Origin of the sequence: Duganella sacchari (genome assembly GCF_900143065.1) — a bacterium.
Lineage (GTDB): Bacteria > Pseudomonadota > Gammaproteobacteria > Burkholderiales > Burkholderiaceae_D > Rugamonas > Rugamonas sacchari.
Window position 1 is genome coordinate 1 of the sequence record NZ_FRCX01000021.1, and the last position, 55,895, is coordinate 55,895.

At 61.0% G+C, this 55,895-nt stretch carries 47 protein-coding genes and 1 rRNA gene; 22 read left to right on the forward strand and 26 right to left on the reverse strand.

Features of this window, described 5'->3' with window-relative positions; all coding sequences use genetic code 11:
- Positions 1–147: ribosomal RNA gene (locus BUA36_RS28460) — 16S ribosomal RNA — on the reverse strand; the annotation flags it as partial.
- A gap of 428 nt (positions 148–575) precedes the next feature.
- Here BUA36_RS28460 and BUA36_RS28465 point away from each other — a divergent pair.
- From BUA36_RS28465 to BUA36_RS28475, 3 genes are all read left to right on the forward strand, one after another.
- Entirely contained in the window at positions 576–1,922 is a 1,347-nt protein-coding gene (locus tag BUA36_RS28465; protein WP_072790438.1) for a sensor histidine kinase, read from the forward strand.
- Between the two features lie 70 nt (positions 1,923–1,992).
- On the forward strand, positions 1,993–2,760 hold the full coding sequence (locus BUA36_RS28470) for a LytR/AlgR family response regulator transcription factor (protein ID WP_072790441.1): 768 nt from the start codon (positions 1,993–1,995) through the stop codon (positions 2,758–2,760).
- 81 nt (positions 2,761–2,841) lie between these two features.
- The gene (locus BUA36_RS28475) at positions 2,842–3,600 is read left to right on the forward strand and encodes a sensor histidine kinase (protein WP_307188253.1); all 759 of its coding nucleotides are present in this window, start codon (positions 2,842–2,844) and stop codon (positions 3,598–3,600) included.
- On the opposite strand, the gene BUA36_RS28480 is transcribed toward BUA36_RS28475, so the two are convergent.
- The 3 genes from BUA36_RS28480 to BUA36_RS28490 form a co-directional block, all read right to left on the reverse strand.
- On the reverse strand, positions 3,597–4,682 hold the full coding sequence (locus BUA36_RS28480) for a porin (protein ID WP_503826098.1): 1,086 nt from the start codon (positions 4,680–4,682) through the stop codon (positions 3,597–3,599). The genes BUA36_RS28475 and BUA36_RS28480 overlap by 4 nt on opposite strands.
- A gap of 175 nt (positions 4,683–4,857) precedes the next feature.
- Positions 4,858–5,508 carry a class I SAM-dependent methyltransferase gene (locus tag BUA36_RS28485; protein ID WP_072790448.1) on the reverse strand — a complete coding sequence of 217 codons (651 nt, stop codon included), beginning with the start codon at positions 5,506–5,508 and terminating at the stop codon, positions 4,858–4,860.
- 16 nt (positions 5,509–5,524) lie between these two features.
- Positions 5,525–6,466, reverse strand: a complete 942-nt coding sequence (locus BUA36_RS28490; protein ID WP_072790451.1) for a CysB family HTH-type transcriptional regulator — start codon at positions 6,464–6,466, stop codon at positions 5,525–5,527.
- Between the two features lie 153 nt (positions 6,467–6,619).
- Between BUA36_RS28490 and BUA36_RS28495 the strand changes: the two genes are divergently transcribed.
- The 8 genes from BUA36_RS28495 to BUA36_RS28530 all read left to right on the forward strand — a co-directional run bounded on the left by BUA36_RS28495 (position 6,620) and on the right by BUA36_RS28530 (position 14,222).
- Positions 6,620–8,320, forward strand: coding sequence for a nitrite/sulfite reductase (locus BUA36_RS28495; RefSeq protein ID WP_072790455.1), 1,701 nt, complete (start codon positions 6,620–6,622; stop codon positions 8,318–8,320).
- Positions 8,313–8,900: a DUF934 domain-containing protein gene (locus BUA36_RS28500; protein ID WP_072790458.1), complete on the forward strand. Its 588-nt coding sequence runs from the start codon at positions 8,313–8,315 to the stop codon at positions 8,898–8,900. Before BUA36_RS28495 ends, BUA36_RS28500 begins: the two co-directional genes overlap by 8 nt.
- A gap of 11 nt (positions 8,901–8,911) precedes the next feature.
- Positions 8,912–9,628 carry a phosphoadenylyl-sulfate reductase gene (locus BUA36_RS28505; protein ID WP_072790463.1) on the forward strand — a complete coding sequence of 239 codons (717 nt, stop codon included), beginning with the start codon at positions 8,912–8,914 and terminating at the stop codon, positions 9,626–9,628.
- Between the two features lie 26 nt (positions 9,629–9,654).
- Positions 9,655–10,584, forward strand: coding sequence for a sulfate adenylyltransferase subunit CysD (gene cysD, locus BUA36_RS28510; RefSeq protein ID WP_072790466.1), 930 nt, complete (start codon positions 9,655–9,657; stop codon positions 10,582–10,584).
- Complete coding sequence (locus tag BUA36_RS28515) at positions 10,584–11,885, forward strand: sulfate adenylyltransferase subunit 1 (RefSeq protein WP_072790469.1); 1,302 nt, start codon at positions 10,584–10,586, stop codon at positions 11,883–11,885. The genes cysD and BUA36_RS28515 overlap by 1 nt, the downstream gene beginning before the upstream one ends.
- A 47-nt stretch (positions 11,886–11,932) precedes the next feature.
- On the forward strand, positions 11,933–12,652 hold the full coding sequence (cobA, locus tag BUA36_RS28520) for a uroporphyrinogen-III C-methyltransferase (RefSeq protein WP_072790472.1): 720 nt from the start codon (positions 11,933–11,935) through the stop codon (positions 12,650–12,652).
- 80 nt (positions 12,653–12,732) lie between these two features.
- On the forward strand, positions 12,733–13,455 hold the full coding sequence (locus BUA36_RS28525) for a hypothetical protein (protein ID WP_072790475.1): 723 nt from the start codon (positions 12,733–12,735) through the stop codon (positions 13,453–13,455).
- Entirely contained in the window at positions 13,455–14,222 is a 768-nt protein-coding gene (locus BUA36_RS28530) for a glutaminyl-peptide cyclotransferase (protein ID WP_072790478.1), read from the forward strand. Before BUA36_RS28525 ends, BUA36_RS28530 begins: the two co-directional genes overlap by 1 nt.
- A gap of 17 nt (positions 14,223–14,239) precedes the next feature.
- Here BUA36_RS28530 and BUA36_RS28535 read toward each other — a convergent pair whose 3' ends face one another.
- Complete coding sequence (locus BUA36_RS28535; protein ID WP_072790481.1) at positions 14,240–14,932, reverse strand: sigma-70 family RNA polymerase sigma factor; 693 nt, start codon at positions 14,930–14,932, stop codon at positions 14,240–14,242.
- A 149-nt stretch (positions 14,933–15,081) separates the two neighbouring features.
- On the opposite strand from BUA36_RS28535, the gene clpP reads away from it, so the two are divergent.
- Both clpP and BUA36_RS28545 read left to right on the forward strand, forming a co-directional pair.
- The gene (gene clpP, locus BUA36_RS28540) at positions 15,082–15,687 is read left to right on the forward strand and encodes an ATP-dependent Clp endopeptidase proteolytic subunit ClpP (RefSeq protein WP_072790484.1); all 606 of its coding nucleotides are present in this window, start codon (positions 15,082–15,084) and stop codon (positions 15,685–15,687) included.
- Between the two features lie 70 nt (positions 15,688–15,757).
- Positions 15,758–16,339, forward strand: a complete 582-nt coding sequence (locus BUA36_RS28545) for a DUF6624 domain-containing protein (protein ID WP_139260726.1) — start codon at positions 15,758–15,760, stop codon at positions 16,337–16,339.
- Between the two features lie 6 nt (positions 16,340–16,345).
- On the opposite strand, the gene BUA36_RS28550 is transcribed toward BUA36_RS28545, so the two are convergent.
- Both BUA36_RS28550 and BUA36_RS28555 read right to left on the reverse strand, forming a co-directional pair.
- Positions 16,346–17,605: a DUF2252 domain-containing protein gene (locus BUA36_RS28550; RefSeq protein ID WP_084560397.1), complete on the reverse strand. Its 1,260-nt coding sequence runs from the start codon at positions 17,603–17,605 to the stop codon at positions 16,346–16,348.
- A gap of 13 nt (positions 17,606–17,618) precedes the next feature.
- Positions 17,619–18,476, reverse strand: coding sequence for a LysR family transcriptional regulator (locus BUA36_RS28555; protein WP_072790494.1), 858 nt, complete (start codon positions 18,474–18,476; stop codon positions 17,619–17,621).
- Positions 18,477–18,564: 88 nt separating this feature from the next.
- Here BUA36_RS28555 and BUA36_RS28560 point away from each other — a divergent pair, with 88 nt between their 5' ends.
- Positions 18,565–19,056, forward strand: a complete 492-nt coding sequence (locus BUA36_RS28560; protein WP_072790497.1) for a lipocalin-like domain-containing protein — start codon at positions 18,565–18,567, stop codon at positions 19,054–19,056.
- Here the strand turns inward: BUA36_RS28560 and BUA36_RS28565 are convergent.
- From BUA36_RS28565 to lptF, 3 genes are read right to left on the reverse strand one after another with little or no spacing between them, the layout of a single operon-like run.
- The gene (locus BUA36_RS28565) at positions 19,033–19,422 is read right to left on the reverse strand and encodes a sirohydrochlorin chelatase (RefSeq protein WP_072790500.1); all 390 of its coding nucleotides are present in this window, start codon (positions 19,420–19,422) and stop codon (positions 19,033–19,035) included. The two genes, BUA36_RS28560 and BUA36_RS28565, sit on opposite strands and share 24 nt — an antisense overlap.
- Positions 19,422–20,591 (reverse strand): LPS export ABC transporter permease LptG, encoded by a 1,170-nt coding sequence (lptG, locus tag BUA36_RS28570; RefSeq protein WP_072790503.1) that lies wholly within the window; start codon positions 20,589–20,591, stop codon positions 19,422–19,424. Before lptG ends, BUA36_RS28565 begins: the two co-directional genes overlap by 1 nt.
- Positions 20,592–20,596: 5 nt before the next feature.
- The gene (gene lptF / locus BUA36_RS28575; RefSeq protein ID WP_072790506.1) at positions 20,597–21,718 is read right to left on the reverse strand and encodes an LPS export ABC transporter permease LptF; all 1,122 of its coding nucleotides are present in this window, start codon (positions 21,716–21,718) and stop codon (positions 20,597–20,599) included.
- Between the two features lie 123 nt (positions 21,719–21,841).
- Between lptF and BUA36_RS28580 the strand changes: the two genes are divergently transcribed.
- Positions 21,842–23,338 carry a leucyl aminopeptidase gene (locus BUA36_RS28580; protein WP_072790510.1) on the forward strand — a complete coding sequence of 499 codons (1,497 nt, stop codon included), beginning with the start codon at positions 21,842–21,844 and terminating at the stop codon, positions 23,336–23,338.
- Positions 23,339–23,397: 59 nt separating this feature from the next.
- Here the strand turns inward: BUA36_RS28580 and BUA36_RS28585 are convergent, their stop codons facing one another.
- On the reverse strand, positions 23,398–23,841 hold the full coding sequence (locus BUA36_RS28585) for a hypothetical protein (RefSeq protein WP_072790513.1): 444 nt from the start codon (positions 23,839–23,841) through the stop codon (positions 23,398–23,400).
- Positions 23,842–23,928: 87 nt separating this feature from the next.
- Positions 23,929–24,342 (reverse strand): phiTE_015 family protein, encoded by a 414-nt coding sequence (locus tag BUA36_RS28590; RefSeq protein WP_072790516.1) that lies wholly within the window; start codon positions 24,340–24,342, stop codon positions 23,929–23,931.
- Positions 24,343–24,761: 419 nt separating this feature from the next.
- On the opposite strand from BUA36_RS28590, the gene xth reads away from it, so the two are divergent.
- Complete coding sequence (xth, locus tag BUA36_RS28595; RefSeq protein WP_072790519.1) at positions 24,762–25,526, forward strand: exodeoxyribonuclease III; 765 nt, start codon at positions 24,762–24,764, stop codon at positions 25,524–25,526.
- Here the strand turns inward: xth and BUA36_RS28600 are convergent.
- From BUA36_RS28600 to prpB, 8 genes are all read right to left on the reverse strand, one after another.
- Positions 25,523–28,768: a bifunctional diguanylate cyclase/phosphodiesterase gene (locus BUA36_RS28600; RefSeq protein ID WP_307188254.1), complete on the reverse strand. Its 3,246-nt coding sequence runs from the start codon at positions 28,766–28,768 to the stop codon at positions 25,523–25,525. The genes xth and BUA36_RS28600 overlap by 4 nt on opposite strands.
- Positions 28,769–28,905: 137 nt before the next feature.
- Complete coding sequence (locus BUA36_RS28605; RefSeq protein WP_072790526.1) at positions 28,906–30,567, reverse strand: cation acetate symporter; 1,662 nt, start codon at positions 30,565–30,567, stop codon at positions 28,906–28,908.
- Positions 30,564–30,872: a DUF485 domain-containing protein gene (locus BUA36_RS28610; RefSeq protein WP_072790529.1), complete on the reverse strand. Its 309-nt coding sequence runs from the start codon at positions 30,870–30,872 to the stop codon at positions 30,564–30,566. Before BUA36_RS28610 ends, BUA36_RS28605 begins: the two co-directional genes overlap by 4 nt.
- Positions 30,873–30,944: 72 nt before the next feature.
- Positions 30,945–32,813 carry a propionate--CoA ligase gene (locus BUA36_RS28615; RefSeq protein ID WP_072790532.1) on the reverse strand — a complete coding sequence of 623 codons (1,869 nt, stop codon included), beginning with the start codon at positions 32,811–32,813 and terminating at the stop codon, positions 30,945–30,947.
- Positions 32,814–32,840: 27 nt separating this feature from the next.
- Complete coding sequence (gene prpF, locus BUA36_RS28620) at positions 32,841–34,022, reverse strand: 2-methylaconitate cis-trans isomerase PrpF (RefSeq protein WP_072790535.1); 1,182 nt, start codon at positions 34,020–34,022, stop codon at positions 32,841–32,843.
- A complete protein-coding gene (gene acnD, locus BUA36_RS28625) occupies positions 34,023–36,620 on the reverse strand; it encodes a Fe/S-dependent 2-methylisocitrate dehydratase AcnD (protein WP_072790538.1) in 2,598 nt (865 codons plus the stop codon).
- A gap of 2 nt (positions 36,621–36,622) precedes the next feature.
- Positions 36,623–37,771 (reverse strand): bifunctional 2-methylcitrate synthase/citrate synthase, encoded by a 1,149-nt coding sequence (gene prpC / locus BUA36_RS28630; protein WP_072790541.1) that lies wholly within the window; start codon positions 37,769–37,771, stop codon positions 36,623–36,625.
- A 14-nt stretch (positions 37,772–37,785) separates the two neighbouring features.
- Positions 37,786–38,673, reverse strand: coding sequence for a methylisocitrate lyase (gene prpB / locus BUA36_RS28635; RefSeq protein ID WP_072790543.1), 888 nt, complete (start codon positions 38,671–38,673; stop codon positions 37,786–37,788).
- A gap of 145 nt (positions 38,674–38,818) precedes the next feature.
- Between prpB and prpR the strand changes: the two genes are divergently transcribed.
- The 4 genes from prpR to BUA36_RS28655 all read left to right on the forward strand — a co-directional run bounded on the left by prpR (position 38,819) and on the right by BUA36_RS28655 (position 43,162).
- On the forward strand, positions 38,819–40,450 hold the full coding sequence (gene prpR, locus BUA36_RS28640; RefSeq protein WP_072790546.1) for a propionate catabolism operon regulatory protein PrpR: 1,632 nt from the start codon (positions 38,819–38,821) through the stop codon (positions 40,448–40,450).
- A gap of 101 nt (positions 40,451–40,551) precedes the next feature.
- Positions 40,552–41,418: an alpha/beta fold hydrolase gene (locus BUA36_RS28645; protein WP_072790548.1), complete on the forward strand. Its 867-nt coding sequence runs from the start codon at positions 40,552–40,554 to the stop codon at positions 41,416–41,418.
- Between the two features lie 2 nt (positions 41,419–41,420).
- Positions 41,421–42,458 carry a sensor histidine kinase gene (locus BUA36_RS28650; protein WP_072790551.1) on the forward strand — a complete coding sequence of 346 codons (1,038 nt, stop codon included), beginning with the start codon at positions 41,421–41,423 and terminating at the stop codon, positions 42,456–42,458.
- Positions 42,458–43,162 carry a LytR/AlgR family response regulator transcription factor gene (locus tag BUA36_RS28655; RefSeq protein WP_072790554.1) on the forward strand — a complete coding sequence of 235 codons (705 nt, stop codon included), beginning with the start codon at positions 42,458–42,460 and terminating at the stop codon, positions 43,160–43,162. Before BUA36_RS28650 ends, BUA36_RS28655 begins: the two co-directional genes overlap by 1 nt.
- Here BUA36_RS28655 and BUA36_RS28660 read toward each other — a convergent pair.
- From BUA36_RS28660 to clpS, 6 genes are all read right to left on the reverse strand, one after another.
- Complete coding sequence (locus BUA36_RS28660; RefSeq protein WP_072790557.1) at positions 43,159–45,591, reverse strand: FtsX-like permease family protein; 2,433 nt, start codon at positions 45,589–45,591, stop codon at positions 43,159–43,161. The two genes, BUA36_RS28655 and BUA36_RS28660, sit on opposite strands and share 4 nt — an antisense overlap.
- A 96-nt stretch (positions 45,592–45,687) precedes the next feature.
- Entirely contained in the window at positions 45,688–49,014 is a 3,327-nt protein-coding gene (locus BUA36_RS28665) for a S41 family peptidase (RefSeq protein WP_072790561.1), read from the reverse strand.
- Between the two features lie 65 nt (positions 49,015–49,079).
- Positions 49,080–50,033 carry a hypothetical protein gene (locus BUA36_RS28670; protein WP_072790564.1) on the reverse strand — a complete coding sequence of 318 codons (954 nt, stop codon included), beginning with the start codon at positions 50,031–50,033 and terminating at the stop codon, positions 49,080–49,082.
- Positions 50,034–50,042: 9 nt separating this feature from the next.
- Positions 50,043–51,773 carry a hypothetical protein gene (locus BUA36_RS28675; protein ID WP_072790567.1) on the reverse strand — a complete coding sequence of 577 codons (1,731 nt, stop codon included), beginning with the start codon at positions 51,771–51,773 and terminating at the stop codon, positions 50,043–50,045.
- 131 nt (positions 51,774–51,904) lie between these two features.
- A complete protein-coding gene (gene clpA, locus BUA36_RS28680; RefSeq protein ID WP_072790570.1) occupies positions 51,905–54,211 on the reverse strand; it encodes an ATP-dependent Clp protease ATP-binding subunit ClpA in 2,307 nt (768 codons plus the stop codon).
- On the reverse strand, positions 54,208–54,510 hold the full coding sequence (gene clpS / locus BUA36_RS28685; protein ID WP_008446470.1) for an ATP-dependent Clp protease adapter ClpS: 303 nt from the start codon (positions 54,508–54,510) through the stop codon (positions 54,208–54,210). Before clpS ends, clpA begins: the two co-directional genes overlap by 4 nt.
- Positions 54,511–54,833: 323 nt before the next feature.
- Here clpS and cspE point away from each other — a divergent pair, with 323 nt between their 5' ends.
- Together cspE and BUA36_RS28695 are read left to right on the forward strand one after the other, a co-directional pair.
- Positions 54,834–55,037, forward strand: coding sequence for a transcription antiterminator/RNA stability regulator CspE (cspE, locus tag BUA36_RS28690; RefSeq protein ID WP_008446468.1), 204 nt, complete (start codon positions 54,834–54,836; stop codon positions 55,035–55,037).
- Positions 55,038–55,254: 217 nt separating this feature from the next.
- Positions 55,255–55,895, forward strand: a 641-nt coding sequence (locus tag BUA36_RS28695; protein WP_139260727.1) for a dTDP-glucose 4,6-dehydratase, incomplete at its 3' end; no start/stop codon positions are given.

A 55,895-nucleotide genomic window follows, 5' to 3' on the forward strand; every position in this document is an offset into this window, starting at 1 on the left:
GTTATCCCCCACTCCTGGGTACGTTCCGATATTTTACTCACCCGTTCGCCACTCGCCACCAGAGCAAGCTCCGTGCTGCCGTTCGACTTGCATGTGTAAGGCATGCCGCCAGCGTTCAATCTGAGCCAGGATCAAACTCTTTAGTTTAATCTCTGTTTTATCACCATTGACAAAAATGGTTCGCTCACTCAAAATACTGACAGTATTACTACTGCTTATTTCTTGTTGAGCATTTAATGCTTTTTGTTGCAGCATCAAACGCCCACATTTATCGACTGTAATTTTTTAAAGATCATTCTGTACTGCGTTGCTGATAAAGCGTTTTGTTCATCAGCGAAGAGGCAAGATTATGAGGCGTTTCGTACATCTCGTCAAGCTCTTCTTTTTCTTCGCTTCACTCTGCATTTGCATGCTTCGTTTCGCGAGGGACCGAACTATAGCAACCCCTCCGCAGTTTGGCAAGTGCTTCCTTTTACTTTGCCGTCCAATCCCCGTTTTTTGCAGACTGTCGCAATCGCATGGCGTCACCAGGCGATGATCGCTACACTTGCCTCATATTAAGATTGAAGGCTCACATGTTTCCCACGCCAAAAGTGCAAGACACCTTAAAAACCGCCGGCGGCTGGCTGCACCGGGGTTTTGACGCTACCGCCACCTGGGTTACCCAGCTGTCCTGGTGGAAGTTCCTGGTGTTTGCCGTTCTGATGCTGATTGCCGGCTCCATCCTGCAAGATGAGCTGTTTTCGTCCAATCCAGCCCAGGATGACATCGATCGTGGCGATCGCATGGTCAAAGCCAAGCGCAAAGGCGCTGACACCAATATCCTGATTGACGACAGCGGCATTCACTTCAACCCGCGCGGCAAGATCCGCAACAAGAATACCGAGGATAACAACGAGCACAGCACCGCTGCTCCGCCGGAAGCGCCGGAAGCGCCCGCCACGCCGGAGGCACCGGCAGCACCGGCAGCCCCTGCCGCACCAGCCGCCCCATCGGCAAAAGCCGGCAAGAGCGGTGCGGCCTCGGTGCCAGCCCTGCCCACCTTGCCTGGCGAGGAAGTCCACATTGACCTGCCGCCGCAAATTGGCGAAGAGCTGTCCAACGCCATTGAGGAAGCGGTGGATGATGCCGCCGAACAGAAGGTGGCCCGCTACCACGGCCAGGCTTCCACCTGGTTCAAGAGCTTCATCACCCTGCTGGTGCTGGCCCTGTTCGGCACCAAGGCGTTGATGGGTGGCAAAAAACGCGCCGAGGCCGAGACCCAGTCCGCCAACGCCGCCGCCGAGCGCGAATCCATGCAGCGCCAGCTCAGTGAAGCCAAGATGCAAATGATGCAAGCCCAGGTCGAGCCCCATTTCCTGTTCAACACGCTGGCGTCGGTCGAGCATCTGATCGAAACCGACCCGCCGCGCGCCTCCGCTATGCAGCGTAGCCTGATCAAATACCTGCGTGCAGTGCTGCCGCAAATGCGCGACAGCTCGCTGATCACCAACCTTGGGCGCGAAGCCGATATGGTGCTGGCCTACCTCAACCTGCTGAAAATGCGGATGGAAGAACGCCTCACCGTGGACTTTGACGTCTCCGATGGCCTGCGCACCGCCGCCTTCCCGCCCATGATGCTGCAGTCCATGGTGGAAAACGCCATCAAGCACGGCCTCGAGGGCAAACCGGAAGGCGGCACGCTGAAAGTGCGCGCCGACGTCGCCCACAACAAGCTGCGTGTGATTGTCAGTGATACCGGCCTCGGCTTCGGCGCCAAGCCCAGCGACGGCACCGGCCTGGGTCTGACCAATATCCGCGAACGCCTGAAGCTGCTGCACGGCGACCAGGCGCAGTTGCTGATCGCCGCCAACAGCCCGAGCGGCGTGATCGTCACCATTGAAGTACCGTACCAGCTGGCCAAGGCCAATAACAGCAATTGATTATTACGACGATTCGTTGAATAATTGATTGAATAACTGATTGAATAATTAATACGCACACCCGAGACCGATGCCTACAGCAATCATTGCAGATGACGAACGTTTAATGCGCGACCAGTTGCGCATGCGCCTGGGCCAGGTATGGCCTGAGCTGGACATTATTGGCGAAGCCAAAAACGGCGACGAAGCCATCGACCTGGTCGACGAGCTCAAGCCCGACTTCACCTTCCTCGATATCCGCATGCCCGGCAAGACCGGCATGGAAGCGGCCGCCATCATCGGCAACAAGAGCCAGATCGTGTTCGTCACCGCCTACGATGCCTACGCGGTGGAAGCCTTCGAACGGGGCGCAGTCGACTACGTGTTGAAACCGCCCGAGCAGGAGCGCCTGCAGGTGACGGTGGACCGCCTCAAAGGCCGCATGAACAAACCGGCCGCAGGCGCCGACATCAACGCCAGCGTCACCGCCATGCTGGCGCAGCTGACCGAGAAAATCGCCGCGCCAAAACCGGCGCACCTGCAATGGATACAGGCCAGCATCGGCCAGGACCTGCGCATGATTCCGGTCGAGGAGATCCTGTTCTTCCGCTCGGACGAAAAGTACACCTGCGTCCAGACCGAGAAATACGAGGCGCTGATCCGCAAGCCCGTGCGCGACCTCGCCGACGAGCTGGACCCGGCGCTGTTCTGGCAAATCCACCGCGCCACGCTGGTCAACGTCAACGCCATTGAAGGCGTGACGCGCGACATCCGCGGCCGTCACCTGGTGATGATCAAAGGCCGCCCGGAAAAGCTGGAAGTGAGCCGCAGCTTCCTGCATCTGTTCAAGCAGATGTAACTGCGGCACATCAAACCTGCTCCACCCAGCCTGATTTAGTGTGACTCCTCGCGGCCGATTTCCGGCCGCAGGGAGATCCACATGCGCCCTACCCGTGCCCTGTTGTTGCTCGCCGCCATCGCGGCAACCGGCCGCCTGTGCTGGCGCCTCGGCCACGAGCGCGCCTCCCCCGCTACCGAACAATCCTATGCCGAGCTGCGCGAGCTATCCGCCGCGCTGCAAACCATCCGCGAAGAAGAACGCAAGCACATCGCACGCGAACTGCACGACGATCTGGGCCAGCTGCTGGCCACCCTGCGCGGTGATCTGGCCCTGCTGCAACGCCAGGGCAATAATCACGCGGCCACGCGCAAGCTGCAGGCCGGCATGGATGAGCTATTGATGTCCGCCATCACCTCGCTGCGGCGCATTGCCAGCAACTTGCGACCACGGGCGCTGGATGAGGGAGGGTTGTATTTTGCGCTGCACAGCCTGCGCCATGAATTTGTCGCGCGCCACGGCATCAGCTGCACGCTCAGCGCCAACGAAGGGGATTTGATACTCGATGATGCCTACAGCACGGCCATCTTCCGCATCGTGCAGGAAGCGCTGACCAACATCACACGCCACGCTGAAGCGCGCACGGTGAGGCTGTCGCTGTACCGCAAGGACGACGCCCTGCACATCTCGATCCATGACGACGGTCGCGGCATCGCCGAAAAGGACATGGACAAAGCCTCGTCCTTCGGCCTGATCGGGATGCGCGAGCGCGTCTGGGCACTGCATGGCGATATCGCCATCGTCAACGACGGCGGCACGCGCATCATGATACGCCTGCCGCTGCCGCCAGATACAGCTTAGAACGCGTGACGGAAGCCGACGTTGAAGGCTTTGTCGCCGCTACCAGCTTCGTTGTTGTTACCAACGGTGTAGCCAGCGCCGTTCTTGTTCTTGATCTTGGCGTAGGCCAGGTACACACCAGTACGCTTCGACAGCGAGTACAGGTAGCCCAGTGCCCACTGATCGGCGTCCTGGTTGTTGACGGTCTTGTCGTTCTTGCGGATGTACGAAGCCATGATCGAACCGTTGCCAACTGGTACGGTGGCGCCGATCAGCACGTCATTACTGTCCAGGCTAGGCTTCGGCGCTACGGTGTAGCCGTAGGCGTTGGCGACCGGGATCTGGGCGCTGTTCACGCCTTTGTCTGCGCTGAAAGCGAAGAAGGCTTTCACAACCTGGAAGTCGTAGTTGATCGCGAACATGGTGTTGCGGCCGGTATCCTGCAGCTTGGCTGGGGTGGCGCCGACAGCAGCGGTGTCGTTGTTCTTGTTGTTGTACACCAGGCGCGCGTTCAGCGGGCCTTGGGCGTAGTTCAGGCCCAGACCGAATTGACGGCCGGCGGTGGCGCTGCCAGCCTGCTCGCCCAGCGAGTACAGCACGTCGCCGCTGAAGCCTTCCACGGTTGGGGTCGAGTACACCAGCGCGTTGCTCGCGCGGGTGTTGGCGCCAGCCGATGGGAACAGATTTTTGATCGAACCAGCGTAGCCGGCGCCGAACGGGTCAGCCACCTGGCTTTGTGCCAGGTACAGCGGGGTGTACTGACGGCCGATGGTCAGCTGACCGGCTTCTTTGCTCTTCAGGCCAACGAAGGCCTGACGGTTGAACAGGGTGCCGGCGCTGTCGATGGTGCCGTCGTCCGCTTTGAAGCCGGCTTCCAGCTGGAAGATCGCCGACAGGCCATTGCCCAGGTCTTCGGTACCGCGGAAGCCCAGACGGGACTGGCCGCCGATACCGCTGGTCACTTTGGTGACGGAACCGGCAGCACCGCCGCGCTCGCCAACGATACCGGCATCCACCAGGCCGTAGATCGTCACGTTCGATTGAGCTTGAGCTTGTGCAGCGAAGCCGCCGATGATCATTGCTGCCAGAGTAAGTTTTTTCACTTGATGTTCTCTACTTGAGGTTGAAAGAAAAACTGCAGTATTGAATTCCACGGCCGAGATCATGCCTATCAATTACTTCAACAATGTGACAATCACCATTTGTTGTAAATCAACATCACAAGTGAAAAAAAAGCCGCTGGCAGCGGCTTTTGATGAACCGGCTTACTGAACCGCGTTATTTCAGGCGGCAGCTCAGCAGGAAATAGTGCTCCATGCGCTCGATCTTGATCTGGCGCGCACGGTCGGCAAAGCGCTTGCGCAAGGTACTATCGGTCAAATAGTTGGTCATGATTTCATAGCGTTCGCCATCATCGGCGGTGACGATCTGATACGTATTGCCGTCCGCATCGGTGCGGGCGATGACCACCTCGCCGTCGATCTGCGACTCGTCCAGCACCACCAGCAGGATATCCTTGCCCAGCTTGGCGCGCAGGGTTTTCAGGTATTTTTCCTGCTGCTCACGGCGCACGTGGCGCCACAGATTGCCAATAAACACCGCCGTGTACTGGCCTTGCAGGCCCTCCGGCAGGTCAAACGCATCCATGACGCCAAACGTCACGATGTCCTCGTCAAGGCCACGGGTTTCGGCCAGGTCGATCATTTCCTGCAGAATATCCGTCGCATAGACCGACTCCGCCGTTTCCGCGATCAGGTCGGTCCAGTACGCGGTGCCACAGCCCAGTTCCAGCACTTTATGGCCGGTGAACAGTTCTGCCACCATTTCCTGCAAATCGTCCAGATCGTCGAAACGCTCTTCATTGGCGTAGACCTGGTCATAGTTATCCGCGTTGACGGCGTAATATTGGGTCAACTGGTTGGTAATCATGATGATGCTTTCTTCTTTATAGTTCGTAGTTCTCTTTTTCGCCGCTCATGGCCTGTTCGATCAACTTGCGGTTGAGCGTCGGGGCCAGCAGTTCGATAAAGGTGTAGATATAGCTGCGCAGATAGGCGCCCTGCTTGACCGCCACCCGCGACACATTCATGCCGAACAGGTGGCCCACCGGGATGGCGCGCAGGTTTTTGTCGCGCTCGGCGTCAAAGGCCATCCCCGCTATGATACCAATCCCCATGCCCAGCTCCACATAAGTCTTGATGACATCGGCGTCGATGGCTTCCAGCAGCACGTCCAGCTTCAGGCCGCGCAGGGCAAACGCATGGTCGATCTTGCTGCGGCCGGCAAAGGCGCCATCATACGTGATGATCGGGAAAGCGGCGATCTCTTCCAGCGTCGGCTGCTTGGTGCGCAGCAGCGCATGGTCGGGCGGCACCACCACCACGTGCTCCCATTGATAGCATGGCAATGTTACCAAGCCATTCACGCCAGCAATCGATTCGGTGGCAATCGCCAGGTCGGCCTGATCACGCTGGACCATCTCGGCGATCTGCTGCGGATTGCCTTGCAATAAAGATAAGCGCACCTTGGGGAATTTGACCATGAAGGCCTGCACCACCTTCGGCAGCGTGTAGCGCGCCTGGGTATGTGTGGTGGCGATGGTAAAACTGCCGCTGTCCTGGGCCGCATATTCCTTGCCGATGCGCTTGAGGCTGTCGATCTCCTGCATAATCAATTCCACCGACTCCAGCACCAGCCGCCCCGGCTCGGTCAGGCCGCGGATACGCTTGCCGTGGCGGGTGAAGATATCGACCCCCAGCTCCTCCTCCAGTTCGATAATCGCCTTGGACACGCCCGGCTGCGAGGTAAACAGCGCCTTGGCGGCGTCGGTCAGGTTGTAGTTCTGGCGTACTGCTTCGCGCACAAAGCGCAATTGATGAAGGTTCATTGCAGGTCTTGGCCCATCTTAAAATTATTAGCGTCCATGCTTATGCCCAATCCTTATATAAGCAAATAAAGACTAAGTCGTATGGAATAAAGACGAAGTTTATTACTATTAGCACCAGTTTGGGGAATCAGCGACTATCCAGGAAGAATATACATGTATCAATACGACCAGTACGACCACCTCATCGTCCGCGAGCGCATCGCCCAGTACCGCGACCAGGTACGCCGCCGCCTGGCTGATGAGCTGACCGAAGCCGAATTCCTGCCGCTGCGCTTGCAGAACGGCTTGTACATGCAGCGTCACGCCTACATGCTGCGCATTGCCGTGCCGTACGGTCTGTTGGCATCCAAGCAAATGCGTATGTTCGCCCATATCGCCCGCAAGTACGACCGCGGCTATGGCCACTTCACCACCCGCCAAAACATCCAGTTTAACTGGGTTGAACTGGAACAGACACCGGATATCCTGAGCGACCTGGCCTCGGTGGAGATGCACGCCATCCAGACTTCAGGCAACTGCATCCGCAACACCACCTCCGACCCGTATGCCGGCGTGGCCGCCGACGAGATCATCGATCCACGTCCGTATGCCGAAGTGCTGCGTCAATGGTCGACCTTCCACCCGGAGTTCATCGCCCTGCCGCGTAAATTCAAGGTCGCCATCAACGGCGCCGTGGAAGACCGCGCCGCGATCGCGATTCACGACATCGGCCTGACCGTGGTGCGCAACGACGCCGGTGAAATCGGCTTCAAGTTCATGGCCGGCGGCGGCATGGGCCGTACGCCCATCATCGGCAGCGTGATCCGCGAATTCCTGCCGTGGCAGCACCTGCTGACCTACACCGAAGCCGTGATGCGCGTGTATAACCAGTACGGCCGCCGCGACAACAAGTACAAAGCCCGTATCAAGATCCTGCTGAAAGCCGTGGGCGTGGAAGAATTCACGCGCCAGGTGGAAGAAGAATGGGTCGATCTCAAGGACGGTCCGGAAACCCTGACCGTCGACGAGATGCAGCGCGTGATCGACTACTTCCAGCCGCCAGCCTACAAAGCGCCGGAAGACAGCGACGCCGCCCTGCAGGCGCAAGCCGCTGAGCACAAGGCCTTCGCCAACTGGTTGAAGCGCAACGTCAAGCCGCACAAGGTGCCGGGCTACGCCGCCGTGGTGCTGTCGCTGAAAAAGACCGGCGTGCCGCCGGGCGACGCCACCGCTGAACAGATGGACTTCATGGCCGACCTGGCAGACCGCTACAGCTTTAACGAACTGCGCGTCACCCACGAACAGAACATCGTGCTGGCCGACGTCGAACAATCGCAGCTGTTCGCGCTGTGGCAGGAAGCCAAAGCCCATGGCCTGGCCACACCGAACATCGGCCTGCTGACCGACATGATCTGCTGCCCGGGCGGCGACTTCTGCTCGCTGGCCAACGCCAAGTCGCTGCCGATTGCGGCGGCCATCTCGGAGCGTTTCGATAACCTCGACTACCAGCATGACATCGGCGAGATCGAACTGAATATCTCCGGCTGCATCAACGCCTGCGGCCACCACCACGTCGGCAGCATCGGCGTGCTGGGCGTGGACAAGGACGGCAGCGAATGGTATCAGGTGTCGATCGGCGGCGCGCAAGGCAACAACGCCGCCATCGGCAAGATCATCGGCCCATCGTTCTCCGCGCTGCAAATGCCGGAAGTGATCGACCGCCTGCTGCAGGTTTATCTGCGCGAGCGTTTTGAAGATGAATCGTTTGCCGCCTGTGTGCATCGCCTGGGCGTCGCACCATTCAAGGAATTTGTGTACGCCACGCCGATCGCTGAAAAAGGCGGCCGTCTGGTTGGAGAGGATGAATATGTCTGAAGCAGTAAAAAACCTGATCATCAAGGGCCGTGAAGTTGTCGCCGACGACTGGCAAGTGCTGCGCCTGGCCGAGCCGGTCGAAGGCGCACCCGCTGTCGATCCCGCCACCGTGGCGGTCCCGGAGGGCAAATTCATCGTGCCACTGAGCCTGTGGCTGGTGCAGCGCGAGGTGCTGGCGGCACGCACCGCCGCCGGCGAGATCGCCGTGTGGATCGCATCGGACGAGCGCCCTGAAACGCTGAAAGGCCTGCTGGACCAGTTCCCGCTGATCGCCGTCGACTTCCCCAAATTTACCGATGGCCGCGGCTACTCGATCGCCTACAACCTGCGCACCCGCCTGGGCTGGACCGGCGAACTGCGCGCCGTCGGCGATGTGCTGCGCGACCAGCTGTTCTCGATGCAGCGCGTGGGCTTTGACGCCTACGCCATCCGCGCCGACCGCGATGTGCATGATGCGCTGAAAGGCCTGTCCGATTTCTCCGAAACCTATCAGGCTTCGGTCGATCAGAAAGTGCCGCTGTTCCGCCGCCACGCACGCCCGGTGCCGGCTACGGCCAACAACGACGGCGCCGGTATTTGATTGGAGCTGCAATGAGTGACCTGAGCAAGCTGATTGCGGACACGCACGCCACGCTGTCCCGCATCGCCAGCGATTTCAGCCCCGCCGTTTTCGCCTCCTCGCTGGCGGCCGAAGACATGGTGCTGACCGATATGATCCTGAAGGCCAAGCACAGCATCGGCATTTTCTCGCTTGAAACCGGCCGCCTGCACCAAGAAACGCTGGCCATGCTGGACAAGGTGAAGCAGCACTACGGCTACGACATCGCTGTCTACAAGCCGCAGCAGGATGCGGTCGATAGCTACGTCGCACAGCATGGCCTGAACGCCTTCTACGACAGCGTCGAGATGCGCAAGGAATGCTGCCGCATCCGCAAGGTCGAGCCGCTGAACCGCGCACTGTCCGGCAACAAGGCCTGGGTCACGGGCCAGCGCCGCGCGCAAGCGGCAACCCGCACCTCGCTGCTGGTGGAAGAGGACGATCCGGCGCACTTCATGACCAAGTTCAATCCGCTGGCCGATTGGTCCGAGGACGACATCTGGAACTACATCCGCGACAACGGCGTGCCGTACAACGCGCTGCACGACCAGGGTTATCCATCGATCGGCTGCGAACCGTGTACCCGAGCCATACAGCCAGGTGAAGATGTCCGCGCCGGACGCTGGTGGTGGGAGAACCCGGAATCGAAAGAATGCGGCCTCCACGTCGTCGACGGCAAACTGATACGCATTAAATCTGTCGCTGCATAAGCGGCTTCAAAGAATAGGCTAGTCCAATGAACGCTTTAGTTGAACAAAACGCGCAAGTGAACTCGCGCCACCTCGATGCCCTGGAATCGGAAGCCATCCACATCATGCGCGAAGTCGCTGCCGAGTGCAGCAACCCTGCCCTGCTGTTCTCGGGCGGTAAAGACTCGGTGGTCCTGCTGCGCATCGCGGAGAAGGCTTTCCGTCCTGGTAAATTCCCGTTCCCGCTGGTGCACGTCGACACCGGCCACAACTTCCAGGAAGTGATTACCTTCCGCGACAAGCGCGTGGCCGAACTGGGCGAACGCCTGATCGTCGGCTCGGTCGAAGACTCGATCAAAAAAGGAACGGTACGCCTGCGCAATCCGCAAACCGATTCGCGCAACGCCGCACAGGCGGTGACGCTGCTGGAAACCATCGCCGAACATGGCTTCGACGCCTGCATCGGCGGCGCTCGCCGCGACGAAGAGAAAGCCCGCGCCAAGGAGCGCATCTTCTCGTTCCGCGATGAATTCGGCCAGTGGGACCCGAAGTCGCAGCGCCCGGAACTGTGGGACCTGTATAACACCCGCGTCCATCCCGGCGAGAACATGCGTGTGTTCCCGATCTCGAACTGGACCGAGCTGGATGTGTGGCAGTACATCGCCCGTGAAAAACTGGAACTGCCACCGATCTACTTCGCCCATGAGCGCCAGGTGATTCCGCGCAATGGCCTGCTGGTGCCGCTGACGGATCTGACTCCGGCCCGCGAAGGCGAAACCGTCGAAACGCAAGTGGTGCGCTTCCGTACCGTCGGCGACATCTCCTGCACCTGCCCGGTGTCCTCGGACGCGGCCACCGTGGAGCAGATCATCGCTGAAACCGCGATCACCCAGGTGACGGAGCGCGGCGCCACCCGCATGGACGACCAGACCTCCGAAGCATCGATGGAAAAACGTAAAAAAGCAGGATACTTCTAATGACTACGACTACTTCGAACGAACGCGGCCTCCTGCGTTTTATCACCGCCGGTTCCGTCGATGACGGCAAGTCCACCCTGATCGGCCGCCTGCTGTTCGACAGCAAAGGCATCTTCGCCGACCAGCTGGACGCCATGTCGCGCTCCAAGCACAAGCGCACCGTCGGCGACACCGTCGACCTGTCGCTGCTGACCGACGGCCTGGAAGCCGAACGCGAACAAGGCATCACCATCGACGTCGCCTACCGCTACTTCGCCACGCCGAAACGCAAATTCATCATCGCCGACACGCCAGGCCACGAGCAGTACACCCGCAACATGGTGACCGGCGCGTCGACCGCCGATGCCGTCATCATCCTGGTGGACGTATCGAAAGTGAAGCTGCGCGAAGACGGCGGCGTGGATCTGCTGATCCAGACCAAACGCCACTCCACCATCGCCCACCTGCTGCAAATCGAGCACGTCATCGTGGCCGTCAACAAGATGGACCTGGTGAACTACGATCAGGACATCTACAACCGCATCGTCAAAGCCTATGGCGAATTCGCCGCCTCGCTGGGCCTGAAAGACATCACGCCGATTCCGCTGTCCGCCCTGAGCGGCGACAACGTGGTGGAAAAGAGCGAGAAGCTGGACTGGTACCAAGGCCCGACGCTGATCGAGCTGCTGGAATCGCTGTCCGTCTACGACGAGTCGCACGACGCACCATTCCGCTTCCCGGTGCAGCTGGTGGCGCGCCACAACGGCCACGAAGCCAATGACTTCCGCGGCTACATGGGCCGTATCGAGTCGGGCAAGGTCTCGGTGGGCGACACGCTGGTGGTGCAGCCATCCGGCCAGGCTGCGACCGTGAAAGACATCGTCACGCTGGAAGGTTCGCACCAGTCGGCCGTCGCCGGCCAGTCGATCACGCTGCTGCTGAACGAATACCTGGACATTTCGCGTGGCGACCTGCTGGCCAATGCCGCACAGCCGGCCACGCAGCTGAAACAGCTGAAGGCCGACGTATGCTGGATGTCCGACGAGCCGCTGGACGTGCGCCGCAAGTACTGGATCAAGCACGGCACCAAGCAGACCTCGGCGAAAGTGAAAGCGATTGCATCTCTGCTGGACATCAACACCCAGCAGCGCCACAGCGCCGAAGGCCTGAAGCTCAACGACATCGCCACCATCGAGCTGGCAGTGCAGCAGCCGTTGGCAGCCGACGCCTACAGTGACATCCGCGCCACTGGTGCTTTCATTCTGATCGATGAGGTGACCCATCAGACCGTGGCCGCTGGTATGATCCGCCTGGACCAATAAACCTAGCCAGCGTCATCCCCGCGCCTGCGGGGAGCCAAGGATTTTTCATGCCAGCTCTCGGAAAAGTGTATTTGATCGGCGCCGGTCCCGGCGCCCAGGACTTGATTACCTTGCGTGGTGCGCGCCTGCTGGCGCAAGCCGACATCGTGCTGCACGACGCACTGGTGACATCCGAAATGCTGGACCTGTGTCCGCAGGCCGAGAAAATCTCGGTCGGCAAGCGCAGCGGCCAGCGTTCGGTCGCCCAGCAGATCATCAACCGGCAGTTGGTCGAATGCGCGCAGCGCGCCACGCTGGTGGTGCGCCTGAAAGGCGGCGACCCCATGATCTTCGGCCGCGCCGATGAAGAGCTGCGGGCGCTGGAAGAAGCTGGCATCGAGGTGGAAGTCGTCCCCGGCATCACCACCGCGCTGGCGGCAGCGGCGACCACCAAGCAGCCGCTGACCAAGCGCGGCGTGGCGCGCAGCGTCGGTTTTTTCACCTCGTCCACCGCAGCTGAACACGCGGACCACGACGCCATTCCCGAAACCGACACGCTGGTGCAGTACATGGGCGGCCGCGAAGCCATCGCCACCGCAGAGCGCCTGCTCGCACACGGCCACAAACCGGATACGCCGGTGGTCGTCATCGAAAACGTCAGCCGCGCCGACCAGCAAACCCACCGTATGGACATCACCACCTTGAGCCAGGGTCTGGGCACACCGCATGGCCCGGTGCTGGTCATGATCGGTGAAGCCATGCGTGCCCGCCCCCATCAACGAGATTAGCAGCACAATAGCCATCCAACTCCGCGCCTGAGTTTTATTTTTCGGTATTAAAATGTCCATTCTTACCATTCGAGGTAGTAATGGATATCGTTCAAAGACTGGAAAACGCCTGGAGTATCCACGCCGAGGGCAAGTTTGAAGAAGCCCTGCAGGAATACATCTGGCTATTTGAGGCTACCGCCAAGGACGCGGACACCGCATCGCTGCGCCTGTCCTACGTGCTGGCCGCATGGGCCAAGCTTGCGGAAGAATACCTGCCCGCCCACCACGCGCTGGTCGATCTGCGCAACCACATGGCTGAGCAGCTGCTGAGCGAACCGGCCGATACCGCGCTGTTCAATGACATCCGCGTGGTCAACGACAAGCTGGGCGACTTGCAGAATACTTACCACCTGTTCCAGCGGCTGCCCGACGCGCTGAAACAGCAGACAGCCCGCATCGCCCTGCCCTCACTGATGGCCTGTGGCGACTATCAGCTGGCGCGCCGTTATCTGCAGCAGCCGGAAGAACATCTGGCGCAGGCGGCCATGAAGCTGAACCAGCAAAAGAACCAGATTAACGTCCTCACCTCCGAAGGCATGGCAGAACTGCTGGCCGATGTATTCAACTACACTACCGAAGTTGCATTGGTACTGGACTTGCTGAACGGCTGCGGCGATACTGCTGCGGCGGCGATCGCGCGCCAGCAAGCTGTCTCGCTGGTGCAAACGCCGGAAGCCCGCGCCTGCGTGGAAGCGGAGCTCAATGCTCCCGGCACCACGCTGGACGCCATGGTTGAACTACAAAATTCGGTGACTGCATAGTGAAAAAGATTTACGCTCAAGCCCTCCTCCTCTCCACTTTCCTGCCCGCTGCTGCATCGGCTGCACTCCCCACCTACGATTTCAAGGTGGTGCGCAGCTATCCGCATGACACGCAGGCCTTCACCGAAGGCCTGCTGTACCGCGATGGCTTCCTGTACGAGAGCACGGGCCTGAACGGCAAATCTTCGATCCGCAAAGTAAACCTGGAGACCGGCAAGGTCCTGCAAAGCAAAGACATCCCGCCCCAGTACTTCGGCGAAGGCCTGACTGCCTGGGGCGATACGCTGGTCGGCCTGACCTGGCAAACCCAGACCGGTTTTGTCTTCGATCTGAAGACCTTTGAATTCAAAAGCCAGTTTGCCTACCCGGGCGAAGGCTGGGGCCTGACGCAGAACGGCAAAGAACTCATCATGAGCGATGGCAGCGCCACGCTGCGCTTCCTCGATCCCAAGACCTTCCTCGAAGTACGCCGCGTGAAAGTAACGGCGGACGGCATTGCAGTCGACCAGCTCAATGAACTGGAAGTGGTGGAAGGCGAAATCTACGCCAATATCTGGCACACCAACACCATCGCCCGCATCGATCCTGCCACCGGCAAGATCGTTGGCTGGATCGATTTCAGCAAACTTTATCCCGATGCCGGCAAAGGACCGAACGGCGAAAACGTCATGAACGGCATCGCCTACGACGCCGATAAAAAACGCCTGTTCGTCACCGGCAAACTGTGGCCCAAGATCTACGAAGTGAAAGTCACGCGCCGGCCATAAGCTGTCACACACTGCATCTAGGCCGCCAGCGCATACGACGCATCATTGGCGCATGCGCTAAAGCCGCGCACGCGCAGCCGCTGTTGTTGAAGGCAGACGGCCAGGGGCTGCCCATCCGTCAGCAGGGTCACCACGGCCGGCACATCACGGGTGTTGATCGCCAGTTGAAACCTGCGTATCAGCTCGCGCGACAGCTTCTCCTCGGGCGGCATGTCATCAGCCGCTTGCTTCAACCGCTTGCGCGCGCGTGCCAGGTACTGGCGCGCGTTTTCTGCTTTGGTCCCGAGTACTGCAGCAATATCAGCGTGTCCGCATTCAAACACCTCATGCAGGACCAGCGCCAGCCGCTCGGAAAACGACAGACGCGCCAGCATCCGCGCAAATGCGGCTTCCACGTCGGCACACCGCAGCAGCTCTTCCTCTGGTGATAGCGGCTGCACATCGGGCGCCAATTCCTTTGCAACCTGGGCGGCCACCGCATCGCGCGCGCGTTTGCGCAAATGGTCGATCGACTGATGCTGCACAACGGTGGTCAGCCAGGCGGCAGGCGTCACCAGCGCGTCCTTTTCAGCGCTGTGCCACTTCAAAAAACAGTCCTGTACCACTTCTTCCGCTTCCGCCTCGCTGCCCAGGATGCGTGAACTGATCGCCCTCAGGCGCGGGCGCAGCTGCTCAAACAGGGCGCCATCGGTATCGGTAGTACGTGACATGGTGATTCTCCTCTCATGATGGGGACACTACTTGACGCTGGGCACCCGCCAAACGTGACACATCAACTATCTATTTTTTTGCCGTCACACTGCGCACCGGCGCAGGCGTCAAGCGGGCAGTGAACCGACCTGACCGCGAAAGGAACATCATGCTGACCAATTCCCTGGGCCTCATCCCCACCGTCATCGAACAGACCAGCCGTGGCGAACGCGCCTTCGATATTTATTCCTGCCTGCTGAAAGAGCGCGTGATCTTCCTGGTGGGCGAAGTGACCGAACAATCGGCAAACCTGATCGTGGCGCAGTTGCTGTTCCTGGAATCGGCTGATCCGCACAAAGACATCTCACTGTACATCAATTCTCCGGGCGGCTCGGTGTATGCCGGCATGGCGATCTACGACACCATGCAATTCATCAAACCAGAGGTTTCCACCTTGTGCACCGGCTTTGCCGCCAGCATGGGCTCCTTCCTGCTCGCCGCTGGCGCAATCGGCAAGCGCTATGCCCTGCCCAACGCGCGCATCATGATCCACCAGCCGCATGGCGGCTCGCAAGGCGTCGCCTCCGACATTGAAATCCAGGCACGCGAGGTGCTCTACCAGCGCCACCGCCTTAACTCCATCATGGCCGAGCGCACCAGGCAAACGCTGGCCCGGATCGAAAAAGACTCCGACCGCGACAACTATATGTCATCCGCAGACGCCAAAGACTATGGCCTGATCGACCACGTGCTTCTCACCCGCGACGAAAGCTGAACGCAACTTACCAAGAGATTAATAAAACTCGTACACTGCGGAGGCGACCAACCATGCGAACATTCAATCAATGAAAACGTCGAATTTATCTCGTGCTGTTCTTGCACTGGCATTCCTGCCTTTATTGGCAGCTGCGGAGCCGTGCGAGAAAACCGCGCTGGCCCAACAGTACGCAAAGATGCGTAGCGACGACCAGTCACTGCGCGGCCGCTACATCCACATCCTGGAGATGGAGCACCGCAAGGAGAAGTTCGATCCCAAGGAAAAAGATCAGCTGGAATACACCATCTCGGACATCGACGAAAGTAATCAGCGCAACCTGGACAAATTGATTGAGCAGTGCGGCTGGCCCGGCAAGCTTGACGCCAACCGCGCGGCAGATGCAGCGTTCCTCATTATTCAGCATGCGGACCTGGACTATCAGCTCAAACACGCTGATTTGCTTGCCGCCGCAAACAAGCGAGGCGAAATTCCGAACAAGATCTACGCCATGTTTGTCGACAGGGTTAGGCTGAGACAAGGCAAGGGACAGCTCTACGGCACGCAGCAGGAATATGGCAGTAACAAGATGCCGCCGATCGACGACCCAAAAAACCTGAACCAGCGCAGAAAAACCATGGGCCTGCCGCCGCTGCCGACGCCAGCCAATTAGCCGGCATCAGCGCGTCTGCAACGCTGCGCGGTATGCGTTGGCATACTGCTTCCAGTCGGCCAGCACTTGCTGATGGCAGGTCTGGGCGTAGTCGATCAGCGCGGGGCGCCATTGCTTGCCGTTGTGGCCATAAGCGATCCATTCATCGGCAATGGCGGAGCCCTGGCGACCGCCGGAGCGCAGGTGCGACCAGGCGACGATACTGCCCATGGTCCGCATGACGCTTTCGAGGCGGCGCAGTTTGCCGCCCCACCGCTCCAGCGAAAGACGATCCTGCTGTGGCAGCAGTTCTTTGAGCACATACGATTGGTCGCCGATGCTCACCGCTGACAGGAAGGCTGGTGATATGGCCTGCATTCTTTTCTGTACCGCGACGATGCGCTCGGCTTCGGTTTGCCACGGTGGTTGCACCACCGGCAGATAGGGCGACAGTGCGGAACTGGAAGCCAGTTTCAGGTCGAGCAGGAAGTTGCCGTCCAATCCACCGCGTCCGCGCACCAGAACCGCATAGCGCTCTTGTCCGAGGCTACCCGTGCCAGCGATGCGGCGAGCCACATCAAGCACACGGAAGAACGCCGGTGTCTGCCGAGTCTCCGCATAGGAGGCCATGAACTGCGTGACCTTTTCGCGCTCCGCTTCGTTGACCGGCAGCGCTTTGATGCCGTCCAGCCGCAGCTTGCGTTTGCCTTTGCGGATATCGGTGCGACGGTCGAGGAAGGCGGGACGTTCGCGCAGGCGCAAGTCCCGCAGCAGGTCGCGCACCATGCCGTCGGCAGTCGCCCGCTCCACCCAGCGTGCTTTACCTTCGACCAGATTGCCGACGTACGCATCCAGAAAACTGTGGCACAGGGCGATCGCTTGTGCCGGCGGCACTGTCAGTGCGTCGGCAGCCACCAGCACACTGACGAGGAAGCGGACCAGCTCCCAGCTGGCTGGCGCCAGCACGGCTTCGTCGAAGTCGTTCATGTCAAAATAGGTCAGGCGGTTGTCGCCTTTGTAGCTGCCGAAGTTTTCGAGGTGAAGATCGCCACAGATCCACGCCAGCGGCGACTGTCCGAGACCTGGAAAATCCTGGTAGAACAGATGGCAGGTACCGCGCAGAAAAGCGAAGGGATTGTCCGCGAGCAGACGATATTTCTGCGTCACGCGTTCGGCATCGCGGCCTGCATTGAACGATGCGATCAGTCCCACCACATCGCGCTCGCGCAACGGCGCCGACGTGGGACGCTTCCGGTCATCAGAGGGGGTAAGGGTGCGAATGCTCATGCAGCCTAGAATATCACCCTTGCGGCGCCAGCAACGCGATGATCTCATCGGCCACCGCGCGAACCGGGGCGGCACGGCGGACGTCTTCGTGCATGACGATCCAGAGTTTGCGTTTGACCGGACAAGCCGGCGCTGGCGCAATAACGGCCAATAAGCCAGCCAGTGGCAAGTAGTCGGGTAACACTGCCACGCCACAGCCGGCAAGTGCCGCCTGATAGAGCGCGCCCAGGTCGTTGGAACGCAGGCAGTAACGGCGCTCGCCACGTATTTTCTCCAGCCACTGATGCTGCGGCGTATGCTGGAGTTGTTCATCGTAGCCGAGAAATTCCCACTCCTCCGGGCCGCGCGACGCCAGATACCCGTCACTGGCGCACAGGCGGTAGTGCACTGTCGCCACGCTGCGCACGGCCAGCCCCGGCGCCGTCGGGCGGTTGTAGCGTATGGCGATGTCGGACTCGCGCCGCATCAGATCCGTCTCACGCGCCTCCCCACGCAGGTCAAGCTCGATGCCCGGCAGGCGATGCAGCGCTGGCCGCAAGCGCGGCGCCAGCAACCAGGCTGCGAGCGCCGGAGGCGCAGAGACGCGCACCTTGCCGTGCAGTTCGGCCGCGCCGGTTGCCGCACGCAGCACGCCATGCAGGCCGTCTTCCATCTTGCGGACATGCGGCGCCAGCGCCTTGCCTGCGGCTGTCAGCGACCAGCCTTTCGGAAAGCGGTCAAAGAGTCGGACGCCAAGCGCCGCCTCCAACGCATCGATACGCCGCGCCACGGTGGTATGTTCGACACCTGCCGTGCGCGCAGCAGCGGACAGCGTACCTGCATCGTGCAAGGCAAGGAAGTAGCGCAGGTCATCCCAGTCAGGTTGGCTCATTGTGCAATTATGCACACAAAATGCGCAGGTTTTGCTAATTTCAAGCAGCCGCCAACACGGCTATCGTGTTTTTATTTGAGGAGATGCGATGAAAATGTTGACCCGATTGTTTTGCCTCGCCATGTGCATGCCCGCACAGCAAGCTGCAATGGCCGCCCAGCCCTTCCCGTTGGCCGGCACCTGGTCGCTGGTGGCTGCCGACAAGATCATGCCGGACGGCAGCCGGCAGCACGACTACGGCGAAGCGCCATCCGGCCTGCTGATGATCGACACGGATGGTCGCTACATGCTGCAAATCTACCAGCAAGGCCGCCCGCACTTTACCGGCGGCGAAAAGAAGACCGGCACCAGACAGGAATTCGAAGCGGCTGTGCTAGGCGCCAGCACGCATATGGGCACGCTCTCGATGAACGAGACGGCGCACACGCTGAGCTTCAATATCGCCAGCGCAGCATTCTCAAACTGGGAAGGCACACGGCAGGAGCGCCGCTATGAACTGAAAGGAGATGAATTAAGCTACCGCGTCCCCGTGCGGCCGGATGGCCAGATACCCGTATCAGTGTGGCGACGGGTGCGCTAATGAAGCGACACAGTAGTCGGACAGTGCCTGGAGTACGGCAGCATTCTCGCCGGCCGCCTCAACCACCTTGAGCGCGGCTTGCGGGTATGCCACGCGCAGGTCGTCCAGCATCAACGGCAGGTCGCGCAGCACATGGCCGCCCTGGCCCAGGAAGACCGGCACCACGGTGATATCAAGCACGCCATCTGCCACCAGCGCTGCCACCTGCTCCGGCAGGCGCGGCGACATCAGTTCCAGAAACGCCAGCGACACGCGCACCGCCGGCTCGCGCGCCTGCGTCAGATCGCGCAAACGCTCAAACGGCGCCGCCCAGGACGCCGCACGCGCGCCGTGCGCAAACAGGATCAGTGCACGTTGTGTCGCCATCAGTGCCGCTCCACCCACCACAAGGCCCATAGCGCCAGCAGCAGGAATAACAGACTCGGCGCAATCGCCGTCATGACCGCCGGCCAGGTACTAAGCATGCCCAGGTGCGAGAACAGCGTATTCACCAGCAGGAAGCTCACGCCGATCATGATGCCGACGAAAATCTTCAGGCTCACGCCTCCGCTACGCGTATGCAGATAACCGAACGGCAGCGCCAGTGCCATCATGACAAAAATGGCCAGCGGGTCGAACAGCTTTTTCCAGAACGCGATCTTGAAACGCTCCGTCTCCTGCTTGTTCTCCTGCAGGTGGCGGGTGTAGACCGCCAGTTCGTTGGCCGACATGCGCTCAGGATCGGAACCTGCCACCGACAGAATCTTCGGCGTAATCTCGGACAGCAAATCCTTGCTCGGGCTATGGCGCGTTTCGATCAGGCTCGATTCCTGCGCAAAGTTATTTTCCAGATTGGCTTCCGCGCCCGGTTTCAGCAGTTCGGGATTGGTGAACAGGTTTTCCGTCACATCCTCCAGACGCCAGCGGTTGCTGCCCTGGAAGGTGCCGGTTGTCGCCAGCGTGATCGACCGCAGACGGAAATTGGTATCGAATTCATACAGCTTCACACCAATCAGCGTGCCGTCTGGACGTACTTCGCGCACGTTGAAGAACCGCGAACCGGTCACGGTACCATTCATGCCTTCCGACTTGACGATGTCCTTGGTCCACAGGCCGGAACGGAACTCCGACGAAATCGCCGCGCCACGCGCGCTCAGTTTGATTTTCTCCGCCAGCGGCGCCGTACGCGGCGCAATCAGCTCACCGAAGATAAACGTCACAATCACCAGCACCAGGCCAACCTTGGCCAGCATGCGTGCCACCATGCCGGTCGACATGCTGGACGCGCGCATGATGGTGAATTCCGACGTCGCCGCAAACTGCGCCATCGTATAGATGGTGCCGATCAGCGCCGCCAGCGGCATCACTTCATACACGTGGCCCGGCAGCTGCACCAGCACATACAGGAAGGCATACTGAATCGCATAGCCGTTCTTGCCCACCGACGGCAATTCGCCGGTCAGGTCCATAAAGGCTTGCAGCGCCAGGAAGGCCACCAGCACAAAGGCCACCGCTTGCAGTATCGAGACCGCGAAATAGCGTTGCAGGATTTTCATTACGATCAATCTTTCTTGTTACGCGAGCGTTTGTACGCGGCCAGCAGCGCCAGCGGATGGTAGCGGTGGTTCAGGTTCAGGCGCCATGCGAACAGGCCAAGCACCACCAGCGCGAGGGCCAGGTGCAGCGGCCACCACGACAGCGCAAACGCCGATTTGCCTTGCTTGACGCTGGCTTCCACCAGCTTCACCAGATTGCTATAGCTGAAGAACACCAGTAACGCGATAATCAGGTTGGCAGAACTGCCGGCACGCGGATTTACAAAGCCCAGCGGGATCGCCAGCAGGATCAGCACCAGGCAGGTCAACGGCTGGGCGATACGCCACAACAGTTCCGAGCGCGCGATGTTGGTATTCGCCGCCAGCAGTTCCATGGTGGTCATGGCGACGGCTTCATGCTCGGCTTCCAGATCCTGTGCCCGCTGCGTCACGCGCATGCTGTAGCTGTCGAACTCCATGGTCTGGAAGTCCGCCTGGCCCGGCGTGCCCTGGTAGCGGCGGCCGTTCTTCAGTACCAGATAACGTTCGCCTTTCGGGCCGTTGCTGACCACACCTTCGCGCGCCACGATCACGGCGGTGCCATGTTCATCGACGGTATTCACAAACACGTTCTGCACCACGGCCGATTTGCCGGCCACGCCTTCTACAAAGAAGATGCGGTTGGCCGATGCCGATTCCTTGAACTGGCCTGGCGACACCTTCTGCAGGTCTTCGCGCTTTTCAAAGCGCTCCACATACTCGGAGCTTTTCTGCTTGGCCCATGGCGTGGCGATAAAGCTCAGGCCTGCGGTCAGCAGCACCAGCGGCAAGCCAAACGTCAGCACCGGACGGATCCAGCGCACCAGGCTAAGGCCGGAGGCAAACCACACCACCATTTCGGAATCGCGATAGGTCCGGGTCACCACCATCAGCACGGAAATAAAGCTGGTGAGGATAACGAGAGTTGGCAGATAATTCAGCACTGCGAAAGCGATCAGCGCGATGACGTCACTGGATGCGACCTTGCCGCCGGCAGCCTTGCCCAGCACACCAATCAGTACGAAGACGACACTGACGCTGAACAGCACAGTAAAGGTAGCCCCGGCGGCACTGGCCATTTCACGTCGTAGGGCGCGTTGAAAGATCATTGAAGATTATAATTCGGTAGTTTGGCCCGTCATACTTTCAGACGGGGCCACAAGTTTTAAAATAACAGCCCGGCCTTATCGGGCCACGCAGGGCTGGCACACGTACACGACACGGAGAATCAAATGGACTTTAGCATAAAAGCATTCGACACAAAAAACACCATCGCTACCGCCAAAGCAGGCGTTATCGCCGTTGCGGTCTTCGAGAACAAGAAGCTGTCGCAAGCCGCCAAGGCGCTGGACGGCGCTGGTGAAATCACGGCTGCGCTCAAGTCCGGCGACATCACCGGCAAAGCCGGCACCACCCTGCTGCTGCGCGGCGCCAAAGGTGCGGCGGCCGAGCGCGTGCTGCTGGTTGGCCTGGGCAGCGACGAAGCCGTCAGCGAAAAAAGCTTTGCCGGCGGCGTCTCCGCAGCCCTGAAGGCATTCTCCACCCTGGGCACGAGCGACGCTATTATCGCACTGCCGATGACCGAAGTGAAAGACCGCGACGTCAATTGGGCGATCCGCTGCGTGGTCCAGAGCGGCCACGAAGCCGTGTTCCGCACCGATGCGCAGAAGAGCAAGAAAGACCCGGCCGCTGCCGGCGTGAAGAAAATCGCCCTGGCCGTGCCTAATAATGCGGCAACCAAGCTGGCGCTGGCCCAGGCGGTGGCGATCGCCAACGGCATGGACCTGACCAAAGAGCTGGGCAACACCTCGGCCAACGTCTGCACGCCGACCCACCTGGCCAACGTTGCCAAAAAATTGGGCAAGGACTTCAAGTTTGAAGTGGAAGTGCTGGACCGCAAACAGCTGGAAGCGCTGAAAATGAACAGCTTCCTGTCCGTGACCAACGGCAGCGAGCAGCCGCCGAAGTTCATCGTCATCAAGCACATGGGCGGCAAGTCCAAGGATGCGCCGGTGGTACTGGTCGGTAAAGGCATCACCTTCGACACCGGCGGCATTTCGCTGAAAGCCGGTCCAGGCATGGACGAGATGAAGTACGACATGGGCGGCGCCGCTTCGGTACTGGGTACCTTCCGCGCCATCGGCGAAATGGACCTGAAGCTGAACGTGATTGGCATTATCGCTGCGTGCGAGAACATGCCATCGGGCCGCGCCACCAAACCAGGTGACATCGTCACCTCGATGAACGGTCTGACCATCGAGATCCTGAACACCGACGCCGAAGGCCGTCTGGTGCTGTGCGACGCGCTGGCTTACGCCGAGCGCTTCAACCCGGCCGCCGTTATCGACATCGCCACCCTGACCGGCGCCTGCATCGTGGCCCTGGGCCACCATAAGAGCGGCCTGTTCACGCGCGACGACGCAGCCCACAACAAGCTGGCTGACGAGATCATGGCGGCAGGCCAGAACGCCAGCGACACCGCATGGCGCCTGCCGATCGGCGAGGAGTACAACGAGCAGCTGAAGTCCAACTTCGCCGACCTGGCCAACATCGGCACTCCGGGCGGCGCGTCGTGCACCGCAGCGGCGTTCCTGGAAAACTTCACCCGCAAGTACACCTGGGCGCACCTGGATATCGCCGGCACCGCATGGAAATCGGGCGGTGCAAAAGGCGCGACCGGCCGTCCGGTACCGCTGCTGTCGAACTTCCTGATTAATCGCGCAAACTGAGCGTGCAAATTAAGCGATCAGCTTAATCAGTATGGACTCCCGCGTACGCGGGAGCGACGTTAGAACAGGGTCACGCCGGGCGCCGGCGCTGGCCCTTCTTCTTTTTCCTGCGCGGGATGCATGACCACGGTCAGCGTCGACGGATAGTCATAGCCCGCGCCGGTATTCTTGTCGACGAAGTAGCCGACACCGGCCGTCAGCGCCAGGTTCCCCCACAGGTTGGCGTCCACCTTGGATTCGACCTTTTCATAGGCCCAGCCCTTGCCCGCCTTCTGGCAGTCGATGCGCAGCGGTCCGGCGCTCTTGCGCAAGGTCACGCGGCCCGGGGTCGTGACAAACCATTTGCCCGTATCGTTATATAGCACACAGCCCACGCCAGCGATCTCGCGATGATCGAGCACGGTTTGCACCAATACGCTTTGTTCAGTGGATTCAGTGAGGGAAGCGCAGCCGGCCAGCAAGGCCAGCAGCACCGAAGCCGCTGCGGTGGGGCGGAGATACATGGTCTGCCTCTGGAATAAAGATAGAGGCAGTGTATCAGCCCGCCGCGGGCTTTATTTGCTTAATCAAGCGGCGTAAAGCCTTGCACTTTACGCGTTCTGGCGTTCGGTGGTCTTGGCGACCACTGGCTCTGCCGCTTGTTCCTGCTGTTTCTTCTTCAGGCCCTGCACGACTTTCAGGATATCATCCATGCCGCGCTCACCCCCCAGCGAGGAAAAGGCATCCAGCACCTCGTTCAGCACCTGATTACGCACTGCGGCTTCATCGGGGTTGATTTCCTGTGGTCGCTGCAGAGCGGCGGCAGCGGCGCGCTTGTCAGCGGCAGCGGCTTCCTTCTGCGCGGCGGTCTTGCGGCCGCCTGGCGGTTTACCATGTTCCAGCGCCGCTTGCCAGATGACCCAGCGGCGTTGCGTTTCGAAGACCAGATATTCGTCTGGTTTGTCTTCACGGCGGCGAACGATATGTCCGTCGCGCTGTGCCCATGCCTCAAATGCAGATCGCATTTTTATTCCTTTGCAAATGCGCTAAGCGCCATTCACTGTAAAAAACCACAAGTAATTTCCGTATAGTATCATTTATTGCGTCACCACAACACAAAAATATACGCAGGCTTAACTGTTTTAGTTGCTAAACGGAAACACAAGTTTTCCACTCAATTTATATTAGTATATTTCTATTCTGCTTACTTTGTCTTGCCTTTCCGTTCTATTTTGACAACAACGAGACAGTATTGGCAATTTTTTTTTGATTTCACACATTTTGCAACATTTTAGGCCCTCGACCACGACTCAGGAAAGGGTTTTTCATGTTTTTTCATACAACTTTTAAGTTTGATAATTACATGTGTTAAATCTGGATACGGTAAGATGCAAGTCACTCAGGGCAATCGCCCCCCTTGAACCCCGCTAGGAATCACTGTCTCATGAAATTAGCCACCTGGAATGTTAACTCTTTGAACGTAAGACTGCCGCACGTTATGAAGTGGCTAGAGGAGAACCCCACTGATGTGCTATGTATTCAAGAAACAAAATTAACTGACGACAAGTTTCCTGCAGGCACTATTGAGGCCGCTGGCTACCATGTGGTCTACACCGGTCAGAAGACCTATAACGGTGTCGCCATCCTCTCCAAGCTGCCGATTACGGATGTTGTTAAAAATAATCCAAAGTTCGAAGATCTTCAGCAGCGTATCCTTGCCGCAACAATCGATGGCGTGCGTGTGGTGTGCGCGTATGTACCGAACGGTCAAGCCGTCGATTCGGACAAATACGAATACAAAATGGCCTGGCTGTCGGCCTTCCATGACTGGATCAAGGAAGAAGCCGCGCAGCACCCGCAGTTGGCGGTCGTCGGCGACTACAATATTGCGCCGGAAGACCGCGACGTCCATGATCCGGCCGCGTGGGAAGGCATGGTGCACGTCTCGCCCAAGGAGCGCGCTGCGCTGACCCGCCTGCTGGACATCGGCCTGGTCGACGCCTTCCGCCTGTTTGAGCAGGCCGACAAATCGTATAGCTGGTGGGATTACCGCGGTCTGGGCTTCCGCCTGAATAAAGGCCTGCGCATCGACCACATCCTGCTGTCCGACGCGCTCAAACAACGTTGCACTGCCTGCGTGATCGACCGCGTACCACGCAAGTGGGAGCAGCCGTCCGATCACACCCCGGTGATCGCCACCTTCTCTTAAGTACGCGGCAGCAGCAGCTGGGCCGTGATGTGCGGCACCGGCTGCGAGAACAGATAGCCTTGCGCGTACTGGCAGCCGTGCTGCTGCAGCAGCGCATACTGCCCTTCCGTCTCCACGCCCTCCGCCACAACGGACAGCTGCAAGCTGTCCGACAAGGCGATAATCGCCGCCACAATCGCGCGGTCTTCCGCGCTCTGCTCCAGGTCCTTGATGAAAGCACGGTCAATCTTGATCTTCTTGACGGGGAAACGCTTCAGATAGGCCAGCGATGAATAGCCGGTGCCGAAGTCGTCGATCGACAGGCGGATGCCCATGGCGTTGATGTGGCCAAGGATCTCCAGCGTCTGCTCGCCGTGCTGCATCAGCGCCGTCTCCGTAATCTCGAATTCAATCAGCGCCGGATCGATGCCGGTTTCGTCGAGGATGGCGCGGATGGATTCCACCAGTCCCCGATGCATGAACTGGCGTGGCGACAGGTTGACCGCCAGCGGCACCGGCGTCATGCCCTGGCTTTGCCACACCTTGCTTTGCCTGCAGGCCTCGCGTATCACCCATTCGCCGATCGGCACGATCATGCCGTTTTCCTCGATGATGGGGATGAACTGGTCCGGCGTCACCAGCTCGCCGCTGGCGCCGCCCCGGCGCCAGCGCAGCAGCACTTCCATCGCGTGCAGGCGGCGCGTGCCGATGTCCATGATCGGCTGGAAGTAGAGCTCAAATTCGTTGGCCGCCAACGCACCGCGCAGGCTGGACTCCAGTTCAAAGTGGCGCGCTGCCGTCAGATTCATCGCCTCCTTGAAGAACTGGTAGTTGTTACGGCCGTTGGCCTTGGCGTGGTACATGGCACTGTCGGCATTGCGCATGAGCGTTTCGACGTCCTCGCCATCATCGGGGTACACGCTAATGCCGATCGATGGCGTGATGTGCAGGTTGCGCCCTTCGAGCGGGAAGCTGTCCGACAAGGCCTCGATCATTTTCTCTGCCACCTGGCTGGCCTCTTCCACCGTGCGGATGCCCGGCACCAGCACCACGAATTCATCGCCGCCCAGGCGGGCCACGGTATCGCTGGCGCGCACCGCGCGGCACAGGCGGCCGGAGACTTCCTTGAGCAACTGGTCGCCCGTCATGTGGCCCAGCGAATCGTTGATGGTTTTGAAGCGGTCAAGATCGATGAACATGACCGCCAGTTTGCGCTCGGTACGCTGCGCGGCCAGCATGGCGCGGTCCAGCCGGTCTGACAGCAGCGCGCGGTTCGGCAGGCCGGTCAGGCTGTCGTGATAAGCCATGTGATGCACGCGCGCCTCGGCCTGGCGGCGCTCCACAATCTCGCCTTGCAGCTGCGCGTTGGCGCCGGCCAGTTCGGCAGTGCGTTCCTGCACCCGCAGCTCCAGCTCATCGCGCGCGCGGGCGACGGCTTCTGCGGCTTCGCGCCGCGCCGTGATGTCATCCACCAGCCACACCGAACGGCCACTGTTGTGCGCCAGGTCGAATGGGCGGCCGGACAGGCGCGCCCAGAAAGTCGTGCCGTCCTTGCGCACCAGCTCATATTCCGACACATTGACCTGCGCTGCGCGAAAATCGCGCACGGTCTCGGAACGCGCATGCTCCCATGCTTCCTTGTCGGCGTAGAAGGCCTGCACGCTGAGGTGATTCATTTCACCCGGCCTATAGCCGAACAGCTCTTCCATCTTGCGGTTGCAGCGCAGGTTACGGCCATTCTCCACCACCGAGATGCCCAGCACCGCGCTGTCCAGTATCGCCTGGTTCTCCAGCAGCGCATTACGCAGCGCTTCTTCCGCGCGCTTTTGCTCGGTACGGTCTTCGATCACCCAGATGGTGCCCTGCGTCGGATCGTCCGGATTCACCACATAGCCGATCAGCTGCGCCCACAAGGTGCTATCGTCGGCGCGGCGCATTTCGATCTCGGTCTGGAACGGCCGGCCAATCGACAGGAAGGGGAAGGCTTCCGCGCCCAGCTTGTCGTAGGCTTCCTGCGATGGATACAGCGCGCGGCCCGGCAGGCCAAGTCCGGACGTCTCGTCGTAACGGAACATCTCGGCGAAACCACGGTTGTAGCGGGTAATCAGCCGGTTCTTGGTGAACAGGATGCTCATTGAGGCGTTGGTCATGATCGCCTCGACCTCCATCTGCGTTTGCAGCGAGTGCGTGACGTCTTCCAGAATCCAGATGGTGCCGCCGCCGCGCTGCTCCGCATCGACCGCCCGTGCGCGTACGCGGCACCAGAACAAGCTGCCGTCCTTGCGTTTGAACTGATACGCCTTCTTTTCAAATGGCTGGCCGACGCCCAACTGCGGCGCGGCCTCCCGGCCAAATTCCTCGTAATGTTCAGGCGACTGGAACACGATGGACGAGTGCAGCCCTTCCATCTCGCCAGCCACATAGCCGAACATCTCCGCCATGCGCGCATTACAGCGCATCATGATTTGCGATTTGCTGAACAGGATGCCGACCGATGCGTTATCCAGAATCGCATTCTGCTCCAGCAGCATGCGGCGCATGATCTCTTCATCCAGCTTATGCTCGTTGATGTCTTCCATGATCCACACCGTGCCTTCGGTGGTGTGCATGGGATCGATGGCGCGGCCATACAGGCGCGCCCAGAACAGTGTGCCGTCCTTGCGGCGCAGCTGAATCTCCGAAATGAAGGACTGTCCTTGCGACAGCAATGGTCCCGCATCCACGCCCAGCTGAACGAAGGCCGACTCGCTGGGATGCACCACGACGCTCGACGCGCCCTCCAGCTCATCGCGGCTGTAACCGAGCATTTCGGCGCAGCGGATATTGCACTCCTGGATAACACCATCCTTGCTGAACAAAATACCGACAGCGGCATTTTCCAGGATGGCCTGCTGCTCCAGCAGTGTTTTGCGCAGCGCACGCTGGTCGCGCTGGACGTCGGTGATGTCGTGGAAGACGATGGTCACGCCACCGGTATCGGCGCTGGCGGGCAGCGGTTTGGACCACGCTTGCACCGACAGGTACTGTCCGTCGGCGCAGGTCAGGCAGCTGTCCCAGCGCCCTTCGCCACGCAGGCTGGCCAGACTGGCGGCACGCACGTGACGGGCAAACAGGTCGCTGATCGGACGCCCTCCCGGATCAACGCCGAGCAGTGCCACCAGTTCCCTGTTCGCAGCCAACACCGTGCCGTCCGCAGCGCAGGCGCAGGCAGGTACGCCGATCAGCGCCAGCGCGTCGGCTACGAAATCCGGATTGGTCGACACTCGAAACCTTGGCAGCATAGTTGGCAGATCATAAACCACAATTGCCTGATGATGCCATTTTGGTGCATCGTGCGCGGGCCTAAAAACGACAATGCCCGGCGAACCGGGCATCGTCTTACGCACATCTTGTCAAAATATTAGTGCGCGCTGGCGCCTGCTGCGCCGATGCCGGTTTCGGAGCGCATCTGCTGCGCTTCAAAGCCTGCGCGATCGATGCGTGCGCGGTTGCTGCGGTCCAGCAGCGAGAACACAAAGATGCAGACAAAGGCCGCCGGCATCGAGAAGATGGCGGGCGAAGCATACGGGAATACTTCATGTGCATTCCCCAGCACGTCCACCCACACCGATTTGGAGAGCACCGTCATCACCAGCGCCATGGTCAGGCCCACAAAGCCGCCGATGGTGGCGCCGCGCGTGGTGCAGTCCTTCCACAACACGGACATGAACAGCACAGGGAAGTTGGCCGATGCAGCAATCGCAAACGCCAGCGATACCATGAAGGCGATGTTCTGCTTCTCGAACGCGATGCCCAGCACCACAGCAACGATGCCCAGTGCGATGGTGGTGATCTTCGATACTTTAAGTTCGCTAGCGCCGCTGGCCTGGCCTTTGGCGATCACGGTGGCGTACAGGTCGTGCGATACGGCCGATGCACCGGACAGCGTCAGGCCAGCCACCACCGCGAGGATGGTAGCGAAAGCCACGGCCGAAATAAAGCCGAGGAACACATTGCCGCCCACCGCTTTCGCCAGGTGGACCGCTGCCATGTTGTTACCGCCCAGGAGTTTGCCGGCGGCGTCCTTGAACTCCGGATTGGTGCTCACCAAAACAATGGCGCCGAAACCAATGATGAAGGTCAGGATGTAGAAGTAAGCGATCCAGGTGGTCGCCCAGAACACCGACTTGCGCGCTTCCTTCGCGCTAGGTACGGTAAAGAAGCGCATCAGGATGTGCGGCAGGCCGGCGGTACCGAACATCAGCGCCATGCCGAACGAGATCGCGGACACCGGATCCTTGATGAAGGTCCCAGGTCCCATGATGGCGTCTTTTTTCGCGTGCAGCTCGACCGATTTGGCAAACAGCGCCTCCGGGCTGAAGTTGAACTGCGCCAGCACGGCGATGGCCATGAAGCTTGCGCCGCCCAGCAGCATCACGGCCTTGATGATCTGCACCCAGGTGGTCGCGGTCATGCCGCCGAACAGCACGTAAATCATCATCAGCGTACCGACCAGCACCACCGCGACCCAGTACTCCAGGCCGAACAGCAGCTTGATCAACTGGCCCGCACCAACCATCTGCGCGATCAGGTAGAACGCCACCACCACCAGCGTGCCGGAAGCGGAGAAGATGCGGATAGGCGCCTGCTTGAAACGGTAAGCCGCAACGTCGGCAAACGTGAAGCGGCCCAGGTTACGCAAGCGCTCCGCCATCAGGAAGGTGATGATAGGCCAGCCAACCAGGAAGCCAATTGCGTAGATCAGGCCATCGTAACCGTTCAGGAACACGGAAGCGGAAATGCCGAGGAAGGATGCTGCCGACATGAAGTCGCCCGCAATCGCCAGGCCATTCTGGAAGCCGGTAATGCCGCCGCCAGCGGTGTAGAAGTCCGACGCGGAGCGGGTCTTGGCCGCAGCCCATTTGGTCACAAACAGCGTGAACACCACGAACACGGCGAACATGGTGATCGCCACCCAGTTGGTCGGCTGGCGCTCGGCCTGACCGAGATCGCCACCAGCGGCTATCGCCGCGCCACCGGCCAGCAGCAGCGCTGCCGGAATCAGACGCTTAGCGGCACTCATGCTTGCACCTTCGCCTGGATGGCCTGGGTCAGCGCGTCGTACTTGCTGTTCGCACGGCGTACATAAATACCGGTGACCAGCACCGTGAACACAATGACGAACAAGCCGATCGGCATGCCCCAGGTCATGACACCGGTGCCGGTTTTCGCTGCCAGGAATTCCTTGTCGAAGGCGATGAGGAGAATGTAGCCGTAATAGACCACCATCATGAGTGCGGTCAGCAGCCAACCGAACCGCGAGCGCTGGCGGACCAGCTGGTGATAATTGGGATCTTGTTTGATCTTTTGAACCAGATCTTGTTGCATGGTGAGTCTCCGTTATTGATGCTCTTCTATTCGAGCTTATACGCAGAATAGAAGAGCAGCCTTACCGGGGCCTTACAACCGCAACGCGCGTTGTATCTGTTGTAGCGATGCCGGATCTTCGATGGCAGTGAGGTCGCCGGGGTTGCGGCCTTCGCAGATGGCCTGTATCGAACGGCGCAGCAGCTTGCCCGAACGCGTCTTCGGCAGCTGCGTGACGAAGTACACGCGCGCTGGCCGCGCCACGGCGCCAAGCTGGCGGTCCACTACCGACATCACATCCTGCTCGCTGGTCGCGGCATTGGCATCTTTCAGAATCGCGAACGCCACAGCCACCTGCCCTTTGAGCTTGTCCTCGACACCCACCACCGCCACTTCCGACACGTTGGGGTGACTGGTGATGGACTCCTCGATCTCGCGCGTACCCAGCCTGTGACCTGCAACGTTAATCACGTCGTCGGTGCGGCCGAGGATGAAGTAGTAGCCATCCGCATCGCGCAAGCCCCAGTCAAAGGTGGAGTAAACCATCTTGCCATCATGTTCGGACCAGTAGGTATCGACAAAGCGCTGATCGTCGCCGTACACCGTCTGCATGCAGCCAGGCGGCAGCGGGCCTTCCACCATCACCACGCCTTTTTCATTGGCGCCGCATTCCTGGCCGTTAATTTCGTTAATCAGCCTGACCTTGTAGCCGTACATGGCAAGGCCGGGACTGCCCAGCCGTGTCGGGGTGTCTTCTATCCCTTTGGCGATAGACAGGATCGGCCAGCCGGTTTCGGTCTGCCAGTAATTGTCGATGATGGGCACATTCAGTTCGTCAGCAATCCAGCTTGATGTGGTTTCATCGAGCGGCTCCCCAGCCAGGTACAAGGCCTTCAACGAAGACTTGTCGTACTTGCGCATGAATTCCGGCGCCTGCTTGCGCAGCACGCGGATTGCGGTCGGCGCCGAGAACATGCGCGTTACCTTGTACTTCTCGACGATGCTCCACCAGATGCCAGGGTCCGGACAAATCGGCAGCCCCTCGTACATGATGGTCGCCATGCCGGCGATGAGCGGGCCGTAGACGATGTACGAGTGCCCCACCACCCAGCCAATATCGGACGTCGCAAAGAAGGTTTCGCCGGCCTTGCCGCAGAAGTTGTACTTCATCGACGCCGCCAGCGCGACAGCGTAACCACCGACATCGCGCTGCACGCCTTTCGGCTTGCCAGTGGTGCCGGAGGTATAGAGAATGTATGAAGGTTCGTTCGATTCCAGCCATGTCACCGGCACATGGGCTGCCAGATGCGCGGCACGCAACGCCGCATAGTCCACGTCGCGGCCTTCAACCATTGCCATCGGCGCCAGGCCGCGATCCACCAGCAGCACGCGCGACGGCTTGGCCGACGACAGCGCGATGGCCTCGTCCAGCAGCGGCTTGTACGGAATCGCCTTGCCGTTGCGTGAACCGGCATCGGCAGAGACAATCAGCACCGGCTTGGCGTCGTCGATACGGCTGGCCAGGCTGTTGGCAGCAAAGCCGCCGAACACCACCGAGTGCACCGCGCCGATACGGGCGCAGGCCAGCATGGCGAAAGCCGCTTCGGCGATCATCGGCATGTAAATGAGGACGCGGTCCCCCTTGCGCACGCCCAGCGACTGCATCATCGCCGCCCAGCGCTCCACTTCCGCGCGCAGCTCGTTAAAGGAATAGCAGCGCTCCGTGTTGGTTTCGGTGGAGATGGCGATGAGCGCGGGCTGGTCGCCCTGCGTTGCACACCAGCGGTCCACCGCGTTGTGGCACAGGTTCGTATGTCCGCCCACGAACCAGCGGGCGAACGGCGGCTTGGCGTAATCCAGGACTTGCGTGAAAGGCGTGTTCCAGTCGATGAGCGCTGCCTCGTCCTGCCAGAATTGTTCAGGCGTGACGATAGAGCGCTGATAGAACTCAGCGTACTTCATGTCTCCTCCGGTGTTTTGTGTAAAGCGTTAAGCGGGTACGCGTACCCAGCCTTCCATCAATACCCGCGCGCTGCGGCTCATTACCGCTTTTTTCACGCTCCATTCTCCGTTCTGCTGCACCGCTTCGGCGCCGACCCGCAAGGTGCCAGATGGGTGGCCGAAACGCACCGCACCGCGTTCGCCGCCGCCCGCCGCCAGGTTCACCAGCGTGCCGGGAATCGCCGCGGCCGTACCGATCGCGACGGCCGCCGTGCCCATCATGGCGTGATGCAGCTTGCCCATCGAGAGCGCGCGCACCAGCAGGTCCACATCGCCCGCCGCGACAGCCTTGCCGCTGGACGACGTGTACGGTTTGGGCGGCGCCACAAACGCCACCTTCGGCGTGTGCTGGCGCGTGGCCGCTTCGCTCAGGTCCTTGATGAGGCCCATGCGCAGCGCGCCATGGGCGCGGATGGTTTCAAACATCGCCAGCGCCTTGCTGTCGCTGTTGATGGCGTCCTGCAGCTCGGCGCCGGTGTAGCCGACAGCATCGGCATTGATGAAGATGGTCGGGATGCCGGCATTAATCATGGTCGCCTTCAACGTGCCGACGCCAGGGACTTCCAGATCGTCGATCAGTTGGCCGGTCGGGAACATCGAGCCGCCTGCGCCCTCTTCTTCCGCTGCCGGGTCCATGAACTCCAGCTGCACTTCCGCCGCCGGGAACGTGACGCCATCCAGCTCGAAGTCACCGGTTTCCTGCACTTCGCCGTTGGTCATCGGGATGTGGGCGATGATGGTCTTGCCGATATTGGCTTGCCACACGCGCACCACGGCCACGCCATCGCGCGGCAAGCGGGCTGGATCAACCAGACTGCCGCTGATGGCGAAAGCGCCGACTGCCGCCGACAGGTTGCCGCAGTTGCCGCTCCAGTCCACAAAGGCTTTATCGATGGATACCTGGCCGAACAGGTAATCGACGTCGTGGTCCGGGCGCTCGCTGCGGGACAGGATCACCGTCTTGCTGGTGCTCGATGTCGCGCCGCCCATGCCGTCGATCTGCTTGCCGTAGGGGTCCGGGCTGCCGATTACGCGCAGCAGCAGCTGGTCGCGCGCGGCGCCCGGCTGCTGCGCCGCTTCCGGCAGATCCTGCAGGCGGAAGAACACGCCCTTGCTGGTACCGCCACGCATATACGTGGCGGGAATTTTGATTTGCGGTTTGTGGCTCATTTAAGCTGCCTTTGCCGATTCAAGGAAGTCCTGTGCGAAGCGCTGCAGCACGCCACCGGCTTCGTAGATGGAGACTTCTTCCGCAGTGTCGAGACGGCAGGTGACCGGCACCTCGACCTGCTCGCCATTGCGGCGGTGGATCACTAGCGTCAGCGTCGCGCGCGGTTCGCGCTTGCCGATGACGTCATAGCTCTCGGTGCCGTCCAGCGCCAGCGTCAGGCGGTTCACGCCCGGCTTGAACTCCAGCGGCAGCACGCCCATGCCCACCAGATTGGTGCGGTGGATACGCTCGAAACCTTCCGCCACAATCGCCTCCACGCCAGCCAGGCGCACACCCTTGGCGGCCCAGTCACGTGACGAACCTTGGCCGTAGTCCGCGCCAGCGACGATAATCAGCGGCTGCTTGCGGTCCATATAGGTTTCAATCGCTTCCCACATGCGCAGCACTTTGCCTTCCGGCTCCACGCGCGCCAGCGAGCCGGCTTTCACATTGCCGTCGGCATCGCGCACCATCTCGTTCTTCAGCGTAGGATTCGCAAACGTAGCGCGTTGCGCGGTCAGGTGGTCGCCACGGTGGGTGGCGTAGGAATTAAAATCCTCTTCCGGCAGGCCCATTTTGTGCAGGTATTCGCCCGCAGCGGAATCCATCATGATCGCGTTCGATGGCGACAGGTGGTCGGTGGTGATGTTATCGCCGAGGACCGCCAGTGGACGCATGCCTTTCAGCGTGCGCACGCCTGCCAGCGCACCTTCCCAGTATGGCGGACGGCGGATGTAGGTCGATTGCGCGCGCCAGTCGTACAAAGGCGCGGCCAGTTCGCTTGCCTCTTCGCTGCGCGCAAACATCGGGATGTAGACTTTGCGGAAGTGATCCGGCTTGACGCTGGCCTCCACGATGGCGTCGATCTCTTCGTCGCTTGGCCACAGGTCTTTGAGCGTGACCGGCTTGCCTTCGGCGTCATGGCCCAGCACATCCTTCTCGATGTCGAAGCGGATGGTGCCGGCAATTGCGTACGCCACCACCAGCGGTGGCGAGGCCAGGAAGGCCTGCTTGGCATAAGGGTGGATACGGCCGTCAAAGTTGCGGTTGCCCGACAGGACAGCGGTGGCATACAGGCCGCGGTCCACCACTTCTTTCTGGATCAACGGGTCCAGCGCGCCGGACATGCCGTTGCACGAGGTGCAGGCATACGCCACCACACCGAAGCCCAGCTTTTCCAGTTCAGGCATCAGGCCCGCCTCTTCCAGGTACAGCGTGACCGCTTTCGAGCCTGGCGCCAGCGAGGACTTGACCCAAGGCTTGCGCAGCAGGCCGGCCTTGTTGGCATTACGCGCCAACAGGCCGGCGGCAATCATGTTGCGCGGATTGTTGGTGTTGGTGCAGCTGGTGATGGCGGCGATGATGACCGCGCCGTCCGGCATCTTGCCTGGTTCGTTCTCCACCACGCCCGAAATGCCGCGTGCCGCCAGTTCGCTGGTGGGCACGCGCTTGTGCGGGTTCGATGGGCCGGCGATGTTACGCACCACGGTCGACAGGTCGAATTTCAACACGCGCTCGTATTCGGCCGTCTTCAGGCTGTCCGACCACAGGCCGGTGTGCTTCGCGTACTGTTCGACCAGCACCACCAGTGCATCATCGCGGCCGGTCAGCTTGAGGTATTTGATGGTCTGCTCGTCGATGGAGAACATCGCGGCAGTGGCGCCAAACTCCGGCGCCATGTTGGCGATGGTGGCGCGGTCGCCCAGCGTCAGCACGGTCGCGCCTTCGCCGTAGAACTCCAGGTAGGCCGACACCACTTTTTCCTTGCGCAGGAATTCCGTCAGCGCCAGCACCGTGTCGGTGGCGGTGATGCCCGGCTGCGGCTTGCCGCTCAGCTCAACGCCGACGATGTCGGGCAAACGCATCCACGATGCGCGGCCCAGCATCACGGTTTCCGCTTCCAGGCCGCCAACGCCAATCGCGATCACGCCGAGCGCATCGACCATCGGCGTATGCGAGTCGGTGCCGACCAGCGTATCTGGATAAGCCACACCATCCGTCACCTGGATCACCGGCGACATGCGCTCCAGATTGATCTGGTGCAGGATGCCGTTACCTGGCGGGATCACGTCCACATTCAGGAAGGCCTTCTTGGTCCAGTCGATGAAGTGGAAACGGTCTTCGTTGCGGCGGTCTTCAATCGCGCGGTTCTTGTTGAAGGCATCGGGATCGAAACCGCCGCACTCTACGGCCAGCGAGTGGTCCACCACCAGCTGGGTTGGCACGACAGGATTCACCAGCGACGGATCGCCGCCCTGCTCTGCGATTGCATCGCGCAGGCCGGCCAGATCGACCAGCGCGGTCTGGCCCAGAATGTCGTGACACACCACGCGCGCCGGGAACCATGGGAAGTCCAGATCACGCTTGCGCTCGATGAGCTGCGACAGCGAGGCAGTGAGCATCGCCGGGTCGCAGCGGCGTACGAGGTTTTCTGCCAGTACGCGCGAGGTGTATGGCAGTTTGGCCCAGGCGCCTGGCTGGATCGCATCAACGGCTTCACGCGCGTCGAAATAGTCTAGCTGGGTGCCGGGTAAATTCTTGCGGAATGCAGTGTTCATGATTATTGACGGTCCTTGATCGGAACGAATTTCAGGTCTTCAGGGCCAACGTAGTTGGCGCTTGGACGAATGATCTTGTTGTCGATGCGCTGTTCGATAATGTGCGCCGACCAGCCGGAGGTACGCGAGATGACGAACAGCGGCGTGAACATCGCCGTCGGCACGCCCATCATGTGGTAGGACACAGCCGAGAACCAGTCCAGGTTCGGGAACATCTTTTTGATTTCCCACATCGTCGATTCCAGACGTTCAGCGATGTCGAACATCTTGGTCGAACCGGCTTCCTCGGACAGCTGGCGTGCGACTTCCTTGATGACGACGTTGCGCGGATCGGATACGGTGTACACCGGGTGGCCAAAGCCGATCACCACTTCCTTGTTGGCGACGCGATTGCGGATATCCGCTTCCGCTTCATCCGGATTCTCGTAGCGCTTCTGGATTTCAAAAGCGACTTCGTTGGCGCCGCCGTGCTTGGGGCCACGCAGCGCGCCGATCGCGCCGGTGATGGCCGAGTGGATATCGGAGCCGGTGCCCGAGATCACGCGGCTGGTGAAGGTCGAGGCATTGAACTCGTGTTCCGCGTACAGGATCAGCGACGTATGCATCGCGCGTACCCACGATTCCTGTGGCTTCTCGCCATGCAGCAGGTGCAGGAAGTGGCCGCCGATGGAGTCGTCGTCGGTTTCCACTTCGATGCGTTTGCCATTGTGGCTGAAGTGGTACCAGTACAGCAGCATGGAACCGAACGATGCCATCAGACGGTCGGCGATATCGCGCGCGCCTGGGGTGTTGTGGTCATCTTTCTCCGGCAGCACGCAGCCCAGCACAGAGACGCCGGTACGCATCACGTCCATCGGGTGGGCCGATGCTGGCAGGGCTTCCAGTGCGGCTTTCACCGCTTGCGGCAAGCCGCGCAGCGATTTCAGCTTGGCCTTGTAGCCTTTCAGTTCAGCGGTGGTCGGCAGTTTGCCGTGCACCAGCAGGTAGGCGATTTCCTCGAACTCGCAGGTGTTGGCAACGTCCAGAATGTCGTAGCCGCGATAGTGCAGGTCATTGCCGGTTTTGCCGACGGAGCACAGTGCAGTGTTACCAGCAGCGACACCCGACAGGGCGACGGATTTTTTAGGCTTGAAAGTGGTGGTTTCGGTCATGTCGGTATCTCCTCTTATTTCTTCTGTGCGGCGAACAGTGCGTCCAGCTTCTGTTCGAAATCGTGATAGTTGATGCGCTCATAGAGTTCAGCGCGGGTCTGCATAGTATCGACCACGTTTTGCTGCGTACCATCGCGGCGGATCGCGCCGTAGACGTTTTCCGCCGCCTTGTTCATGGCGCGGAAGGCGGACAGCGGATACAGCACCAGGCCCACGTCTGCACTGCGCAACTCGTCGACGGTGAACAACGGGGTCGAACCGAATTCAGTGATATTGGCAAGCACCGGTACTTTGACGGCGGCAGCGAATTTCTTGTACATGTCCAGCGTGATCATCGCTTCCGGGAAGATCATGTCGGCGCCCGCTTCCACGCAAGCGACTGCGCGGTCGATGGCAGCGTCCAGGCCCTCAACGGCCAGCGCATCGGTTCGGGCCATGATGACAAACTGGTCGTCGGTACGTGCGTCCACGGCGGCCTTGATGCGGTCAACCATCTCTTCCTTGCTGACGATTTCCTTGCCCGGACGGTGGCCGCAGCGCTTGGCGCCTACCTGGTCTTCGATATGGGTGGCAGCGGCGCCAAACTTGATCAGCGATTTCACGGTGCGTGCGACGTTGAAGGCGGAGGCGCCAAAACCGGTGTCCGAATCGACCAGCAGCGGCAGGTCGCAAACGTCGGTGATACGGCGCACGTCGGTCAGCACATCATCCAGATTCGAGATACCCAGGTCCGGCAGGCCGAGCGAACCCGCAGCCACACCGCCACCCGACAGGTAGATCGCCTTGAAGCCGGCACGCTTGGCCAGCAATGCATGATTGGCGTTGATGGCGCCGACCACCTGCAACGGGGATTCTTCCTGGACGGCTTTGCGGAACGCGGCGCCTGCGGAGTAGTGACTCATGTTGTGACCTTTCGATATTGCGTTGAAGTTGCGCTTTGTAGTGCAAGGGCTATGCCAGAGCGTCAAGCCATATAAATCAACAACTTACGGCGGGCGCATCGTTTCAATATGAAACATTGAAACAAATTTGAACTATAATTGAAACATGCGACATTCCACGCCCCTGCCCTTCGACGCCAACGACAAGCCGGTTATCTGGACGGTTTCGGTATCGCGCCTGTCTGATCTGTTCCGTGACATCACACTCGAATACGACAGCCTGGCGACCATAGAACCGATCAACCTGGGCTTCGACGAAGCGGCCAGGCATATCCGCGAACGGCTGGCGACGGAGCGCTGCGATGCGGTGATTTCGGCAGGCTCCAACGCCGCCTACCTGAAAGGCCGTTTGTCCGTGCCGGTGGTGATCGCCAAATTCAGCGGGCTGGATGTGATGCAGGCGCTGGCGCGCGCGCGGCGCGTGTCCGAGCGCATCGGCATCATCACGTATCAGGACCGGCTGGCGGAGCTGGCGGAGTTCTCGGCGACCTTTGGTTTCGACGTCGAACAGCGCACCTATGTCACTGAAGAGGATGCGCGCGCGCAGATCAACGACCTCAAAGCGGCGGGCATCAAGGCCATTGTCGGCGCCGGCCTGATTACCGACCTGGCCGAGGAAGCCGGCCTCACGGGCGTGTTCGTGTACTCGGCCACCTCGATCCGCCACGCATTTGACGATGCACTGGAAATGGCGCGCCTGACGCAGCTGGAATCCAATCGCAGCCGCTCGCGCAACGCGGTGGTGACGGACACGCTGCGCGCCAAACATGGCATCAATGACCTGCGCGGCGACTCGGCGGCGATGGAGAACGTGCGCCAGTCCGTGGTGCTGTATGCGAAATCGCCCGCCACCGTGCTGATACAAGGAGAGACCGGCTGCGGGAAGGAACTGGTGGCGCAAGCCATTCACCGCGAAGCGCCGCGCACGCTGGGCCAGAACCGTCCCTTCGTCGCCGTCAACTGCGGCGCCATCGCCGAGTCGCTGCTGGAGTCGGAACTGTTTGGCCACGAGGAAGGGGCGTTCACTGGCGCCCGTCGCGGCGGCCATGCAGGCTTGTTTGAGGCGGCCAACCACGGCACCCTGTTCCTCGACGAGATCGGCGAAATGCCGCTGACGCTGCAAACCCGTTTGCTGCGCGTGCTGGAAGAACGTGAGGTCGTGCGCGTCGGCGGCACACGGCCGATACCAGTCAACGTCCGCATCATCAGCGCCACGCACTGCGACCTGGAACAGCGCGTGCGCGAAGGCCGCTTCCGCGCGGATCTTTTCTACCGGCTGGCGGTGTTGCGCCTGACGTTGCCACCGCTGCGTGCGCGTCTGGACGACGTGGTAGCGCTGGCCGAATGGTCGCTGAAAAACGCGCTGGCATCGCTGAGCGCACGGCCGCATCCCAATCTGCACGCCGAGATGACTGCCTGCGCGCCGCTGCTGCAACGCTACGACTGGCCTGGCAATGTGCGCGAACTGCGCAACCTCACCGAGCGCCTGGCGCTCTTCCTCGCCGCCGAACCGCTGCAGGCGCTAACGCCCGCCTTCATGCTCAGCGTCGCACCGGAACTGGCTACCCGCACCGCCGCGCCGGCTGGCCCGCCACCACCTGCGCCGACCGCGCTGCCGCAGACCGGCGAAAGCGTCCACGCGGTGCTGGCCCGCTTTGGCGGCCGGCGTGACGCTGCGGCCGATTACCTGGGCATCAGCCGCACCACGCTGTGGCGCAAACTCAAAGCAGAGAACTGACAACCGTTCATCCAGCTGAACAACCACTCATCCCAAAACCGTCGCGGCCGGCGTGGCGCGCCGATAGCATGTGATCTCCAACCTCACTCACGGAGAAACAGATGCCACGTTCGCTGCTCAAAACCGCCATCACTATCGCTGCCAGCCTGGTCCTGGGCCACGCCGCAGCGGCCGACCATCCTTCGTTCAAGGTCGATGTGACCGGCCAGGGCGCACCTGTCATCCTGATTCCCGGCCTGGGTTCGCCCGGTGAAGTATGGTCGGGCACGGTGGCGCACTACTGCGGCAAGCGCCAGTGCCACGTGCTATCGCTGGCCGGTTTTGCGGGCCAGCCAGCCATCGGCACGCCGCTGATCGCCACGGTCGAACAGCAGCTCAGCGACTACATCCGGGAACACCAGCTCGAACATCCAGTTGTCATCGGCCATAGCCTGGGCGGTTTTATCGGTATGAAGCTGGCGTCCGATCACCCCGCGCAGGTCGGGCGCCTGGTCATTGTCGATACCCTGCCGGCACTGATGGCCGCACGCATTCCCGGCACCACGCCAGAACAGCTGAAACTGATCGCCGAAGACATGCGAACCCGCATGCTGGGCCAGGATGCCCAGGCAGCCAGCGCCAGCACGCTCGAATCGCTGCGCAGCATGATCAGCAAGCAGGAAGACATTGACCGCGCCATGGCCTGGGCAAAGCAATCCGACCGCATGACAGTGATTAATACCTTGGCAGAGATGACGGCCGACGACCTGCGCCCTGGCCTGAACCACATCACCGCGCCGACGCTGGTACTGGGCAGCTGGATCGCCTACAAAAACTACGGCAACAAGGACAGCTTCACGCAGCTGTACAAATCCCAGTACCAGCAACTGCCCAACGTCAAAGTGGAGCTGGCTGACAACGCCCGCCATTTCATCATGTACGACGATCCTGCATGGATGTATGATCGTATTGATAACTTCCTCAACTAATCATGAACAACGACCATCCCCTGCTTCCGCGTTTGAACTGGTACTGGATATTTCAACTCGCCGGCTGGAGCTTCCTGCCGCTGATGATGACCGCGTCCATGCCGGCCGAGGTGCGCCTCAACGGCTTGATCATCGCCAGCTGGGGTGCGCTGTCCGGCATCATCCTTTCAGACATCTGGCACCGCATCCTCAAGCGCCGCATCCACTACGGCATTGCGGTGAACTGGGCGATGATGCTGCGCGCGGTACTGGTACTGGGCGTCATCAACACCGGCACGCAAACGCTGGGCTATGCGCTGATTAAACCATTCGGCGAATGGCATGGCGTCGCCTGGCTGCCAGGCGCGCTGCTGTTCTGGTGGGCGGCGCACATGGTCTGGAACATCTGCTACATGGCGGTGCTGTCGCTGCGCCGTGCCAACCGCGCGGAAGCCGAAACACTGCGGCTGGAAGTCGCCGCCAAGGATGCGGAACTGCGCGCCCTGCAGGCACAGGTCAACCCACATTTTTTCTTCAACAGCATGAACAGCGTGCGCGCGCTGATTTATGAAGACCAGAATGCCGCCGCGCAGATGATCGACCAGCTGGCCAGCGTGATGCGCTATGCACTGCAGTCCGGCCACCACGACACCGTGCCGCTGGCGGCGGAGATCGAGGCTGTTCAGGCTTATCTCGCGATTGAAAAAATCCGCTTTGAAGAACGCATGCGCGTCAGCGTAGATATCGGCATAGGCCTGGAGCGGGTACGCATTCCGCCCATGGCCTTGCAGACGCTGGTCGAAAACGCCGTTAAATATGGCGTCGAAACCAGCCCTACTGGCAGTGACATCCGCATCCGCGCGCAGCGTCTGGACAACGGTGCGGTGCATATCGAGATCGCCAATCTGGGCGCGATTGTGCCGTTTGCGAATTCCACCAAAGTTGGCCTGGTCAACACGCGCAAACGCCTGGCGCTGGCGCTGGGCGCCAACGCGCAGCTGGATCTGTCTGAAAACAGTGGCTGGGTACGCGCCACGCTTACCTTGCCGGAGGCCGCCTGATGCGGGCATTACTGATAGACGACGAGCGCCTGGCGCGCGCCGAACTGCGTCGCCTGCTGGCGGCGCATCCTGATGTGGAAATTGTGGGCGAAGCAGTCAATGCCGCCGATGGTGTACAGCAGATCAATGCGCTCAAGCCAGATCTGGTTTTCCTCGACGTGCAAATGCCCGGCGGCAGCGGCTTCGACATGCTGGAAGCACTGGAGGAAGCGCCAGAAGTCATCTTCACCACCGCGTTCGATCACTATGCCTTGCAGGCGTTTGAAGTGAATGCGCTGGACTATCTGCAAAAGCCGATACAGGCGGCGCGCATGGCAAGCGCGCTGCAACGCTGCGCCGCACGCCGACTGCGCATCGCTTCGGCCATGCCGTCGGCGGCACGAAAGCTGTTCATCAAGGATGGCGAGCGATGCTGGTTCGTCGCGGTCCAGGATATCCGCCTGTTTGAATCGGACGGCAATTACACGCGCGTCTATTTCGACGATCAGCAGCCGTTGATGCTGCGTTCCCTGAACCAGCTGGAAGAGAAGCTGGACCCGCAACGCTTCTTCCGCGCCAGCCGCCGCCACATCGTCAACCTCGATTTCGTCGAGCAGGCAGAACCCAATGATGCCGGCGGCCTCGATCTGACATTGCGCGACCAGCTTGCCGTCGAAGTGTCCCGCCGCCGCGCCCCGCAGTTCAAGGCCCTGACGATGCTCTAACTGCGCAATGCCTCTGCCGGTGACAAGCGCATCGCCAGCCAGGTGTGGCGGCTGATCGCGCCAAGCGCGATGGCAAGCGTCAGGCACAGTGCGATCAACAAGGTCCAGTAGCCCACAGGCGCATGCTCCACATAGCCCGACAGATAGCGGTGGGTCGCGATGGCCGCTGCCGGTAAGCCGATGGCCGCGCCGGCCAGCACCAGCAAGCCGATCTCGCGGATGACCAGCAGGCCGACGTCACCAGCGCGCGCGCCGTGCAGTTTGCGCATGACGATCTCCGGCGCGCGCCGCTGCACCGTGTTGGCCGACAAAACGTAGGTGCCTACACCAGCGATGATAAGGGCAATGCCTGTCGCCACAGCCAGCAGCTTGGCCATGCGTGCGTCTTCCGCATAGTTCTGTGTCAGGATCTCGCCAGCGCGGTGCATGCGCAGCAGCGATTCGGGGAAGTAGCGCGGCCAGAGTTCCCGCACGCTGTTTTCTACCTGCGCCATCGATCCATGCACACGTATCGTCAACGCGCCACCGGCAGTCCACAGCTCGTAAGCGGTGGCGCGTGGCGCCTCATGCAATGAACGGAAGCGCAATTCCGGCGCGATACCGACGATAGTCTTGTTTATCGTGACATTATCGAATCCGGTGAACAGTACCGTTTCACCGATGGCCGCCTCCGGCGTCGCGAAGCCCAGCTCGCGCGCGGCGATGGCATTGATGATCACCGGGATTTTGTCGTCATCCCTGTCAAAGCCACTCCTGAACAGGCGCCCCGCCACCGGTTTGAGACGCAGCTGTTCGAAGAAATTCGCGCTGACCGATTTCATTTCCATGGCCGCTGCCTGGCCACCGGGACGTTTCAACTCCCGCGTCCACAGCCAGTCGAGACGACCGACCGGATCTTCCGAAATCGCCACGCCTTCCACACCTGGCTGCGCTGACAGCGCCGTGTACAGGCCGCGTGCAGCAGCGTTGTCGCGTACACGTTCCGGCATTTCGACCACCAGCAACGGCGATGGTTCAAAGCCGGGCGAAGACGTCATCGCATAGTGCGTCTGCCACGCAATCGCAATCGTGACGCCGGCCAGGCCCATGGCGGCGGCGATCTGCACTACCGTCAGCACACGGCGCAAGCGCATGCTGGCTCCCGACTCCGTACCTGGACGCCCGGCCAGCACCCGCGTGGGATGCACACGCAGCGCGATCAGTGCCGGGTACACGGCGCTGACCACGCCCAGCAGCCCACCCAGCGTCACTGCCATGGCGATATTCTGCAGATTGAACACATCATCGAGCTGGCGCGCGACCAGCTGCGAAAAGGCCGGCAGCGCCAGCCAGGCCAGCAGCAATCCCAGCGCCGTGGCCAGCATCGACATCAGCAGCGACTCCAGCATGAAGTGCATGACGATCTGCGGCACGCTGGCGCCCAACACCTTGCGCATCGCCACCTCGCGCTGGCGCCGCAACACGCGCACCGTCGCCAGATTGACATAGTTGATCGCCGCCAGCGCCAGTATCAGCACAGCGATGGCGGCCAGGCCGCCGATCAGCATGGGGTCGCCACGGTCGCCTGCCACGGCAATCGGGTTGTCGCGCACCTGGGTGGCGAAATAGGCGCTGCGCAACGGCGACATGGAAAGCTCCAGCGTCTTGCGCTTGCCGAGGCGCGCCATGACGTCGGGCGGGAAGCTTTGTACGCTCGGCGTGCGGTCGACTACCTGCTGCAGGCTGTCCGTCAACGCCGCAACCGAGGCGCCGGGACGGACGCGTATCAGCAGCTTGCCCATCCAGCCATGTTCGCCGGTGAGCATCTCATGCCGCACCTCGTCGGCAAACGTGGAGTTCACGCCAAACAGCAGCTCAAACGGGATGGTGGTATTGGATGGCGGCGTGGCGACGACGGCGCCGACCCGCAGCGGCTTGCCTTCCGCATGCAGTACGCGTCCCACGACGTCCGCCGTGGCAAACAGGCGGTGTGCCGCAGCCGCCGTCAGGACGATCTGGTCCGGCCGCTCCAGTGCCACGGCAATATCGCCATACAAGGTGCGCAGCCCCAGTACCTGTTGGAATCCCGGGATGACGGTCAGCGCCCGCACCCGCAGGATTTTACGATCGATGCGTACCGCCAGCGGCAGCACCTCCTGGCGTGCCGGGATGTAGCAGGTCGCATCCACCACGCCTGGCAGTTGGAGCGCCGCCGCCCGCAGGAACATCGGCGCCAGATCGTACACCGGTTCGGAAGGATCGACATTGAAACGGTGACGAACGACGTAGATGTTATCCGCGTCAGGCACCTGTGCATCGTATTCCAGCGAGTAGCGCACAAAGCCCAGCAACAGCAGGCACGCGGCCAGGCCGGCGCTCAATCCGAGCATGACGGCCAGCGTATAAGCCGGTTCCTGTATCAGCGTGCGCCAGGCGATGCGAAAATCCATAGGTTTCAGTCCGTAGTGAAGTTGTCACGACAGACTGCAACATCCATGCCACGCGGATTTCGCATCGATGTGTTCAAAAGTGGACGCTTGCGCTGTTCACTTCCGGACAGCTTGCTGATTCAGTCCCGGGATCACCTGAGGCTGATAGGGCTTGACCGGCTGCTCCGTCATTTTTTTGGACAGCAGCTGCAGCGCCACTTCCAGCTGGCGGTCCTGGCCTTGGTAGGTGACGTGCGGCGGATTGTCCACCACCACGTCCGGCGCAACGCCAACGCCTTCAATCAGCCATTGGCCGTCTTCGGAATTGAACTGCCCCATCTCCGCCACGCGCGCCATGCCGTTATCGCTCAGGCGATTGTTATCGCTGAGCCAGACCCCGGCGCCAGCGGTGCGTTTGCCGACCAGCGGACCGAGGCCCAGCGCCTTGATGCCGGCGGCGAAGGTCTCGCCGTCCGAATACGTGTATTCATCCACGAGCACCGCCAGATGGCCGCGGAAAGTATTCTGCATATTCGGCGACGGCTGCACGCCCGGCGGCGCCCAGAACGCCCACGCCTTGCGCAGCAGCTTCTCGATGATCCAGCTATCGATATTGCCGCCGTTGTTGCGGCGGACGTCGATGATGAGCCCTTCGCGATTCACGTTGGCGTAAAAGTCGCGGGCAAACGAGGCGATATCATTCGGTCCCATCGCGCGCAGGTGCAGATAGCCGATACGCCCCTTGGATGCAGCTTCCACCTGGCGCGCGCGCGATTGCTCCCAATCGCTGTAGCGCAGCACACTCTGTTTGGCCATCGTCACCGGCAGCACAATCACCGCGCGCGTTTCCGCCTTGCGCTTCACTTGCAGCAGCACCTGTTTGTCGGCCTGGTTCAGCAGCAGGTCGGCGATGTCACGCGCCTCCAGTACGGACTTGCCGTTGACGGCGGTGATGATGTCGCCCTCTTTCACATCCACGCCAGCCTGCGCCAGCGGGCCGCGTTGTGCCGGCAGCTCAGGTTCGCTGGCGTAGATATGGTCAACGCGGTAGCCGTCGGCGGTACGCGACAGCAGCGCGCCCAGGCCGGCGGGCGTGCCTTCCGGCGCCGAACGGCGGATATCGCCAGGGCGGATCTGCGAGTGCAGCGCGCCTACTTCGCTAATCATCATACCCAGCACATCGTCCAGCTCTGCGCGGTCGGTCACGCGGTCCACCAGCGGCGCGTACTTGGTACGCACCACCGGCCAGTCGGCGCCGCGCATCTTCGCGTCGTACAGGAAGTCGCGATGCATGCGCCAGGCGTCGTTGAACATCTGCTTCCACTCCAGGCGCGGATTGGAGGTGAAGGTCCAGTCATCCACCTTGACCTTGGCCTTGCTGGTGTCAGTCGGCGCTTTAGCGCCCGCTTCAACGATCAGCATATCGCCCGCGCCGGCGCCCGCCGTGCGGTAATAGACGTGCTTCCTGTCGGTCGACAGATCGAACTCGCGCACGCCGGCCGCAAACACTTCCGGCTTCGGCTCGTTGTTGGCAATCGCCAACGTCTTGAGTGCGGCCTTGCCATCGCTGCCGTCGGCGTCGATGAAGTACAGCCGCTTGTCGTCGATCTGCAGGTTGCGGTAATTGCCCGCCGGGACAGGCACTTCATACAGACGCTCCGCCAGGCCCGCGTAGGCAATCGCCGGCAGGGATTTGCCGCTGGCCTTCGGTGCAGTCTTGGCGACGGCTTTTTCCGCGGCTTTTTCTGCCGCCTGCTCGGTCGCGCCTTCGGCCGGCTTGTCGCTAGGTTTGTTCAGCTCATCATCCGGCTTGAACGGGAAGCGGTTCTCTGCCTGCAGCGCCAGCGCGTAGATGCCTGTGCGCTTGTCGAACACGGGCCCCATATTGCGGTCGCCCCAAGGCGAGCCGTTCGCCAGCTGGAAGTTGCGGGCGGAGAGGAAGTACAACCATTTGCCGTCCGGCGAGAACACCGGCGAACGCGAGGTGTAGCGATCGCTGGTCACGAAGGCCAGCTGTTTCGATTCGATGTTGTACAAACCGATCTGGTCGCGCTGCTCGGTGCTGGCGGCACGCACCAGCGCCAGATTTTTGCTGTCCGGCGACCACAGGATTTCCTCGTACTCGCCGATGCCGGATTTGCCCGCATCATCGATCACCGTGTTGGCCCTGGTGGCCAGGTCCAGCAGCCAGAAGCGGCCCTTCTTGTCGGTGTGACCCAGCCAGCGGCCGTCCGGCGATGGGTACAGTTGCCAGCGGTGATTGTTGCCATCCTTGGTCAGCTGCTCGCCCTTGCCGGAACCGTCGGCGGCGAATCTCCAGATTTCGTTTTCGCCGGTGGTATCGACAATCGCGTAGATGAATTTGTCGTCATGGCTGAACACGGCCTGGCGTGCACGCGCGCCTTCCGGGATGGCGATTTCCACGCGGCGTTGCGCGCCCGTACCTGCCACGCTGACGCGGCCGCGCGCGGTCAGCACGATGCGTTCGAACTTGCCGGCGATCTGCACATTGGTCAGGTTCTCAAGCGGAGAACGGATCTGGCGCGAGCGTTGCTGGTCAAAGTCCGACACCAGGTTGATGGCCAGTTGCTCATCCTTGTTGGTGGCCAGGTCCAATACGTGAACATCTGCGCCCAGCTGGTAGGCGATGCGGCCATCGCCCATGCTGGCGTTGCGCACATCCCAGTCGGTGTAGTTGGTCAGCTGGCGTGGCTCGCTGCCGTCGGCGGCCATGGTCCACAGATTGTCCGAGCCGCCGCGGTCGCTGATGAAGTAAAGCCGGCCCTGCCACCACATCGGCCGCTTGTTGTTGCCCGTATCGGCAGCCAGCAGCTGGGTGGCTTCCGCATTGCCGCCCAGCTCGTAACGCCACAGCTGCGCGTAGGCGCCACCACGATAGTGTTTGACGTTATCGTTGGTCATGGCCAGGCCGTTGCGCGTGAAATACAGCGTCTTGCCGGCGTCATCCAGCACCGCGTCGTTGGCATCGGCCAGCGGGAAGATGCGGCGTTGCAGATCGTCCGGCTTGACGGCGGCAATCACCAGCGCGCGGCCAGGACCTTTGCCGTCCGCCATGCTGACCAGCACCTCGCCCTGCGCGCTCCAGCCCAGCACCGACACGGCGCCGTTTTCAAACGTGATGCGCTTGGGCAGGCCGCCGGCCAGCGGCATCACATAGGCTTCCTGCGCGCCCTCGTAGGACGCAGAAAACGCCACCCAGCGACCGTCCTGCGAAATCGCGGCATTGGTTTCGGCGGATGGGTGCGTCGTCAGGCGCTGCGCCTGGCCGCCGTGCGCGCTGGTGCGCCACAGATCGCCCTCGGCGGTGAACACCACGCTGTCGCCACGGACAGCAGGAAAACGGTAATAAGCGTCGGCGGCAGTGGCAGTGGACAGCAGACCGGCGGACATCAACATCAGGGCAAGCGGACGAGACAGGTTCATGGGACAGTGTCAAAGGTTGTCTAATGGAACGGCAATTTTGGCACAGCTTGCCCGGTACAGATAGACTATCGTCGTCGTTTTTGGCAGCCCTGCTCCGCATAGCCAAACAGCACCACCCCCAGACTGCCGGTGGCATCGCCCTCATGCTCCTGGCCGACGCGGGTTTGCAGCACTTCCACGGCCGTGAATTGCTGCGGCCCGAGCTGCAAGTCCTGCGTGCTCAGCACCAGTGCCTGCCGTTCCCCGCCACGCAGTTCCAGCACCACGCTGGCTTCATGGCTTTTGCTGCTCCTGCCGCTGGCACGTGCATCCAGCGCGCGATGCAGCGCAAATTGCTGCGACCGCACCGCAACCGGCTCAGCGCGCGCGGTGCGCGCCAGGCGCTGCAACGCGGGTTCGGCCAGCGCTTGCGCCGTGACGGTATAAGCGCCGGCCTCCAGCCCCGGGTTGCCGGCCCAGAACACGAAAGTATTGCTTCCGGCGCCATTCAGCACGGCCGATTGCAGGTTGTACTGCGCCCAATGGCGGTTGCTCATGGGCGCTGACGCCGATGGGCCGGGATCCAGCTCCTGCGGCGTGCAACTGACATGGGCAAGCAGGCAGAAGTGCGCGGGAATACTGACGTGCTCCGGTGTCCACACCATAGGCGGAAACGCCGTCGGCCCGAGCACCGAGCGCCCTGCTACCGGTTGGCTGTCGGACAGTATCAGCTGCGGGTTGGCAAAGCCGGTGGCCGGGTCCGACCAGTAGATGCGCAGCTTGACGTAGGCATTGGGCACGCCGCGGTTGTCGACCTTGACGCTGATTTCCAGCGGTTCGTCGGGCAGATAGGTGCCTGCCGGTGTGGCGTAGTGAAGGCCTTGCACGTGGATAGACGGGCACAACCAGCTGATCACGGGCGGTGTGATTTTACTCAGCGGCCGCTGCGAAGCACGGCCCTCATCGCCGGTGAAGTAGGGAATCACCAGCCATGGATGGGACGTATCGATGGCGTCATCGGGCGCGGGATCATGGTCCATGATGGTTCCTTACAAGGCGGTTTGCGCGTAGGCCAGCGCCACTTCCGGCACCGGATCGTCTTTGATGGAGCCGGTGGCAATGTCCCAGCATTGGCGCCCGGCATCGCGGTCGGCATCCATGTCGAGGTTGGGGCTGTCGGCGTCGCCACGCGCCAGTTGCTGCCAGAGCTGGTGCGCGAGGCGCGCAGCAGCGGTGACGTAACGATCAGGCGTCGACAGTGGCGGGTGCGCTGGCGGGCCGCCTGCCGCATGCTCGACTGGCGTGGCCGGCATGCTTTCATAGCCCACATTGGGCTGGGCACTGGCGCGGTGCGGGTAAGCTGCGGGCGGTGGCGAGGCGGTGAACTGCGCGTGCGCAGGTTGCAGCAGTTGCAGCGCATTGGGATAGATGATGCCGAACACGGCCAGATAGTCGGCCGCATTGGAAAAGCCCTGCCACAAATACTGCTGCAGCTGCTCCAGCACATCGCAGATATGAACGGCCTGGTCGGTACTGGCAAACGCCGTCAATGCCTGGCTATTGGTGCCGGGTTGCGGATCAGGATGGCTGGGGTCTTTGGGCGGTGATCCGGCGCCACACGCTGCGCCACCCGTGATGATGCACACGAAGACGATGCCGATGACCAGCAGCACGGACAGCAGACCGGCCCAGCAGGTCTTGCTTTTGGTCTCCTCACTATCGGCGTTGGACGTCCCGCCGCCCGGCGGCGAGCCGCCACTGCCGCTGGTGGGCTTGAGGTTGGCCTCCAGTGGTGGAAACGCTGCAGGGTTGGCGTCCTTGCGCGTTTCCAGCGCCAGTGCCAGCGGTGCGGGCGCTGCCGGCATGTCAAAGCTGGCCAGCAGTTCAAGATGCCGCAGCAGGCGCTGGTAGCCGATATGGAGGTCGGGTAGCGGCGCCGTGATGCGCAGATCATAGCTTGCGGTCAGGCTGTCCTGCAGCAGCTGCGCGATGTTGGCGGGCAGTTGCGCTGGCAAGCCAGGCACACCCCAGCGCAGCATCTGGGCCAGTTTCTTGATTGGCGGCAGGCCGCTGCGGTGCTGGCGCAGCCAGCTACCGCTCGCATAACGCGACAGGCGGTCGCGATAGGGGTGGCTACGGCGCGGGCCGCCGACGGTGCGCCCCAGGTAGGCACTGCCGGCAACGTTGCCGCCATAGCTCGCCAGCACGCCAAACGCAAACGCGCGCGCGCCGCTGTCCTTCCCTGCCTGTGCGGCGACGCTGCGCACAAAGGCGTCCGTGCGGCGGGCCAGGAACAGGTCGCCCCAGTTCCACTCCGGCGTCTTGCGGTCGTCCTGACGCGGATGGCGCGCCAGGTAGCGTGGTGGCGACATTTGTGCCGGCAAGGCCATGGCGGCAGTGATGACCTGGGTGGCACGCTGCTCCAGCCCGCCGATCAACGCCTGGGCCTGGTTGAATTTGTCCAGCGCATCCGGTGCGGCAGGATCGGTCAGCGCGGACTCCAGCGCGGCCCGCACCTTGCCGACGTCCGCATAGACGTCCAGGCCATCGCGCCACAGGTCAGCGGCCTGTTGCAGCATATCCAGTTCGGCGCCATCACTGGCCGCATGGGCCAGCAGATGATCGGTGAGCGCGCCCAGGCAGGCCAGGTCGCCATCCTGGGCCAGGGCTGCCAGCGTGCGGGCCTGGGCTTTCTGCTCGTCGGCATTGCTGTAACTTGTGCTCCGCAACAGGCCGTGCAACTCATCCACCACGGCCATATGGCCGAAATAATCGATCATCACATCCTCCCCCACCGTGTTGACAGCGCGCCAATTCCAACTAGCTTGCGCCGCGCACGATACAGAGGTGTTGATCTGGATCAGATAAAAAAAGCCCGCTGGGTAAGCGGGCTTGGGGGAAACAGTGCAGCTTAGTCGACTTCGACCGTCTCTGGCGGCTGGCTCGGCGCCGCGTCCGGCGGTTCCGGGAAGTCCAGTTTGACCACGTCCTTGTCGTCCAGGTCGACCACCACCTTGCCGCCGGTGACCAGGCGGCCAAACAGCAGTTCGTCGGCCAGCGCCTTGCGGATCATGTCCTGGATCAGGCGCGACATCGGCCGCGCGCCCATGAGCGGGTCGAAACCTTTCTTGCCCAGGAAGGTACGCAGCTTCTCGGTGAACACGGCCTCGACTTTTTTCTCGTGCAGCTGCTCTTCCAGCTGCATCAGGAACTTGTCGACCACGCGCAGGATGATTTCCTCGTCCAGCGCGCGGAAGCTGATGATCGCATCCAGGCGGTTGCGGAACTCCGGCGTAAACATGCGCTTGATGTCGCCCATTTCGTCGCCAGCCTGCTTGCTGGTGGTGAAACCGATGGTCGACTTCTGCAAGCTCTCGGCGCCCGCATTGGTGGTCATGATGATGATGACGTTGCGGAAGTCCGCCTTGCGGCCGTTGTTGTCGGTCAGCGTGCCATGGTCCATCACCTGCAGCAGGATGTTGAAGATGTCCGGATGGGCTTTTTCAATCTCGTCCAGCAGCAGCACCGTGTGCGGTTTCTTGGTGATGGCTTCGGTCAGCAGGCCGCCCTGGTCGAAACCAACGTAGCCAGGTGGCGCACCGATCAGGCGCGACACGGCGTGACGCTCCATGTACTCCGACATGTCGAAGCGCACCAGCTCGATGCCGAGGATGAAGGCCAGCTGTTTCGCCACCTCGGTCTTGCCGACGCCGGTCGGACCGGAGAACAGGAAGGAGCCGATCGGCTTGTCGGTCTTGCCCAGGCCGGCACGTGCCATCTTGATGGCCGACGCCAGCGCTTCGATCGCCGGATCCTGGCCGAACACCACGTTGCGCAGGTCGCGGTCGATGGTTTGCAGCTTGCTGCGGTCGTCCTGGTTGACGGTCTGCGGCGGGATGCGCGCGATCTTGGAGATGATGTCCTCGATCTCGGTCTTGCCGATGGTTTTCTTCTGCTTCGATTTTGGCAGGATGCGCTGCGCTGCACCGGCCTCGTCGATCACGTCAATCGCCTTGTCCGGCAGGTGGCGGTCGTTGATGAAGCGCGCGGCCAGTTCAGCGGCGGTCGACAGCGCCGACGACGAGTATTTCACGCCATGGTGCTCTTCGAAGCGCGACTTCAGGCCACGCAGGATCTGCACGGTCTGCTCGACGGTCGGCTCGTTGACGTCCACTTTCTGGAAGCGGCGGCTCAGCGCGTGGTCTTTCTCGAACACACCACGGAACTCGGTGTAAGTGGTCGCACCGACGCATTTCAGCTGACCATTGGCCAAGGCCGGTTTGAGCAGGTTGGACGCATCCAGCGTACCGCCCGAGGCCGAGCCGGCGCCAATGATGGTGTGGATCTCGTCAATGAACAGGATGCCGTTGGGATTGTCCTTGAGCTGCTTGAGCACGGCCTTGAGGCGCTGCTCGAAGTCGCCGCGGTATTTGGTGCCGGCCAGCAGCGCGCCCATGTCCAGCGAATACACCACGGCAGTCGACAGGATTTCCGGTACATCGCCCTGGGTGATGCGGTAGGCCAGGCCTTCCGCAATCGCGGTCTTGCCCACGCCGGCCTCGCCCACCAGCAGCGGGTTGTTCTTGCGGCGGCGGCACAGGATCTGGATCACACGGTCGACCTCGTCCTCGCGGCCGATCAGCGGATCGATCTTGCCCTCGGCGGCCGACTTGTTGAGATTCTGGGTGAACTGGTCCAGCGGGCTTTCCTTGGTCTGGCCTTCGCCGCCCGGTGCGCCCTCTTCCACGCCTTCCGAGGCTTTCGCCGTATCGGACTGCTGGTCCTTGCGCACGCCGTGCGAGATGAAGTTGACCACGTCCAGGCGCGTCACGCCCTGCTGGTGCAGGTAGTACACCGCGTGCGAATCCTTCTCGCCGAAGATGGCCACCAGCACATTGGCGCCCGTGACTTCTTTCTTGCCATTCGATGCGGACTGCACGTGCATGATGGCGCGCTGTATCACGCGCTGGAAGCCGAGCGTAGGCTGGGTATCCACCTCGCCGGTGCCGGGCACGGTTGGGGTGTTATCGCCAATAAAATTGGTCAGGGTTTTGCGCAGATCTTCAATGTTGACGGCGCATGCGCGCAACACTTCGGCAGCCGAAGGGTTGTCCAGCAAGGCCAGCAGCAAGTGCTCCACCGTGATGAATTCGTGGCGCGCTTGTCGGGCTTCGACAAACGCCATGTGCAAACTTACTTCCAATTCCTGCGCAATCATACTTCCTCCATCACGCACTGCAGGGGGTGCCCTGCCTTGCGCGCATGCGTTAAAACGAATTCCACTTTGGTACAGGCTATATCTTTCGAGAACACGCCGCACACTCCTTTGCCATAGCGGTGAACACTCAGCATTATTTGCGTGGCCGTCTCCCGGTCCTTATTGAAATACTCCTGGATAATCGCGACCACAAATTCCATCGGCGTGTAGTCGTCATTCAGCAACGCCACCTGGTAAAGAGGTGGCGGCTTCAGCGTTTGCCGCTCCAAGAGGGTTTCAGTGTCATGCTTGGTTGCCATACGCTTATATTCTAATGCTTTCGAGGTTGTTGCAATGTGCATTTCGCTGCACAGATCCAATTGTTTTCCATCTTACGCGCTTTCTGAACTTGACGCAGATGGCGCCCTATTCCGCAAAATCAAGAGTTGCTTTTTCGCCAATCGTCTTAAAAGTAGCAAAATGCCCACAAATCTGCTTGACTTTCAAATTTGGTCCGCTAACAATGCGTTATCGGCTAAGTGCAGAAATGTACATGTTGATAAGAAGTGGGCGTGAGGAGAGGGGCAAGAAGCTTCTTGCTTTTATGGCTCGTGTGATCAGTTAATATTTGAAAGTTCTTTTTATGGCAACAGGTACTGTTAAGTGGTTCAATGATTCCAAAGGTTTTGGCTTCATCACTCCTGATGACGGCGGCGAAGATTTGTTCGCTCACTTCTCCGCAATCAACATGAACGGTTTTAAGACCCTCAAAGAAGGTCAAAAAGTTCAATTCGAAGTCACGCAAGGCCCTAAAGGCAAGCAAGCTTCCAACATCCAGTCCGCTTAATTCTTTAAGCCAACGATGTAAAAAACCCCGCCTGGCGGGGTTTTTTTTCGCCTGCAAGAAACGGAGGCGAGTAAATAGTGTTGTAGAACGCCGACGTTTGCCCGGCTGCCGGCGTCGTTACCGACGCGCACGTTAGACGGAGTTTTTGTGCAGTGCAAGATTGTTTTGACGTAAAATCACACTTACAACTAATTCAACTTTTATGCAGGAATGACACATGATTTTTGTAACGGGTGGTGCTGGTTTTATCGGTTCGAATTTCGTCCTCGACTGGCTGGCTCAGTCGGATGAGCCTGTTCTTAACTACGACAAGCTGACCTACGCCGGTAATCTCAACAACCTGGCGTCGCTGAAAAACGATGCGCGCCACACCTTTGTGCGTGGCGATATCTGCGACCAGGCCCAGGTGCTGGCGCTGTTCCAGCAGCACCAACCGCGCGCCGTGGTGCACTTCGCGGCGGAAAGCCATGTGGACCGCTCGATCCTGGGACCGGGCGAATTCATCAACACCAACATCAACGGCACCTTCAGTCTGCTTGAAGCAGCGCGCGCCTACTGGTCGGCGCTGCCAGACGACGACAAGGCCGCCTTCCGCTTCCTGCATGTGTCCACCGACGAAGTGTATGGCACGCTGGGGCCGGACGACGCGCCGTTCAGCGAAACCACCGCGTTTGCCCCGAACAGCCCGTACTCGGCGTCCAAGGCGGCGTCCGACCACCTGGTGCGTTCCTACTTCCACACCTACGGCCTGCCGGTGCTGACCACCAACTGCTCCAACAACTACGGCCCGTACCACTTCCCGGAAAAACTGATCCCGCTGATTATCGCCAATGCGCAGGCCGGCAAGCCGCTGCCGAT

Bases quoted from the DNA above. Each gene is read 5' to 3' on its own strand.
- BUA36_RS28500 (WP_072790458.1), top strand. From the start codon at position 8,313: ATGTCTGAAGCAGTAAAAAACCTGATCATCAAGGGCCGTGAAGTTGTC.
- cysD (WP_072790466.1), top strand. From the start codon at position 9,655: ATGAACGCTTTAGTTGAACAAAACGCGCAAGTGAACTCGCGCCACCTC.
- cobA (WP_072790472.1), top strand. From the start codon at position 11,933: ATGCCAGCTCTCGGAAAAGTGTATTTGATCGGCGCCGGTCCCGGCGCC.
- BUA36_RS28670 (WP_072790564.1), bottom strand. From the start codon at position 50,033: ATGGACCATGATCCCGCGCCCGATGACGCCATCGATACGTCCCATCCA.
- BUA36_RS28545 (WP_139260726.1), top strand. From the start codon at position 15,758: ATGAAAACGTCGAATTTATCTCGTGCTGTTCTTGCACTGGCATTCCTG.
- BUA36_RS28470 (WP_072790441.1), top strand. From the start codon at position 1,993: ATGCCTACAGCAATCATTGCAGATGACGAACGTTTAATGCGCGACCAG.
- prpF (WP_072790535.1), bottom strand. From the start codon at position 34,022: ATGAGCCACAAACCGCAAATCAAAATTCCCGCCACGTATATGCGTGGC.
- BUA36_RS28495 (WP_072790455.1), top strand. From the start codon at position 6,620: ATGTATCAATACGACCAGTACGACCACCTCATCGTCCGCGAGCGCATC.
- BUA36_RS28605 (WP_072790526.1), bottom strand. From the start codon at position 30,567: ATGAGTGCCGCTAAGCGTCTGATTCCGGCAGCGCTGCTGCTGGCCGGT.
- BUA36_RS28665 (WP_072790561.1), bottom strand. From the start codon at position 49,014: ATGAACCTGTCTCGTCCGCTTGCCCTGATGTTGATGTCCGCCGGTCTG.
- BUA36_RS28660 (WP_072790557.1), bottom strand. From the start codon at position 45,591: ATGGATTTTCGCATCGCCTGGCGCACGCTGATACAGGAACCGGCTTAT.
- BUA36_RS28565 (WP_072790500.1), bottom strand. From the start codon at position 19,422: ATGGCGACACAACGTGCACTGATCCTGTTTGCGCACGGCGCGCGTGCG.
- lptF (WP_072790506.1), bottom strand. From the start codon at position 21,718: ATGATCTTTCAACGCGCCCTACGACGTGAAATGGCCAGTGCCGCCGGG.
- BUA36_RS28465 (WP_072790438.1), top strand. From the start codon at position 576: ATGTTTCCCACGCCAAAAGTGCAAGACACCTTAAAAACCGCCGGCGGC.
- BUA36_RS28580 (WP_072790510.1), top strand. From the start codon at position 21,842: ATGGACTTTAGCATAAAAGCATTCGACACAAAAAACACCATCGCTACC.
- prpB (WP_072790543.1), bottom strand. From the start codon at position 38,673: ATGAGTCACTACTCCGCAGGCGCCGCGTTCCGCAAAGCCGTCCAGGAA.
- BUA36_RS28650 (WP_072790551.1), top strand. From the start codon at position 41,421: ATGAACAACGACCATCCCCTGCTTCCGCGTTTGAACTGGTACTGGATA.
- BUA36_RS28555 (WP_072790494.1), bottom strand. From the start codon at position 18,476: ATGAGCCAACCTGACTGGGATGACCTGCGCTACTTCCTTGCCTTGCAC.
- prpC (WP_072790541.1), bottom strand. From the start codon at position 37,771: ATGACCGAAACCACCACTTTCAAGCCTAAAAAATCCGTCGCCCTGTCG.
- BUA36_RS28645 (WP_072790548.1), top strand. From the start codon at position 40,552: ATGCCACGTTCGCTGCTCAAAACCGCCATCACTATCGCTGCCAGCCTG.
- BUA36_RS28525 (WP_072790475.1), top strand. From the start codon at position 12,733: ATGGATATCGTTCAAAGACTGGAAAACGCCTGGAGTATCCACGCCGAG.
- clpA (WP_072790570.1), bottom strand. From the start codon at position 54,211: ATGATTGCGCAGGAATTGGAAGTAAGTTTGCACATGGCGTTTGTCGAA.
- BUA36_RS28535 (WP_072790481.1), bottom strand. From the start codon at position 14,932: ATGTCACGTACTACCGATACCGATGGCGCCCTGTTTGAGCAGCTGCGC.
- BUA36_RS28490 (WP_072790451.1), bottom strand. From the start codon at position 6,466: ATGAACCTTCATCAATTGCGCTTTGTGCGCGAAGCAGTACGCCAGAAC.
- BUA36_RS28560 (WP_072790497.1), top strand. From the start codon at position 18,565: ATGAAAATGTTGACCCGATTGTTTTGCCTCGCCATGTGCATGCCCGCA.
- BUA36_RS28615 (WP_072790532.1), bottom strand. From the start codon at position 32,813: ATGAAGTACGCTGAGTTCTATCAGCGCTCTATCGTCACGCCTGAACAA.
- BUA36_RS28505 (WP_072790463.1), top strand. From the start codon at position 8,912: ATGAGTGACCTGAGCAAGCTGATTGCGGACACGCACGCCACGCTGTCC.
- BUA36_RS28590 (WP_072790516.1), bottom strand. From the start codon at position 24,342: ATGCGATCTGCATTTGAGGCATGGGCACAGCGCGACGGACATATCGTT.
- lptG (WP_072790503.1), bottom strand. From the start codon at position 20,591: ATGAAAATCCTGCAACGCTATTTCGCGGTCTCGATACTGCAAGCGGTG.
- BUA36_RS28655 (WP_072790554.1), top strand. From the start codon at position 42,458: ATGCGGGCATTACTGATAGACGACGAGCGCCTGGCGCGCGCCGAACTG.
- BUA36_RS28610 (WP_072790529.1), bottom strand. From the start codon at position 30,872: ATGCAACAAGATCTGGTTCAAAAGATCAAACAAGATCCCAATTATCAC.
- cspE (WP_008446468.1), top strand. From the start codon at position 54,834: ATGGCAACAGGTACTGTTAAGTGGTTCAATGATTCCAAAGGTTTTGGC.
- xth (WP_072790519.1), top strand. From the start codon at position 24,762: ATGAAATTAGCCACCTGGAATGTTAACTCTTTGAACGTAAGACTGCCG.
- BUA36_RS28585 (WP_072790513.1), bottom strand. From the start codon at position 23,841: ATGTATCTCCGCCCCACCGCAGCGGCTTCGGTGCTGCTGGCCTTGCTG.
- BUA36_RS28550 (WP_084560397.1), bottom strand. From the start codon at position 17,605: ATGAGCATTCGCACCCTTACCCCCTCTGATGACCGGAAGCGTCCCACG.
- BUA36_RS28675 (WP_072790567.1), bottom strand. From the start codon at position 51,773: ATGATCGATTATTTCGGCCATATGGCCGTGGTGGATGAGTTGCACGGC.
- clpP (WP_072790484.1), top strand. From the start codon at position 15,082: ATGCTGACCAATTCCCTGGGCCTCATCCCCACCGTCATCGAACAGACC.
- prpR (WP_072790546.1), top strand. From the start codon at position 38,819: ATGCGACATTCCACGCCCCTGCCCTTCGACGCCAACGACAAGCCGGTT.
- BUA36_RS28515 (WP_072790469.1), top strand. From the start codon at position 10,584: ATGACTACGACTACTTCGAACGAACGCGGCCTCCTGCGTTTTATCACC.
- clpS (WP_008446470.1), bottom strand. From the start codon at position 54,510: ATGGCAACCAAGCATGACACTGAAACCCTCTTGGAGCGGCAAACGCTG.
- acnD (WP_072790538.1), bottom strand. From the start codon at position 36,620: ATGAACACTGCATTCCGCAAGAATTTACCCGGCACCCAGCTAGACTAT.
- BUA36_RS28475 (WP_307188253.1), top strand. From the start codon at position 2,842: ATGCGCCCTACCCGTGCCCTGTTGTTGCTCGCCGCCATCGCGGCAACC.
- BUA36_RS28485 (WP_072790448.1), bottom strand. From the start codon at position 5,508: ATGATTACCAACCAGTTGACCCAATATTACGCCGTCAACGCGGATAAC.